This window comes from Paracoccus beibuensis, assembly GCF_026162625.1.
Taxonomy (GTDB): domain Bacteria; phylum Pseudomonadota; class Alphaproteobacteria; order Rhodobacterales; family Rhodobacteraceae; genus Paracoccus; species Paracoccus beibuensis.
The window spans coordinates 57061-112467 of sequence record NZ_JAOTBD010000002.1 but is presented as its reverse complement, the minus strand read 5'-3'; the positions used below and the strand labels follow the sequence as shown (position 1 = coordinate 112467).

57 protein-coding genes, 2 tRNA genes and 2 pseudogenes (2 of these 61 cut by a window edge) are annotated in these 55407 nt (G+C 65.0%); 34 read left to right on the top strand and 27 right to left on the bottom strand.

Annotation, left to right across the window (positions count from 1 at the left end; translation table 11 throughout):
• The 4 genes in view from OC159_RS02255 to OC159_RS02240 are tightly spaced (at most 33 nt apart) and all read left to right on the top strand, a layout consistent with a single transcriptional unit that may run on beyond the window.
• Positions 1 to 582, top strand: the final stretch of a protein-coding gene (locus tag OC159_RS02255) for a dipeptide ABC transporter ATP-binding protein (RefSeq protein ID WP_265499529.1). Its footprint begins 1092 nt before the window's first position; only the last 582 of its 1674 coding nucleotides appear in the window; the start codon falls outside the window, past its left edge; the stop codon is at positions 580 to 582.
• Positions 566 to 1741, top strand: coding sequence for a M20 aminoacylase family protein (locus OC159_RS02250; RefSeq protein ID WP_265499528.1), 1176 nt, complete (start codon positions 566 to 568; stop codon positions 1739 to 1741). The genes OC159_RS02255 and OC159_RS02250 overlap by 17 nt, the downstream gene beginning before the upstream one ends.
• Positions 1738 to 2868, top strand: coding sequence for a M20/M25/M40 family metallo-hydrolase (locus OC159_RS02245; RefSeq protein ID WP_265499527.1), 1131 nt, complete (start codon positions 1738 to 1740; stop codon positions 2866 to 2868). The genes OC159_RS02250 and OC159_RS02245 overlap by 4 nt, the downstream gene beginning before the upstream one ends.
• Before the next feature lie 33 nt (positions 2869 to 2901).
• A complete protein-coding gene (locus tag OC159_RS02240) occupies positions 2902 to 4308 on the top strand; it encodes an amidase (protein ID WP_265499526.1) in 1407 nt (468 codons plus the stop codon).
• A gap of 8 nt (positions 4309 to 4316) precedes the next feature.
• Here OC159_RS02240 and OC159_RS02235 read toward each other — a convergent pair whose 3' ends face one another.
• A complete protein-coding gene (locus tag OC159_RS02235) occupies positions 4317 to 5207 on the bottom strand; it encodes an NAD(P)-dependent oxidoreductase (protein ID WP_265499525.1) in 891 nt (296 codons plus the stop codon).
• Between the two features lie 94 nt (positions 5208 to 5301).
• On the opposite strand from OC159_RS02235, the gene OC159_RS02230 reads away from it, so the two are divergent.
• Positions 5302 to 6756, top strand: coding sequence for an aldehyde dehydrogenase family protein (locus OC159_RS02230; RefSeq protein WP_265499524.1), 1455 nt, complete (start codon positions 5302 to 5304; stop codon positions 6754 to 6756).
• On the opposite strand, the gene OC159_RS02225 is transcribed toward OC159_RS02230, so the two are convergent.
• Entirely contained in the window at positions 6737 to 6889 is a 153-nt protein-coding gene (locus OC159_RS02225; protein WP_265499523.1) for a hypothetical protein, read from the bottom strand. The genes OC159_RS02230 and OC159_RS02225 overlap by 20 nt on opposite strands.
• A 617-nt stretch (positions 6890 to 7506) precedes the next feature.
• On the opposite strand from OC159_RS02225, the gene OC159_RS02220 reads away from it, so the two are divergent.
• From OC159_RS02220 to OC159_RS02185, 8 genes are all read left to right on the top strand, one after another.
• The gene (locus OC159_RS02220; protein WP_265499522.1) at positions 7507 to 7944 is read left to right on the top strand and encodes a VOC family protein; all 438 of its coding nucleotides are present in this window, start codon (positions 7507 to 7509) and stop codon (positions 7942 to 7944) included.
• 36 nt (positions 7945 to 7980) lie between these two features.
• Positions 7981 to 8463 carry a VOC family protein gene (locus OC159_RS02215; RefSeq protein WP_265499521.1) on the top strand — a complete coding sequence of 161 codons (483 nt, stop codon included), beginning with the start codon at positions 7981 to 7983 and terminating at the stop codon, positions 8461 to 8463.
• Positions 8464 to 8586: 123 nt separating this feature from the next.
• Positions 8587 to 8907, top strand: coding sequence for an SRPBCC domain-containing protein (locus OC159_RS02210; RefSeq protein ID WP_407674040.1), 321 nt, complete (start codon positions 8587 to 8589; stop codon positions 8905 to 8907).
• Positions 8908 to 9224: 317 nt separating this feature from the next.
• Complete coding sequence (locus OC159_RS02205) at positions 9225 to 9902, top strand: Crp/Fnr family transcriptional regulator (protein ID WP_265499519.1); 678 nt, start codon at positions 9225 to 9227, stop codon at positions 9900 to 9902.
• A gap of 105 nt (positions 9903 to 10007) precedes the next feature.
• A complete protein-coding gene (locus OC159_RS02200; protein WP_265499518.1) occupies positions 10008 to 11297 on the top strand; it encodes a hypothetical protein in 1290 nt (429 codons plus the stop codon).
• Between the two features lie 2 nt (positions 11298 to 11299).
• Entirely contained in the window at positions 11300 to 12034 is a 735-nt protein-coding gene (locus tag OC159_RS02195; RefSeq protein ID WP_265499517.1) for a COG3904 family protein, read from the top strand.
• A 231-nt stretch (positions 12035 to 12265) separates the two neighbouring features.
• Entirely contained in the window at positions 12266 to 12970 is a 705-nt protein-coding gene (locus OC159_RS02190) for a histidine phosphatase family protein (RefSeq protein WP_265499516.1), read from the top strand.
• 175 nt (positions 12971 to 13145) lie between these two features.
• Positions 13146 to 13220, top strand: a tRNA-Val gene (locus OC159_RS02185).
• A 373-nt stretch (positions 13221 to 13593) separates the two neighbouring features.
• On the opposite strand, the gene OC159_RS02180 is transcribed toward OC159_RS02185, so the two are convergent.
• Positions 13594 to 14373 carry a hypothetical protein gene (locus tag OC159_RS02180; RefSeq protein ID WP_265499515.1) on the bottom strand — a complete coding sequence of 260 codons (780 nt, stop codon included), beginning with the start codon at positions 14371 to 14373 and terminating at the stop codon, positions 13594 to 13596.
• 270 nt (positions 14374 to 14643) lie between these two features.
• Between OC159_RS02180 and OC159_RS02175 the strand changes: the two genes are divergently transcribed.
• On the top strand, positions 14644 to 15825 hold the full coding sequence (locus OC159_RS02175) for an efflux RND transporter periplasmic adaptor subunit (RefSeq protein ID WP_265499514.1): 1182 nt from the start codon (positions 14644 to 14646) through the stop codon (positions 15823 to 15825).
• Positions 15826 to 15832: 7 nt separating this feature from the next.
• On the top strand, positions 15833 to 18946 hold the full coding sequence (locus tag OC159_RS02170) for an efflux RND transporter permease subunit (RefSeq protein ID WP_265499513.1): 3114 nt from the start codon (positions 15833 to 15835) through the stop codon (positions 18944 to 18946).
• 18 nt (positions 18947 to 18964) lie between these two features.
• Here OC159_RS02170 and OC159_RS02165 read toward each other — a convergent pair whose 3' ends face one another.
• From OC159_RS02165 to OC159_RS02135, 7 genes are all read right to left on the bottom strand, one after another.
• Positions 18965 to 19948, bottom strand: a complete 984-nt coding sequence (locus OC159_RS02165; protein ID WP_265499512.1) for an ABC transporter substrate-binding protein — start codon at positions 19946 to 19948, stop codon at positions 18965 to 18967.
• A 34-nt stretch (positions 19949 to 19982) separates the two neighbouring features.
• On the bottom strand, positions 19983 to 20900 hold the full coding sequence (locus OC159_RS02160) for an ABC transporter permease (protein WP_265499511.1): 918 nt from the start codon (positions 20898 to 20900) through the stop codon (positions 19983 to 19985).
• Positions 20901 to 20911: 11 nt separating this feature from the next.
• Positions 20912 to 21739 (bottom strand): ABC transporter permease, encoded by an 828-nt coding sequence (locus tag OC159_RS02155; RefSeq protein WP_265499647.1) that lies wholly within the window; start codon positions 21737 to 21739, stop codon positions 20912 to 20914.
• Between the two features lie 70 nt (positions 21740 to 21809).
• Positions 21810 to 22583: an ABC transporter ATP-binding protein gene (locus OC159_RS02150; protein WP_265499510.1), complete on the bottom strand. Its 774-nt coding sequence runs from the start codon at positions 22581 to 22583 to the stop codon at positions 21810 to 21812.
• Between the two features lies 1 nt (position 22584).
• A complete protein-coding gene (gene hydA, locus OC159_RS02145) occupies positions 22585 to 24036 on the bottom strand; it encodes a dihydropyrimidinase (protein ID WP_265499509.1) in 1452 nt (483 codons plus the stop codon).
• Positions 24037 to 24100: 64 nt separating this feature from the next.
• Positions 24101 to 25366 carry a Zn-dependent hydrolase gene (locus tag OC159_RS02140; protein WP_265499508.1) on the bottom strand — a complete coding sequence of 422 codons (1266 nt, stop codon included), beginning with the start codon at positions 25364 to 25366 and terminating at the stop codon, positions 24101 to 24103.
• Positions 25367 to 25432: 66 nt separating this feature from the next.
• Positions 25433 to 26758, bottom strand: coding sequence for an aspartate aminotransferase family protein (locus OC159_RS02135; RefSeq protein ID WP_265499507.1), 1326 nt, complete (start codon positions 26756 to 26758; stop codon positions 25433 to 25435).
• A gap of 140 nt (positions 26759 to 26898) precedes the next feature.
• Here OC159_RS02135 and OC159_RS02130 point away from each other — a divergent pair, with 140 nt between their 5' ends.
• Positions 26899 to 27516 (top strand): TetR family transcriptional regulator C-terminal domain-containing protein, encoded by a 618-nt coding sequence (locus OC159_RS02130; protein WP_265499506.1) that lies wholly within the window; start codon positions 26899 to 26901, stop codon positions 27514 to 27516.
• A gap of 13 nt (positions 27517 to 27529) precedes the next feature.
• Here the strand turns inward: OC159_RS02130 and OC159_RS02125 are convergent, their stop codons facing one another.
• Positions 27530 to 28120 carry a TetR/AcrR family transcriptional regulator gene (locus tag OC159_RS02125; RefSeq protein WP_265499505.1) on the bottom strand — a complete coding sequence of 197 codons (591 nt, stop codon included), beginning with the start codon at positions 28118 to 28120 and terminating at the stop codon, positions 27530 to 27532.
• 118 nt (positions 28121 to 28238) lie between these two features.
• Positions 28239 to 28799 (bottom strand): YcbK family protein, encoded by a 561-nt coding sequence (locus tag OC159_RS02120; RefSeq protein ID WP_265499504.1) that lies wholly within the window; start codon positions 28797 to 28799, stop codon positions 28239 to 28241.
• Between the two features lie 306 nt (positions 28800 to 29105).
• On the opposite strand from OC159_RS02120, the gene OC159_RS02115 reads away from it, so the two are divergent.
• The 4 genes from OC159_RS02115 to OC159_RS02100 all read left to right on the top strand — a co-directional run bounded on the left by OC159_RS02115 (position 29106) and on the right by OC159_RS02100 (position 33485).
• The gene (locus OC159_RS02115) at positions 29106 to 30728 is read left to right on the top strand and encodes a L,D-transpeptidase family protein (protein ID WP_265499503.1); all 1623 of its coding nucleotides are present in this window, start codon (positions 29106 to 29108) and stop codon (positions 30726 to 30728) included.
• 70 nt (positions 30729 to 30798) lie between these two features.
• Positions 30799 to 31899 (top strand): UDP-3-O-(3-hydroxymyristoyl)glucosamine N-acyltransferase, encoded by a 1101-nt coding sequence (locus OC159_RS02110; protein ID WP_265499502.1) that lies wholly within the window; start codon positions 30799 to 30801, stop codon positions 31897 to 31899.
• Between the two features lie 12 nt (positions 31900 to 31911).
• Positions 31912 to 32178: an acyl carrier protein gene (locus tag OC159_RS02105; RefSeq protein ID WP_265499501.1), complete on the top strand. Its 267-nt coding sequence runs from the start codon at positions 31912 to 31914 to the stop codon at positions 32176 to 32178.
• A 98-nt stretch (positions 32179 to 32276) separates the two neighbouring features.
• Positions 32277 to 33485: a beta-ketoacyl-[acyl-carrier-protein] synthase family protein gene (locus OC159_RS02100; RefSeq protein WP_265499645.1), complete on the top strand. Its 1209-nt coding sequence runs from the start codon at positions 32277 to 32279 to the stop codon at positions 33483 to 33485.
• Positions 33486 to 33527: 42 nt separating this feature from the next.
• On the opposite strand, the gene OC159_RS02095 is transcribed toward OC159_RS02100, so the two are convergent.
• Together OC159_RS02095 and OC159_RS02090 are read right to left on the bottom strand one after the other, a co-directional pair.
• Positions 33528 to 34322, bottom strand: a complete 795-nt coding sequence (locus OC159_RS02095; protein WP_265499500.1) for an invasion associated locus B family protein — start codon at positions 34320 to 34322, stop codon at positions 33528 to 33530.
• Positions 34323 to 34382: 60 nt separating this feature from the next.
• Entirely contained in the window at positions 34383 to 34505 is a 123-nt protein-coding gene (locus tag OC159_RS02090) for a hypothetical protein (protein WP_265499499.1), read from the bottom strand.
• Between the two features lie 283 nt (positions 34506 to 34788).
• Here OC159_RS02090 and OC159_RS02085 point away from each other — a divergent pair, with 283 nt between their 5' ends.
• Positions 34789 to 36324 (top strand): helicase HerA-like domain-containing protein, encoded by a 1536-nt coding sequence (locus OC159_RS02085; protein ID WP_265499498.1) that lies wholly within the window; start codon positions 34789 to 34791, stop codon positions 36322 to 36324.
• On the opposite strand, the gene OC159_RS02080 is transcribed toward OC159_RS02085, so the two are convergent.
• Entirely contained in the window at positions 36325 to 36657 is a 333-nt protein-coding gene (locus OC159_RS02080; protein ID WP_265499497.1) for a DUF6477 family protein, read from the bottom strand.
• A gap of 215 nt (positions 36658 to 36872) precedes the next feature.
• Here OC159_RS02080 and OC159_RS02075 point away from each other — a divergent pair, with 215 nt between their 5' ends.
• On the top strand, positions 36873 to 38021 hold the full coding sequence (locus tag OC159_RS02075) for a DUF6456 domain-containing protein (protein WP_407674036.1): 1149 nt from the start codon (positions 36873 to 36875) through the stop codon (positions 38019 to 38021).
• Between the two features lie 43 nt (positions 38022 to 38064).
• Here OC159_RS02075 and OC159_RS02070 read toward each other — a convergent pair whose 3' ends face one another.
• A complete protein-coding gene (locus OC159_RS02070; RefSeq protein ID WP_265499496.1) occupies positions 38065 to 39555 on the bottom strand; it encodes a catalase in 1491 nt (496 codons plus the stop codon).
• Between the two features lie 94 nt (positions 39556 to 39649).
• Here OC159_RS02070 and OC159_RS02065 point away from each other — a divergent pair, with 94 nt between their 5' ends.
• Complete coding sequence (locus OC159_RS02065; protein ID WP_265499495.1) at positions 39650 to 40564, top strand: hydrogen peroxide-inducible genes activator; 915 nt, start codon at positions 39650 to 39652, stop codon at positions 40562 to 40564.
• Between the two features lie 7 nt (positions 40565 to 40571).
• On the opposite strand, the gene OC159_RS02060 is transcribed toward OC159_RS02065, so the two are convergent.
• Positions 40572 to 41120, bottom strand: coding sequence for a peroxiredoxin (locus OC159_RS02060; protein WP_265499494.1), 549 nt, complete (start codon positions 41118 to 41120; stop codon positions 40572 to 40574).
• A gap of 179 nt (positions 41121 to 41299) precedes the next feature.
• Between OC159_RS02060 and lipA the strand changes: the two genes are divergently transcribed.
• Together lipA and OC159_RS02050 are read left to right on the top strand one after the other, a co-directional pair.
• Positions 41300 to 42250 (top strand): lipoyl synthase, encoded by a 951-nt coding sequence (lipA, locus tag OC159_RS02055; protein WP_265499493.1) that lies wholly within the window; start codon positions 41300 to 41302, stop codon positions 42248 to 42250.
• A gap of 100 nt (positions 42251 to 42350) precedes the next feature.
• Positions 42351 to 42434 (top strand) — tRNA-Leu (locus OC159_RS02050).
• Positions 42435 to 42776: 342 nt separating this feature from the next.
• Here the strand turns inward: OC159_RS02050 and OC159_RS02045 are convergent.
• Both OC159_RS02045 and OC159_RS02040 read right to left on the bottom strand, forming a co-directional pair.
• Positions 42777 to 42941: a hypothetical protein gene (locus tag OC159_RS02045; RefSeq protein WP_265499492.1), complete on the bottom strand. Its 165-nt coding sequence runs from the start codon at positions 42939 to 42941 to the stop codon at positions 42777 to 42779.
• Between the two features lie 314 nt (positions 42942 to 43255).
• Positions 43256 to 43387, bottom strand: coding sequence for a hypothetical protein (locus tag OC159_RS02040; protein WP_265499491.1), 132 nt, complete (start codon positions 43385 to 43387; stop codon positions 43256 to 43258).
• Between the two features lie 137 nt (positions 43388 to 43524).
• On the opposite strand from OC159_RS02040, the gene tnpB reads away from it, so the two are divergent.
• From tnpB to OC159_RS02015, 6 genes and pseudogenes are all read left to right on the top strand, one after another.
• Entirely contained in the window at positions 43525 to 44634 is a 1110-nt protein-coding gene (gene tnpB, locus OC159_RS02035; RefSeq protein ID WP_265499490.1) for an IS66 family insertion sequence element accessory protein TnpB, read from the top strand.
• Between the two features lie 102 nt (positions 44635 to 44736).
• A pseudogene (locus OC159_RS20060) lies at positions 44737 to 45466 on the top strand (IS66 family transposase); the annotation flags it as partial.
• Between the two features lie 181 nt (positions 45467 to 45647).
• A pseudogene (locus tag OC159_RS20055) lies at positions 45648 to 46195 on the top strand (IS66 family transposase).
• A 369-nt stretch (positions 46196 to 46564) separates the two neighbouring features.
• On the top strand, positions 46565 to 48163 hold the full coding sequence (locus OC159_RS02025; RefSeq protein ID WP_265499489.1) for a glycosyltransferase family 4 protein: 1599 nt from the start codon (positions 46565 to 46567) through the stop codon (positions 48161 to 48163).
• A 242-nt stretch (positions 48164 to 48405) separates the two neighbouring features.
• Positions 48406 to 48837, top strand: coding sequence for a DUF883 family protein (locus OC159_RS02020; protein ID WP_265499488.1), 432 nt, complete (start codon positions 48406 to 48408; stop codon positions 48835 to 48837).
• A gap of 10 nt (positions 48838 to 48847) precedes the next feature.
• Complete coding sequence (locus OC159_RS02015; RefSeq protein WP_265499487.1) at positions 48848 to 49486, top strand: phage holin family protein; 639 nt, start codon at positions 48848 to 48850, stop codon at positions 49484 to 49486.
• Here OC159_RS02015 and OC159_RS02010 read toward each other — a convergent pair.
• The 4 genes from OC159_RS02010 to OC159_RS01995 form a co-directional block, all read right to left on the bottom strand.
• Complete coding sequence (locus tag OC159_RS02010; protein WP_265499486.1) at positions 49422 to 49892, bottom strand: hypothetical protein; 471 nt, start codon at positions 49890 to 49892, stop codon at positions 49422 to 49424. The two genes, OC159_RS02015 and OC159_RS02010, sit on opposite strands and share 65 nt — an antisense overlap.
• A 59-nt stretch (positions 49893 to 49951) precedes the next feature.
• Complete coding sequence (gene grxD, locus OC159_RS02005; protein WP_265499485.1) at positions 49952 to 50314, bottom strand: Grx4 family monothiol glutaredoxin; 363 nt, start codon at positions 50312 to 50314, stop codon at positions 49952 to 49954.
• Between the two features lie 59 nt (positions 50315 to 50373).
• On the bottom strand, positions 50374 to 50616 hold the full coding sequence (locus tag OC159_RS02000) for a BolA family transcriptional regulator (RefSeq protein WP_265499484.1): 243 nt from the start codon (positions 50614 to 50616) through the stop codon (positions 50374 to 50376).
• Between the two features lie 99 nt (positions 50617 to 50715).
• On the bottom strand, positions 50716 to 50883 hold the full coding sequence (locus OC159_RS01995; RefSeq protein ID WP_265499483.1) for a hypothetical protein: 168 nt from the start codon (positions 50881 to 50883) through the stop codon (positions 50716 to 50718).
• Between the two features lie 425 nt (positions 50884 to 51308).
• On the opposite strand from OC159_RS01995, the gene OC159_RS01990 reads away from it, so the two are divergent.
• Genes OC159_RS01990 through OC159_RS01980 form a run of 3 tightly spaced genes read left to right on the top strand, consistent with a single transcriptional unit; the run spans position 51309 to position 53033 of the window.
• Positions 51309 to 51863: a thioredoxin family protein gene (locus OC159_RS01990; protein ID WP_265499482.1), complete on the top strand. Its 555-nt coding sequence runs from the start codon at positions 51309 to 51311 to the stop codon at positions 51861 to 51863.
• A complete protein-coding gene (gene gph, locus OC159_RS01985; protein WP_265499481.1) occupies positions 51860 to 52549 on the top strand; it encodes a phosphoglycolate phosphatase in 690 nt (229 codons plus the stop codon). Before OC159_RS01990 ends, gph begins: the two co-directional genes overlap by 4 nt.
• 55 nt (positions 52550 to 52604) lie before the next feature.
• Positions 52605 to 53033, top strand: a complete 429-nt coding sequence (locus tag OC159_RS01980) for a TIGR01244 family sulfur transferase (protein WP_265499480.1) — start codon at positions 52605 to 52607, stop codon at positions 53031 to 53033.
• A gap of 6 nt (positions 53034 to 53039) precedes the next feature.
• Here OC159_RS01980 and OC159_RS01975 read toward each other — a convergent pair whose 3' ends face one another.
• The 4 genes from OC159_RS01975 to OC159_RS01960 form a co-directional block, all read right to left on the bottom strand.
• Positions 53040 to 53384 carry an arsenate reductase family protein gene (locus OC159_RS01975; RefSeq protein ID WP_265499479.1) on the bottom strand — a complete coding sequence of 115 codons (345 nt, stop codon included), beginning with the start codon at positions 53382 to 53384 and terminating at the stop codon, positions 53040 to 53042.
• Positions 53385 to 53393: 9 nt separating this feature from the next.
• Positions 53394 to 53546 carry a hypothetical protein gene (locus OC159_RS01970; RefSeq protein ID WP_265499478.1) on the bottom strand — a complete coding sequence of 51 codons (153 nt, stop codon included), beginning with the start codon at positions 53544 to 53546 and terminating at the stop codon, positions 53394 to 53396.
• The gene (locus OC159_RS01965; RefSeq protein WP_265499477.1) at positions 53527 to 54825 is read right to left on the bottom strand and encodes a DUF3422 family protein; all 1299 of its coding nucleotides are present in this window, start codon (positions 54823 to 54825) and stop codon (positions 53527 to 53529) included. The genes OC159_RS01970 and OC159_RS01965 overlap by 20 nt, the downstream gene beginning before the upstream one ends.
• Before the next feature lie 178 nt (positions 54826 to 55003).
• Positions 55004 to 55407, bottom strand: the 3' end of a protein-coding gene (locus tag OC159_RS01960; RefSeq protein WP_265499476.1) for an NAD(P)(+) transhydrogenase (Re/Si-specific) subunit beta. It continues 1039 nt past the right edge of the window; the window shows 404 of its 1443 coding nt (coding positions 1040-1443); the start codon falls outside the window, past its right edge; the stop codon is at positions 55004 to 55006.

Genomic DNA, 55407 nt, shown 5'->3' with positions numbered 1-55407 from the left:
CTGCGCCCGCATCGCAAGAAGCTGCAGGTGGTCTTTCAGGACCCCATGCGGTCACTGAACCCGCGCTGGACGATCGCCGCAAGCCTGATCGAGGGGCCGCTGAACTATGGCACGTCCCGCGCCGATGCGCTGGCCGAGGCTGCGCGGCTGATGGACGTCGTGGGCCTGCCGCAGGATGCTCTCGGGCGCTATCCGCACCAGTTCTCGGGCGGGCAGCGTCAGCGCATCGCCATCGCGCGCGCCGTGATGATGCGGCCCGACGTCCTTGTTGCCGACGAGGCCGTGTCGGCCCTGGACGTGTCGGTGCAGGCTCAGGTCCTCGACCTTCTGCACCAGCTGCAGCGCGATCTGGAAATCGCCATCGTCTTCATCACCCATGACCTGCGCGTCGCGGCCCAGATCTGCGACGACGTGATCGTCATGCAGCGGGGCGCCGTGGTCGAACACGGACCCGCGTCCGAGGTCCTGGCCGCGCCCGCACATGCCTATACCCGCGCCCTGATCGACGCCGCGCCCGGCCGGTCATGGGACTTCCAGAATTTCCGCGAAATGCCGAAGGTGCCCCATGCCGAACCTGCCTGAGATCGACGCCGCCGCCTCTGACCTGGAAGCGATTTTCCGCGACCTTCACGCCAATCCCGAAATCGGGATGGAGGAGGTCCGCACCGCCGGCATCGTCGCCGACAAGCTGCGCGCCTTTGGCTTCGACGAGGTTCACGAAGGCGTCGGCAAGACGGGTGTCGTCGGCATCCTGAAGGGCCGGGGCCAAGGTAACCGCCGAATCGGCCTGCGCGCCGACATGGACGCCCTGCCGATCGAGGAGGCCAGCGGCCTCGACTATGCCTCGAAGGAGACCGGCAAGATGCATGCCTGCGGGCATGACGGCCACACGACGATGCTCCTGGGCGCGGCGCGGTATCTTGCCGGAACGCGCAACTTCGACGGCACCGCCGTCTTCATCTTTCAGCCGGCCGAGGAAGGCTTGGGCGGCGCCCGCGCGATGATCGCCGACGGCCTCTTCCAGCGGTTCCCGGTGGACGAGGTCTATGGCATGCACAACCAGCCCACCGGGCAGAGCGGCCGCGCGACGCTCTGCAAGGGGCCAGCCATGGCGGGGGCGTCGTTCTTCGACATCACCGTGACCGGCAAGGGCAGCCATGCGGCAATGCCCCAGCAGTCGCAGGATGCGCTGGTCGTGGCCTCGGGACTGGTCGGCCAGTTCCAGACGATCCTCGGCCGCAATGTCGCGCCTCTGGACCAGGCGGTGCTGTCGGTCACGCAGATCCACGCCGGCAGCGCCTATAACGTCATCCCTGCCTCGGCAAGGCTTGCGGGCACGATCCGCTTCTTCCGCCCAGAGGTGCGCGACCTGATGCAGTCGCGCATGCGCGCGATCTGCGACGGTCAGGCGCAGGGTTTCGGCGTCGAGATCACCCTCGAGTTCCGAGAGATCTTCGACGTGCTGGTGAACGACCCCGACCTGTCGGACGCCTGGACCGGGGCTGCGGCGGACATCCTGGGGGCGGATCATGTCAGCGACGATTCCGCGCCCTTCACCGGTTCCGAGGATTTCGCCGACATGCTGCAGGCCGTCCCGGGGGCATATGGAAACGTGCATCATGCGGGGACGGTGCCGCTGCACAATCCGGGCTTCGTGCTGGACCCGGCGATCCTGCCCGTCGGCGCGTCGATCTATGCCCGGCTGATCGAACGGCGTCTGCCGCTGGAGGTCGCCGCATGAGCGCGCTGGGCCTGTCTTTCGACAGCACCGCGATGCTGGCGGGCCTGCGCCCCTGGATCGAATGCGAAAGCCCGACCTGGGATGCCGCCGCGGTCAGCCGGATGATGGATCTTGCCGCCCGCGACCTGGTCGAGGCCGGTGCGACCGTCGAGACCATCCCCGCCACCGGGGGCTTCGGCACCTCGATCCGCGCGACGTTCCCGCATCCCGACCAGGGCAAGCCGGGTATCCTGGTGTCGGGCCACATGGATACGGTCCACCCGGTCGGCACGCTGGAAAAGCTGCCGTTCCGGGTTCAGGACGGACGCGCCTGGGGTCCTGGCATCATGGACATGAAGGGCGGCAACTATGTCTTCCTCGAAGCCATGCGCCAGATCCGGCGCGCTGGCCTGACAACGCCGCTGCCGGTGACGTTCCTGTTCACCCCCGACGAGGAAGTCGGCACACCCGCCACACGCAGCCTCATCGAAGATGCCGCGCGCGGCCAGCGTGCCGTGCTGGTGCCGGAACCGGCGTCGCAGGATGGCGGCGCGGTCACCGGGCGTTATGCCATCGCGCGCTTCGACCTGCTGACCGAGGGGCGGCCCAGCCATGCGGGATGGGCGCTGAAGGACGGCAGGTCGGCCATCGCCGCCATGGCTCGCCGCATCCTGCAGATCGAGGCGATGTCGACCGACGACTGCTCATTCTCGGTCGGGGTGGTGCATGCGGGGCAATGGGTGAACTGCGTGTCGTCGATCTGCCGGGCCGAGGTTCTCAGCGTGGCCAAGACGCAGAAAGACCTCGACGGCGGTGTCGCCGCCATGCTGGCCCTGCAGGGCGAGGAAGGGGGCGTGACCTTCACCGTCACTCGCGGCGTCACCCGTCCCGTATGGGAGCCGCAGCCGGGCACCATGGCGCTCTATGACCTGGCGCGTCAGTTGGCATCGCGGATCGGCTTCGAGATGTCGTCGAGCAGCGCCGGCGGTGGGTCGGATGGCAATTTCACCGGGGCCATGGGCGTGCCGACGCTCGATTCCATCGGCGTTCGGGGCAGGGGCCTGCACACGCTGGACGAACATATCCAGGTGGACAGCCTTGCCGAACGGGCCCGGCTGGCCGCGGGCCTTCTGACGCAGATCAGCTGAGGCGGCTTCGAAGGATCCAAGGGACAGAACGACATGAGCAGACTGCGCGAGCTGACCGCCCACGAGATGACACAAGGCTATGCGGGGGGTCAGTTCTCTCCGGTCGAGGTGACGCGCGAGGTGCTGGCGCAGATCGACCGGTGCGAGCCCGAGCTGAAAGGCATGTGGACAGTCGATCACGAAACGGCGCTGGAGGCGGCGCGGCAGTCCGAGGCACGCTGGCGGCAAGGCGAACAGGTGGTCGTGAACGGCGTATCGCTGGACGGCGTGCCGATCACCATCAAGGAGAACATCGCCACCAAGGGCGTGCCGATGCCGCTTGGCACCGCGGTCAGCGACATGACGCCCCAAGCCACCGACGCCCCGCCGGCCGCACGGATGCGCGAGGCCGGGGCGGTGTTCCTGGGGCGGACGACGATGCCCGATTTCGGGATGCTCTCGTCGGGCCTGTCCAGCTTCCACGCGCTGGCGCGCAACCCCTGGAACACCACGATGAATCCCGGCGGCTCCAGCGCCGGGGCGGGTGTCGCGGGGGCCGCAGGCTATGGACCGATCCACTTGGGCACCGACATCGGCGGGTCGGTGCGGCTGCCGGCGGCCTGGTGCGGGCTGGTCGGACTGAAGCCCAGCCTGGGGCGCGTCCCGATCGACCCGCCGTTCATGGGTCGTGCCGCCGGACCGATGACGCGGACGGCCTGCGACGCGGCCATGGCAATGGCGGTGCTGTCGCAGCCGGACAGCCGCGATCACATGTCCGTGCCGGCCCAGGCAATCGACTGGCTGGACCTCGACCTGGACCTGAAAGGCCTTCGCATCGGGCTGCAGCTGGATGCGGGGTGCGGCCTGCCGGTCGATCCGCAGATCCTCGACGCCGTCGGCGCGGCCGCCCGACGCTTCGCCGACGCCGGTGCGTCGGTCGAGCCGCTGGACTCGTGGATGACGCCCGAGCTTCTGCAGGGGCTTGACGACTTCTGGCGCACACGCGCCGGTCTGGATGTGCAGGCGCTGGACCCCGATCAACGGCAGAAGGTCCTGCCGATCGTTCGCGAATGGGCCGAAAGCGGCTTGGGCAAATCGGGCGAAGAAGTGTACCGCAGCTATGCCGCAACGGTTGAGATCCGCCGCAGGACGGTGGCGGCGACGGCGCATCTGGACCTGGTCCTGTCGCCGGTGTCGCCGAATGTCAGCTTCCCGGCCGAGTGGGCCTATCCCGCCGACAACGACGTTGCGCGCGCGATGTCCCATATCGGCTTCACCGCGCCCTTCAACATGAGCGAACAGCCCGCGATCTCGGTGTTCTGCGGCCATGACGATGCCGGTGTGCCCATCGGCCTGCAGATTGCGGGACGTCGCTTTGACGACCTGGGCGTCCTGCGGGCGGCAAGGCTTTGGGAAATCATCGGGCCGGAACGGCGTCCCTGGCCGTTCGCGGCGCAATGATCCGGCGGCTAGTCCTGGGCCAATGGGCGCGCGAAGAGCGCGGCTGCCTGGGACAGGTATGCCTCGGCGTGGCCCGCGTCCGTCAGCGACCGAAGCGTGGCGTCGATACCCGCAGCGGCATCACGGGGCGCGCCCACATCTTCGGACATGCGCAGGTAATACGCGATGTCCTTGGCGGCGTTCGAGATCGCAAACTTCATCCCCGACGGATCGTTCCTCAGCAGGAAGGGCGCGATCCGGTCCAGGGCCGCGCCGTGCCCGCCGCCCTTGGCCAGAACGTCCACGAAGACCTCGTCCGGAATACCGCTCTTGCGGGCGCAGGCGGCGGCTTCGCCAAGCAGCGTGGCGAACCCGACCGATACGTAGTTGTGCAGAAGCTTCAGCGTATGACCCGCGCCCACATCGCCCGCGTGGAAGATGTTCTCTGCAAAGCAATCCAGCAGGGGGCGCATGCGGGCGAAGAGGTCGTCGCCGGCACCCACCAGCAGGTTCAGGCGGCCCTGTTCGGCCTCGACCGGTGTGCGGGTCATGGCCGCATCCATGAACTGCCCGCCCGCCTCGCGCGTCGATGCCGCCAGTCGCAGGGTGGACGCCGGGATCGCCGTCGAGCAGTCGATGATCACCGTCTGCGGCCGTATCGCGGCCAGCATGCCGGCGCTGCCGGTCAGCACCTCCTCTACCTGAGGAGAGCCGGAGAGGCAGAGCAGGATGACGTCGCTTTCGGCGGCCAGCTGACGAAGGCCCTCGACCCGCGCCGCGCCAAGCGCCAGCAGGTCGTCGTCCGGCTGGTTGCCGCCATGGTGCAGGAACGACAGGTGATAGCCCCCGATCAGCACGTTCTTCGCGATGCCGTGTCCCATCAGGCCGACGCCCACCATTCCGATCTTCATCTGCTGCATCCGCTCCTCGATCCTTGCAATTACCGGGGTTCTGCGGACAGCTTCGCCTTCAGCCCCGGCAGGCGCAAGAACGTCTTCGAAAGGACCGCCCACCATGCTTGACGACCTGCTGCAGATCGACCAGACGCGGATCTTCGTCAACGGCGCCTGGATTGCGGCCTCTGGCGGCCTCATCTCCGTCCACGACCCGTCGAGCGGCAAGATCATCGGCCAGATCGGGCGCGGGACCACGGCAGACGTCGATGCCGCCGTTGATGCGGCCAACCGGGCGTTGGACAGCGACTGGGCTCGCATGACCGCCACGCAGCGGGGCCGCATCCTGATGCGCATGGCGGACCTGGTGCAGGCACGCGCCGAAGACCTTGCGATGATCGAGACGCTGGACGTCGGAAAGCCGCTGAACCAGTCCCGGCGCGATTCGGTCGCGCTTGCGCGCTATCTGGAATTTTACGCCGGGGCTGCCGACAAGCTGATGGGCAAGACGATTCCCTATCAGGACGGGTTCACGGCCTTCACGCTGCGCGAGCCGCACGGGGTGTGCGGGATCATCATCCCCTGGAATTATCCGATGCAGATCCTTGGCCGCGCCGCCGCTGCCGCACTGGCCACGGGCAACGCCGTCGTCCTGAAACCTGCCGAGGACGCGTCCCTGTCGTCGCTGGTCTTCGCCGCGATCGCGGCCGAGGCGGGTCTGCCCCCGGGCGTGCTGAACGTCGTCACCGGGTTAGGTTCCGAGGTGGGCGCGGCGCTGGCAGAGCATCCGCGTGTTCACCACCTGTCATTCACCGGTTCCGTGGCGACGGGGGCGCGCATTCAGGCGGCCGCGGCGCGGAACGTCATTCCCGTGACGCTGGAGCTGGGCGGAAAATCTCCGCACATCGTCTTCGACGACGCCGATCTCGACCAGGCGATGCCGGTCCTTGTCGCGACATGCATGCAGAACGCGGGGCAGACATGCTCGGCCGCATCGCGGGTGCTGGTCCAGAAGGACGTCTATGACACCGTCAAGCGCCGCATGGTCGAGATCTATCGGCAACTGGTCGTCGGTCGGGCCACCGACAGCCACGATCTTGGACCGCTCGTCTCGCCTCGGCAGCAGAGGATCGTCCTCGACTTCATCGAGAGGGGAATGCGCGATCTGACGCTTGCGGCACAGGGCCGGATGCATCCTGACGCGGCCCCTGGCGGCAACTATGTCTTGCCGACCCTGTTTTCCGAGGTGCCGCCGGATCACCCGCTGGCGCAGCAGGAAATATTCGGCCCCGTTCAGGTGCTGATCCCGTTCGAGGACGAGGCCGAGGCGCTGCGGATCGCCAACGGCACCGACTATGGCCTGGTCGCGGGCGTCTGGACGACGGACGGCGCCCGGCAGCTGCGTATGGCGCGAAAGCTGCGCTGCGGGCAGGTGTTCGTGAACAACTATGGCGCGGGGGGCGGCATAGAGCTTCCGTTCGGTGGCGTCGCGCGTTCGGGTCACGGACGCGAAAAAGGATTCGAAGCACTTTACGGCTTCACGCAGGTGAAGACGGTCACCCTGTTCCACGGCTGACTGCCGTGCGGCACGACGTGGCCTCCAGCGGGGGCGGCGTCAGGTCGCGCTTGGGCAGCGCGAACAGGCGCAGGACGCGGCCGACGATGTCCCGCGACCCTCCGACGGTCACCTCGCCAGCCTCGATGGGCATCCCCGATGGACCACGGCTGCAAGCGCGTCGGGCTGGCGTTGATCGTGGCATCCGGGGCCTGCGCCTTTTGGGGGTGAAGATCGAACGGTCGATGTTCAGCGCAATGCGCCCACGGAACCCGGCCGCAGCGGCGGGCGAGAACATCATCCGCAGGGAAATCGCAACCGATGCCACCGACATGGGGCCGGGCTGCAGGTAAGGGTTGCGAGCCGCGTTTTTCCTATGGGCGCGGAAGGCGGTTCCAGCTGCGCGCACGGAGCCAGTTCACAAACCTGGATCCGACCCGACGGCGACAGGATGCGTCGCCGGACGATCCCCGCAAGCTAGAGATCGTCGCGCCGCTGCGTCAGGACGGGCGCGGCGATACCCCGGAAAATCCACGCGAAGGTCACTGGACCGCTCCAGGCCGAACATCCGCTCGCGCAGGACAAGAACGGCCGGCCGTTCGCCGATCAGGTCCAGCCCCTGCGCCATCGCCATAGCAGCGTCTGCCAAAGGCCGTCAGTGTCTCCGGCAATAGGTATCATTTAGATAGTTTTTAGTTGCTTAAAGATACTGTGGAGGTCATCATCCATGACAGGCGACCGGAATCGCCCGTTGCACAGGAAGGGAAGACAATGACCGACCAGCCGCAGATGATCTTCGTGAACCTGCCCGTCTCGGATGTCGAGGCGTCGCAGGCGTTCTTCGAAGCCCTGGGGTTCCATGCGAACCCGCGGTTCTCGGACGATACCGCCAAATGCATCGTCGTGTCCGACACCATCTACATGATGATCCTGAACAAGGAAAAATTCGCAGGTTTCGCACCGCGCCCGGTCGCCGACACGCAGGCGGTCACGGCGGCGCTGATCTGCCTGTCGCGCAACAGCCGCGAGGCCGTGGACCAGATCACCGAGCGCGCCGTGCAGGCGGGCGGGACCGACAACGACAAGGTCCAGGACTATGGCTTCATGTACGGGCGAAGCTTCTGCGACCCGGACGGCAATGTCTTCGAGGTCATGTGGATGGACATGGCCGCAGCGCAGGGTGCCGCAGAGACAGCTGCAGCCACCTGACCCGCATCGCAACATCATCCCACAAAGGGGCTTCCGATGTCACCTGCGAAGAACACCATATGCGTCTGGTACGACAAGGACGCCGAAGAAGCCGCCAACTTCTACGCCAGCGTCTTTCCCGACAGCCGCGTCGATGCCGTCCACCGTGCGCCCACCGATTTTCCGTCGGGCAAGGCGGGCGACGTGCTGACGGTCCAGTTCACGGTCATGGGCATCCCGTGCATCGGCCTGAACGGCGGGCCGGTATTCACGCAGACCGAAGCGTTTTCGTTCCAGATCGCCACCGACGATCAGGAGGAGACCGACCGCTACTGGACCGCGATCGTCGGCAATGGCGGACAGGAAAGCGCCTGCGGTTGGTGCAAGGACAGGTGGGGCGTCTCATGGCAGATCACGCCGCGGGTGCTGACCGAGGCGCTTGCCGCCGGCGGCGACGAGGCCGCGCGGGCCTTTTCGGCCATGATGCAGATGTCGAAGATCGACGTGGCGGCCATCGAGGCTGCCCGGCGCGGCCGATGACATCCGAGGACAGACTGACCGGCCGCGTCGTCGTCGAAACCACCGCAGCAGGACCTGCGGGGAAGGTCTGGAAGGCCTACACCCCGCCGGATCATGTCAGCAGTGGAACATCGCTTCTGACGACTGGCACTGCCCGACAGCGACCGTCGGCCTAGGGAAGGCGGACGCTACTCCTCGCGGATGGAGGCGAGGGAGGGCGGCATGGGCTTCGACTTCGAAGGCACCTACACGAGGATCGTCGTGAACGAATACGATTTCGGCGACCGGCATGCGGTGGTCGACTTCATCCCGCAGGGGCAGGATGTCACCGTGCGGGTCAACTTCGATCCCGAAACGGAACACTCGCTGGACCAGCAGCGCGAGGGGTGGCTGGCGATCCTGCAGAACTTCACCAGCCATGCAGACCCAGTCCAGCCTGACCGCGTCTGCATGACAGTTTGCTGACTGTTAACTTCGGTTACCGGATCTGTCGGCTGCACGACGTTCAAGCCGCCGGAAATGGGTTATCCATGAACGTGCAGATCGGGGGCAATGTCCCGTATGTGTTTGCCGAGTAGAGCGGCCCTCGATCTGACAAACCTGTTGTGGTTGGCGCCGCAACCCTTGCGTTTTTTCGTGACTTGTTGTCACCATCCGGTTGTACGGAAAGGTGACGCGTGCCCGAACGACGTCAGACACGCAATTCTCGTCGCGGCGAAGCAGTGCCTTCGGGCAGCGGCTGCGATTGGGGGGCCACGCTCTGCCGCCTGCAGCCCCCGCTGATGCGCGGCGCGCCGGATCATGCCCTTGCCGCACTTCTGGCAGAGGCAAAGGTCGTCAACCTGCGCCGCCCCAAGGAGATCCTGCGCCAGGGCGAAGACGCCGACTGCATGTACCTGATCCTGAAGGGCCGGGTCGAAGTTACCTTCATCGACGTGAACGGCAACCGCGTCCTGGCGCATTCCGCCGTGCCCGGAGAAGTTCTGGGAGAGGTCGAGCAATTTTCGGGACGGACCTGCGCCGCGACCTGCACGGCGCAGCACGACAGCACGCTGATGATCTTCGACGCCGCGATGATCCTGCGCCACCTGTCGGCGGACATCCTGCTGCGCAACCTTGCCGCGATCTTCCACGAACGCCTGACGCGGGACAACCGCCAGCACACGGTCGCGATGTTCTATACTGCCGAGGACCGCGTCCGCATCCACCTGCTGTCGATGAGCACGCCGGACATGCCCGACGTGCAGATCAGCCAGACGGAACTTGCCGGATTCGCCGGATGCTCGCGCCAGACGGTCAATCGCGTCCTTTCACAGCTGCGCGCCGAAGGGATCGTCGACATGGGCCGGGGGGCGATCCGCGTCCTCGACCGCACCAGGCTGGAGCAGGCGAGCGTGACGGGCGAACAGATCTTCCTGGACGAGCCACCGGCCAGCCCACGCGCGGGCGATCATCCCTGACGGGACGATGCCGAAAGCGTGACCACGTTCCGGCGCCCACGGGGCTGAGAAACGCGGCCGTTCGGGCTTATCTGCTGCCAGATCATCATCACGACCGAGGACCGCATGGCTCATCCAGAACCGACCTCATCCGACCGTGCCGGCGACCGCTATGCGCGAGAGCTGGAGCGGCACCTGGATTGGCTTGACACCTTCACCTCGACCGCCCTGGGCGTGCTGTCGGCTGCGTCGGGGATCTATACCTACCTTGGGGTGCGGACGCTGCTGGACGATCCCGGCCTCTGGACGACCTTCGCGGCGCTGGCATATTCGATTGCCGTGTCGGTCGGCATCTTCGTCTTCTGGTCCTATCTGCTGCGGCTGCTGCCAGCGGTCCGCAGCGCCGCGTCGCGCGTGGGACTGATGCTGACGATGGTGCTGGGGTCGGTCGCGATCGTGGCGATGTCGTCTTGGCTGAACGCCGCTGCCCTGGCCGGCGGCGCGGCGGTCGAGACACATATGGCGACGACCGTCCAGAACTATCAGTCCGCACTGGAGCGTGCCCACGCAAATGCCGTGGCCGGCCAGTCGCTTTCGCGCGACGTGGCCCGAGTTCGGCAAAGCTTTCAGGACCTGTCCGAGCAAGAAGCCGGCGGCACCCTGTCAGGCTTTTCGGGTCGCGGCGCCGTCTTTCGGGTCCTGACCCAGAAAAGCGCCGAGCTTCAGGCCCTCGAGGCGCAGCTTCTTGGCCTGGGGGAGCCGATCGAGCAGACGTTCACCGAGGGCAACTCGATCCTGTCGCGGATGCGCGGCACCTCGGTCGAGCCCGGCCCGATCGAGGATCGCACGGTGCGCTTCTCCGAGGACGCGGTCGAGCTGGCGGGCCTGATCACGCAACTGCGCCAGCTGAACCCGGCCCCGCTGGTCGCCCGCGCCGCCCAGGACCTGTCCGATGCGGTCGTCCTGCCTGAACTGGACGGCACCACGGCGGAAATGCGGGCAGGGCAATCCAGCACGATCAACGCGGTCCTGACCCTTGTGGCGCAACGGGCCGATACGCTGTCGGCCGCCGCGTCCGAGGTCATGGCCCTGCCGCCGCCGGACGAGGCGCTCTATACGCCGATGTCGGCCGCCGATGCCGTCATCGCCTATGCCGAGAACTTCATTCCGGCATGGGCAGGGGCCATCTCGATCGACCTGCTGCCGGCGGTGCTGGTCTTCATCATCATGGTCGTGCAGGCCGCCATCCGCAGTGGTCGCGGCGAGGGGCACAGCGACGACCGCATGACCGTCGGAGAGCTGCGCGCGGCCCTTGCCGCGTCCGAGCTGCTGCGCCAGGCCGACGCCGCACAGGTCCGGCCGCATGTTCCGCCCCACACCCGGCCCTTCGAGGTGCCGCGCGACGGCGGGGCCTGAGGATGGGCCTCTTTTCGTCGCCGCAGCGGGCGATCAGGGCGGTGCTGGTATCGCAGGTGCTGATGGCGGGTGCCATCGTGGGGCTGGACGTGGTCCGCGCCCCCGGCGGCGAGGCGCCCGGTCTTTACGCGCCCCCCGCCCAGGGTCCCAGCGTCAGGCCCTATCGGCCCGATCTGCGACCGACCGATCCCACGCGCCCCGGTGCGCCCGCCATGCGCCCCATGCCCGAGGAGCTGGAGTTTTCGGAAGCCGATGATCGGATCCAGATCGTCGGCCAGATCGCCCCGGGTGATGCCGACCGCTTCGCGGCCTGGATGGACCGCGTTCGTCCCCAGGCCCGGCTGGTTGCGCTGGACAGTTCGGGCGGTTCGGTCGCGGATGCGGTCGCCATCGGCCGGACGATCCGGGCGGCTGGCTTTGCCACGCAGGTCGGTGACGGCGCGGTCTGCCTGTCTGCATGCCCGTACATCTTCGCCGGGGGTGTCGACCGGCAGGTCGAGCGCGGGGGAGTGGTGGGCGTGCACCAGCACTATTTCGGCCAGAACACCGTTCTGCCGGCATTCCTAGCCGTGGGCGATCTGCAGCGGGCGCAGGCCGGCGTGATGGACTATCTGGTCGAAATGGACGTCGACCTGCGCCTGATGACCCACGCGCTGCGCACCCCTCCCTCCGACATCAACATCCTGACGCCAGAGCTGATGACGGAGCTGAACCTGACGACGCCGCCGGAAGCATGACTGGTCGGGGCTTGCCTTCGGCGTCGAGCGCAAGCTTTTCCTGCGTCCCACAGTGGTTCAGCTGGCGTCGAAGCGGCTGTGACGCATTCGGTCGCGAACGGCACTTGATAAACGATCCGTTGCCGTCCGCTGGTCGCTGCATCCGCTACCATCTGGCGTCGGCCGATGCCGAACTTCCGGCAGATCAAGATGACCGGATCGTCGGATCGTGCGATGTGACGCGGGTCCTCGATGTCGCATCAGCAGAGCTCGCAAGGTAAGACGTGCGTTCCACTCGCTGACCGGCGGCAACATCTGCTAGAAGCCAAAGATGCTCTCGGAATCCTGCGCAAGAAGATGACTCGACCGATACGACGTTTTCGACAGGAGCGGCCAGACCTGTGGCTGATGCGGCACGGAGAAACCGTCTGGAATCGCGAAGGCAGGCTGCACGGCGGTCTAGATGCCCGCCTCACGTCGCGTGGGGAACGTCAGGCGGCGTGGCAGGCGGAGCTTACCGAAAACTGCGACGGCCAGCGGTTTTCCAGTCCGCAGGGCCGGGCGGTCGAGACCGCTCGCCGGGTCTTCCTGAAGCGAGTCTTCAAGATGGACCCTGCGCTTTCCGAAGTCTGCATCGGCGGCTTCGCCGGGCACCTTCTGGCGGATCTTCGCCGCAACAGCGCGGAAGCCTTCGATGGCCCCCCGCTGTCCTGGTACGACCGTTGCCCGGGCGGCGAAGGGCTGCAGGCCCTGGAACTGCGGTGCCGGTCGTTTCTCGCTGGGCTCGACGGGCCGGCGCTGATCGTGACGCATGGGATCACTTTGCGGATGCTGCGGCTGCTGGCGCTTGGCCGGACCATTGATCGTCTGGCCGAGGGCGAGATGCGGCAGGGCGTCGTCTACCGGATCAGCGCGGGCGCCTGCACCATTCTGCGCCACGAAGAGGATCGGAGCTGAGGTCGCGTCGGCCTCGTCGTTTCTCTGGCACATTGCTCTGTCCCGTCACGCGGGCAGGACGAGATGATGGCCCGGCCGGACCGCACGCCGGTCCTCGGAAGGCTATTGCGGCTTGCTGGCCCTCGCATTAAATAAACAAACTAATCGCGCGGGCGTTCATCGAACGAGAGTGCATGCGAGCGTAGCTCAGCGGTAGAGCAACTGGTTTACACCCAGTTGGTCGGGGGTTCGATCCCCTCCGCTCGCACCAATCCCACCATGTGACCTTGCGTACGGGGTAGAGCGACGGTCCCTGACAAAGCTGCGCAAGCTGAGGGGCAGCGAGACGACCGATAACTTGGCGCCTGCTGGCCAACTTGGTCGTGGCGCGATGTGTTCAGGGGCCGAGTCCGTCATCATCGTTGAATGAACGACACGCATGATCGATGCTTAGGCCGTGCTGCAATGCATCAGCGGATTTCCGGCAATCCTCCGTACCGAGCGGAATTCAACCCGACGCCGCTGGCATCCGGCTGTGTCGTTCTGCCGGGACGGATCAAGCTGACAGTCCAACAAGAGCGGTGGATGAGGTGCCGCCCCGTGCGGGAAGGGGACCATGCGCAGGAAGAAATTCCCAAACGGTTCTAGCAACAGGTGCTACGTCGTGTCCTGCCGCGCTTGCGCAGGGTGGTGATCCAGATGTCGTGATAAGGGTAGTGCGCCTCCAACGGCTTCTCGCGGCAGGGCGGCGTGCCAGGTATCCCGAAAAGCTTGTCCCGGATGATCTCGTGCATCTTGATGTAGTCGGGATGATGATCCTGCTCTTGCCGATGGAACTCGGGCCGCAGAAGAAAGCATCTCGAGGCGCCTTGAGAGAGCTCATCGAAGACATCGACGCAGGGTGCTTCCTTGGCAACCTGGCTGAAGATGCCGTGATACATCATTCCCATCAGCGGGTTGGGAAGTTGCCGACCCGGCCCGATGCCCTGCCAGTACTTCTGCCCGAGATTGGGAACCGGGCTGATGAAGATCGGCCGGACCGAGCGGAAGCCCGACGCGTGCAGGTTCCTGACGGTCAGAAGGATGCCCTCGGCAGCTTCACGGACCAGAAGATCAAAATCGTAGAAGCCTTCGGTCACGGCCTTGTATCGCGCATTGAAAAGGACGTCCGCCAGGCCGAAGTTCAGCAGGATATGGCTCTCGCGGGGCGCCCGCCTGAGGATATGGGCGATGTAGTCCTGCATCTCTGCATCGCGAAGCACGCGCGCGCTCCAGGCGCCGGCCCAGAACGGGTGATATGTCGAACGCCTGCCGATGGCATAGTCGAACGCTTCGCTGCTGCTGGAACCCAGAACATAAAGGTCAAGTTCACCCTCGGACACCCGCTTGCGCAGGAGTGACGAGAGCACGCCATTGTCCACCATCTGAAAATATGTCCTTGGAAAAACGTTGCAGATCATCAAACAGCAGGCCGCGTTCACTGGGGCGGTGATCCCGCGCTGCGCTTCGAAATCCGGCATAGTCGCACGCAGGCGCGTCGTCTACAGCCCCTTACTGCTTCCCTGGTCTCTCTTGTCGCAGAGCGGTTGACCAATGCGGCCGCACTTCCCAAATATCGGGCAACGGCGGACTGTCCCGCGGGGCGCGTCCCGTCCGGCGGCGATATCTGCCGTCCCATCGGATCTGGATTGGTGATGTCGCGTATCTTGTCCTCTTCTACCCTGGTCTTCCTTGCGATCCTCGGGTTTCTCGTCTTCTGGATCGGCGGCGGAATGCTGAACCGCCAGCCCCCCGAGAAGGCGCAGCCGATCGAGGTTCAGGTTCCCGAAGTCGCGGCCAGCCTGGCCGAGGCCGAAGTGATCCAGCCGCGAACCGTCCTCTTTGGCAACGTGGTGCCGAACCAGACCTCGATCCTGCGGGCCAGGACGGGCGGGATCGTCGAAGAGGTCGTCCGGCAGGGCATCGACGTCCGGGCGGGCGAGCAACTGGCACGCCTGTCGGCGGATGATCGCGAAGCCTCTCTGGCGCGGGCCGAAGCTGGACTTCGCTCGGCCGAGCGGGACTATGATGCGGCGCGCCAGCTTCAGGAACGCGGCGTGACCTCCGAGGCCGAGCTTCAGGAACGGTTTGCCGCACTGGAGGCCGCGCGGGCCGAGGTGCGGGCCGCCGAGCTGGAGCTGCAGAACACCACGCTCGAGGCGCCGATCACCGGCACGGTCAGCGACGTCATCGCCGAGATCGGCAGCTTCGTCCAGCCGGGCGGCGACGTGCTGGAGATCGTAAACATCGACCCGCTGATCGCCGAGGTCGAGGTGCGCCAGAACGAGATCTCGTCGGTCCACCTGGGCCAGACGGCGCATGTCACCTTCCAGGGCGGCCGGGAGACCGAGGCCGAAGTCAGCTTCATCGCCCCCGTGGCGACCGCCGAAACACGGACTTTCGAGGTCGAGCTGGAAATCTTGAACCCCGGCGAGGATATTCCCGCGGGTCTCAGCGCGGAAATTGCGCTTCCGATGGACGAGGTGACGGCGCACCGGATCTCTCCGGCGCTGATCCGGCTGGACGATGCGGGCCGGATCGGCGTATTCACCGTCGACGGTGACGGCGAGACGCTGCGCTTTCAGCCGGTCGACATCGTTCAGGCCAAGGCCGAGGCTTTGTGGGTGACGGGCTTGCCCGATCAGGCACGGATCGTCACGATCTCGCAAGGTGCGCTGCAGGACGGCCAGAAGGCCCGCGTCAGCGAAACGCCCGAGGCCTACCGCGGCGTGCTTGGCGACACGGCTGAATCCCCCGACATTCAGGACCCCGACAGCGCGGCGGCCCTTCTGGGCGCGGCCAATGCGGGCGAGATGCGCGATCCGCAGGTCGAATGAGGGGCCGATGAACGCGCTGATCACCGCCGCATTTTCCCGCGCCCGGACCGTCATTCTGACGATGGTGGCGCTGATCCTGTCTGGCGCCCTCGCCTATGTGACGATTCCCAAGGAATCGATGCCAGAGGTCGACATCCCGATCTTCATCGTCAACGTCACCTATAGCGGCGTCAGCGCCGAAGATTCGGCGACCCTGCTGGCCGAGCCGATCGAACGGCAGGTGAATTCGCTGGACGGGCTGCGGCGGATGGAGACCGTGGCCAGCGAGGGCTTCGCCTCGGTCACGCTGGAATTCGAGCCGGGCTTCGATCAGGACCAGGCGCTGCAATCGGTCAAGGACGCCGTGGACGACGCCGAGCCCGACATTCCGCCCGAGGCCGATGGCCCCTTCGTGCGCGAAATCGACATGTCGACCTTTCCGATCCTGACCGTCGCGCTGTCAGGCCACGTCCCCGAACGCGACCTGATCCGGCTTGGCCGCGACCTCAGCGACGAGATCGAGACGGTCAGCGGCGTCCTGCAGGCCGACCTGACCGGCGAGCGAGAGGACCAGCTGGAGATCCTGATCGACCCGCTGCTGATGGAGACCTATGGCATCTCTCCGACCCAGCTGACGCAGGCGGTGCAGGCAAACAACCAGCTGATCGCGGTAGGCTCGTTTGACAACGGGGCAGGGCGCATCGGCGTGTCGATCCCCGGCACAGTCGTTCAGCTGGACGAGGTCCTGTCGATCCCGGTGCTGGTCGACGGCCCGACAGTGCTGCGCGTCCGCGACCTGGCAGAGGTGCGCCAGACGTTCGAAGACCCGACCAGCTTTGCCCGCATCGACGGCCAGCCGGCGCTGGCGATCGACGTGCGCAAATCCGCGGGCGCCAACATCATCGACACCGTCGGGGCCGTCCGCGACGTCGTCGAGAGTGCGCGCGCAGACTGGCCGAACCAAGTCGACGTCGTCTTCATGAACGACCAGTCCAAGGAGATGCGCGACCTGCTGTCGGACCTGCAGAACAACGTGATCGCGGCCGTGGTGCTGGTCATGCTGGTGACGGTCCTGTTCCTGGGTGTGCGCGCCTCGCTGCTGGTGGCCGTCGCCATTCCGGGATCGTTTCTCGGCGGCATCCTGATCATCTGGTCGCTCGGCTTCACGCTGAACGTGATCGTTCTTTTCGCGCTGATCCTGGTGGTCGGCATGCTGGTCGACGGGGCCATCGTCGTGGTGGAACTGGGCGAACGGCTGATTGCGCAGGGCAAGTCCAAGCGCACCGCCTTCCGGCTGGCCGCGCAGCGCATGTCCTGGCCGATCATCGCCTCGACCGCGACGACGCTGGCGGTTTTCTTTCCGCTACTGTTCTGGCCGGGCCTGGCGGGCCAGTTCATGTTCTACCTTCCGGCGACCATGATCGCGACCTTGTCGATGTCGCTGCTGATGGCGCTGATCTTCGTGCCCGTGTCCGGAACTGTGCTGGGCGGCGGCCAGAACCTGCCGCCCGAGCCCGACGAAGACGAGGTGCCATCCTTCATGAACCGCTTTTCGGGCTGGACGATCAAGCGGCCGGGCGCGACGCTGGGGCTGGCTGTGCTGGGCATCCTTGTCGTGTTCTATGCCTATGGGCAACTGGGCCGGGGCGTGGAGTTCTTTCCCGAAACCGACGCCGAACGGGCTCAGGTCCAGATCACCGCGAACGGCAACCTGTCGGTGCAGGAAAGCGATCAGCTGGTCCGCCTTGTCGAACGGCGCCTGCTGGATTTCGAGGGGATCGAGCGGCTTTACGCCCGCACCATCGGCTCGGTCGAGGAGCGTGTGCGCTCCAGCCTGGCCAGCGACGTGATCGGACAGATCCAGGTCGAGTTCACCGACTGGCGCACCCGTGTCCGTTCGCCCGACCTGATCGAACAGATGCGGGCAGCGGCCACCGAGGTTCCGGGCGTCGGCATTCAGATCGAGGCCGCGTCGTCCGGTCCCGCAGCGGCGCGCCCGGTCCAGATCGAGGTGTCCGCCGACAGCCGCGAGGCACTGCAGCAGGCCGCCACGACGGTCGAGCGGTTGATGGAGGAACAGGGCAGCTTCGTCGACATCGTCAACGACACGCCCCGCCCCAACCCCGAGATCCGGCTGATGGTCGACCGCGAGGAGGCCGCGCGCTACGGCGTCGACATGAACACCATCGGCACCGCCGTGCAGCTTCTGACCAACGGCGTCATCCTGGGCACCTATTTGCCCGACTTCGCCGATGACGAGGTCGACATCGTCCTGCGCTATCCGGCCGACCAGCGGAACCTTGAGAACCTGGCGTCGCTTCGGGTGGCAGCGGCCTCGGGGCAGCAGGTGCCGATCTCGAACGTGGTGCAGATCGTGCCGGCGCCCGCGCCGGCCGCGATCACCCGCATCGCCGGACGCGAAACCCAGACGCTGACGGCCGACCTCGCCCCCGGCAGCACACTTCAAGCCGAACTTGACCGCATCGACGCCGCCATCGCGCAGGCCGACCTGCCGGAGGGCGTCGAGGTCGAGTTCGGCGGCGAGATCGAGGACCAGGAGGAGGCGATGACCTTCCTGATGGGCGCATTCGTCGCGGCCGTGTTCCTGATGTTCACGATCCTGCTGATCCAGATGAACAGCTTTTACCAGGCGTTCCTGGTGCTGACCGCGATCATCTTTTCGATCGCGGGTGTCTTCCTGGGCCTGATGATCCGGCAAGAGGCGTTTTCCATCGTGATGAGCGGGATCGGCATCATGGCGCTGGCGGGCGTGGTGGTGAACAACAACATTGTGCTGATCGACGCCTACAACGAACATCGCGATGCGGGGATGGACCCCGACCGCGCCGCCCGGCGCGCCGCGGCCGAGCGGTTCCGCCCGGTGATCCTGACCGCCTCGACTACGGTGATCGGGCTTTTGCCGATGGTCATGGGCATGACCATCGACTTCGTGGGCCGAGACCTCTTCTTCGGCGCGCCCTCCGGGCAGTTCTGGATCCAGCTGTCTACCGGCATCGCCGGGGGGCTGGTGGTCGCGACGGTTGTCACGCTGCTGCTGACGCCGACGCTGCTGGCCTGGGACGGGCGGCGGCGGCTGCGCCGGGCCGAAAAGGGGCAGGGGGTGGCGCAGCCCGCCGGATGACGGGCCGCGCCCGTCGCTTCAGTCGAAGGCGCGGTCGGTGATCGTCGACACCCAGGCCCCTTCGGGTGCGGCGCTGATCACCGGGTCCGATCCGCCCGACAGCAGGATGTCCACGGTCCGCTGATAGTCGGCCTCTTCCAGCGTGCCGTTCGACCCTTCCAGCAGCTTGGCGATCTCGGTCACCATGCGGGTCTGATGCTCGATGGTCTGCGCGCCGGTCTCGTCGTTCTCCAGCACGATCTCGGCCGCTTCCTCGGGGTGCTCGGCCGCGTATTGCCAGCCCTTCATGCTGGCGCGGACGAAGCGGACCAGGTCGGTCACCTTCTCGGGGTCCTCCAGCGTGCTTTCCAGCACGTAGAGCCCGTCTTCCAGGGTCGCCACGCCCTGATCCTCGTACTTGAAGGTCACCAGATCCTCGGGCGTCAGGCCCGCATCCAGCACCTGACCATATTCGTTATAGGTCATGGTGCTGATGCAGGCGGCCTGCTTCTGCAGCAGCGGATCGACGTTGAAGCCCTGCTTCAGCACGGTCACACCCTCGGGGCCGCCTTCGGTCGAGAGGCCGAGCGTGTTCATCCAGGACAGGAACGGGTATTCGTTGCCGGCGAACCAGACGCCAAGCGTCTTCCCGGCAAAGTCGGTCTCCGGATTCTCGATCCCGGTCTCCTTCAGGCAGGTCAGCATCATGCCCGACGACTTGAAGGGCTGCGCGATATTGACCAGCGGCAGGCCCTTTTCCCGGGCGGCCAGCGCGGCGGGCATCCATTCGACGATCAGATCGGCCCCGCCGCCCGCCAGCACCTGCGTCGGCGCAATGTCCGGTCCGCCCGGAAGGATGGTGACATCGACGCCCTCTTCCTCGTAAAAGCCCTTTTCCTGCGCGACGTAATATCCGGCGAACTGGGCTTGGGTTACCCATTTCAGCTGCAGCGTCAGCTCGCCGGCCTGCGCGGTTCCGGTCAACAGCGCAAGGGCCGCGGCGCCCGTCATCAATCTTGTCATTCCTCACTCTCCTGTTGGTGGGGCGGGGCCCCGGTCAGTTGCGCTGCGACGGGTGCCAGAACGTCACCTTCTTTTCGATCAGCGCCACAAGTCCATAGAACAGCGTTCCCGCAAGCGCCGCCACGACAATCTCTGCCCAAACCAGCGGCAGGTCCAGACGCCCCACGGCGGTCGAGATCCGGAACCCCATGCCGCGCGTGGGGCTGCCGAAGAACTCGGCCACGATGGCGCCGATCAGCGCCAGCGTCGTCGTGATCTTCAGTCCGTTGAAGAGGAACGGCGCCGCTGCCGGCAGGCGCAGCTTCCATAGGCTTGCCCCATAGGGCGCGGCCCAACTGGCCATCAGGTCGCGCTGCATCGCGTCCGTGGCCTTCAGGCCCGCGACCATGTTCACCAGGATCGGAAAGAACACCATCACGACCACCACGGCGGCCTTCGACTGCCAGTCGAAGCCGAACCACATGACCAGGATCGGCGCGATGCCGACGATGGGCAGGGCGGCTACGAAGTTGCCGATGGGCAGCAACCCGCGCTGCAGGAACGGGCTGCGGTCGATGGCGACTGCGGTCAGCACGGCGGCGGCGGCCCCGATCAGCCAGCCCGTCAGCGCGCCGCGCAGGATCGTCTGCAGGAAGTCGGTCCACAGGATGCTGCCGTTGGCAGCAAAGCTGGCGGCGATTTGGCTGGGCGCGGGCAGGATGACGGGCGGTACGTGGTAGTTCGTGACCATCATCTCCCACAGGGCGATGATGGTGGCGCCGAAGATCAGCGGGACCAGGGCGCGCGTCAGGCGGGTGTTAAAACCGGCCAGCCAGGTGTTCAGCAGCCAGGCGAGAAGCCACAGCGCAAGCAGCGGCGCGGCCTTGGGGGCCAGCCACCGGGCGGCCACTAGCGCGATGACGATCCCGGCCACGAACTGCAGGTTCTGGAGGAAGAAATACGTGCGCGCCATCTTCCGCCCGTTCATCTTGCCAATCCCATCCGAGCCAGCACCCGCCGCTCGATCAGGCTGACCAGCGCGACCAGCCCGGCCGCAAGAAAGGCCGCAGCGAACAGCGCCGCCCAGATCTGCACGGTCTGCCCGTAATAGCTGCCCGACAAGAGCCGCGCGCCCAGGCCCGCCGTCGCCCCCGCCGGCAATTCACCGACGATAGTCCCGACCAGCGCCGCCGCGATGGCGACCTTGAGGCTGGCGAACAGGTAGGGCAGGGACGACGGCAGGCGCAGGCGCCAGAAGACCTGAGCCCGGCTCGCGCTCCAGGATCGCATCTGGTCAAGTTGCATGGCGTCAGGCGTGCGCAGCCCCTTGACCATCCCGACAAGCACGGGAAAGAACGACAGCCAAGCGGCGATGATCGCCTTGGGCAGCAGCCCGGTGATCCCTGCACTTGCCAGCACCACGATCACCATCGGCGCGATGGCCAGGATCGGCACGGTCTGGCTGGCGACGGCCCAGGGCATCACCGACTGGTCCATGCTGCGGCTGTGAACGATCCCGACGGCCAGCAGGATGCCGGCGCCGGTGCCGATGGCGAACCCTGCCAGCGTCGCCGACAGCGTCACCCACGCATGCCAGACAAGGCTGCGGCGCGAGGTAACGGCCTGCCCGGCCAGCCCGTCCCACAGCCCTTGCGCGACCTGGTGCGGCGCGGGCAGGACCGGGCGGTCCTGCGTCAGGGTGAGGGTGACAAGGTCGGGCAGGGTCAGTTCGACGCCCGCGCGGGCGGCCTGGTCGTGCTCCCATCTGGCGTTCATGCGGATGGCGGCAAGGTACCAGACCGCCACGATCATCAGGATCACGGCCAGGATCGGCAGCGCATTTTCAGCACCAATCCAGCGGCGGCGAGATGGCAGGGCGGCGTCAGTCACTGCCGTGCCCCTCGCGTAGCCCCTCTCGGACCTCGTGGGCAAGGGCGATGAATTCGGGCGTGTCACGGATGTCCAGCGGGCGGTCGGGCGGAAGGGGGCTGTCGATCACCCGCGTGATCCGGCCGGGCCGCGGCGACATCACGACGATCTTGGTCGAAAGGTACACCGCCTCGGGGATGGAATGGGTGACGAAGCCGATGGTCTTGCCGGTCTTGCGCCACAGCGTCAGCAGCGCCTCGTTCAGGCGGTCCCGGACGATCTCGTCCAATGCGCCGAAGGGCTCGTCCATCAGCAGGATGTCGGCGTCGAAGGCCAGCGCCCGGGCGATGCTGGCCCGTTGCTGCATCCCGCCAGAGAGCTGCCACGGGAATCTGCCGCCAAAGCCCGACAGCTCGACCAGGTCCAGAACGCGGCTAATGCGTTCGGCGCGGTCCGACTTGGAAAACCCCATGATCTCCAGCGGCAGAGAGATGTTTCCCGAGATCGTCCGCCACGGATAAAGTCCCGGCGCCTGGAACACATAGCCATAGGCCCGCGCGCGCCGCGCCGCATCCGGATCGATCCCGTTGACCAGCAGTGTTCCGGCGGTCGGCGTTTCAAGTGCGGCAATGCTGCGCAGGAAGGTCGTCTTGCCGCAACCGGATGGCCCGATGAAGCTGACGAACTCTCCCGGCCCGACGGTCAGGTCCACGTCCTTCAATGCGTGAACAGGGCCGTCGGCGGTCTGGAACGTCAGGCTGACGCGCTGCGCTTCGATGACGCTCAACTCAGACCCCGCTTGCCGGAATGCCGGATCGCTGAACCGGCCGCGGTGCCGTCAGGTCCTTCCAGGCCGACAGGGCGCGGTTGACCGTTCCGCGCGGCTCGCGCGCGACGAATTCGCCATGACCTTCGCGGCTGTCGACCTTGCCCTCGGTCACGGCAACGACACCGCGGGTCAGCGTGAACCGCGGCAGTCCCTTGACCTTCTGTCCCTCGAAGACGTTGTAGTCGATGGCCGACTGCTGCGCGCCCGCCGTGATCGTCTTTTCGGCCTCGGGGTCCCACACCACAAGATCCGCATCGCTGCCCACCAGCACCGCGCCCTTCCGAGGGTACATGCCAAGGATCTTGGCGACATTGGTCGAGGTCGCGGCCACGAACTCGTTGGGCGTCAGCCGCCCGGTCCCGACGCCGTGCGTCCACAACATCGGCATCCGGTCCTCCAGCCCTCCGGTGCCGTTCGGGATCTTGGAAAAATCGCCGACGCCGTGGCGCTTCTGTTCCGTCGTGAAGGCGCAGTGATCGGTGGCGACGACCGACAGGCTGCCCGACTGGAGGCCGGCCCACAGGCTGTCCTGGTGCAGCTTGTTGCGAAAAGGCGGGGACATGACGCGCCGCGCGGCATGGTCCCAATCCGTGTTGAAGTATTCGCTTTCGTCCAGCGTCAGGTGCTGGATCAACGGCTCTCCCCAGACCCGCTTGCCCTGCGCGCGCGCCCGGCGGATCGCCTCGTGGCTGTCCTCGCAGCTGACATGCACGACATAAAGCGGCACGCCCGCCATGTCGGCCACCATGATCGCGCGGTTCGTGGCCTCGCCCTCGACCTGCGGCGGGCGGGAAAAGGCATGGGCCTCGGGACCCGTGTTCCCTTCGGCCAGCAGTCGTGCGGACAGTTCGGCCACAACATCGCCGTTTTCGGCATGGACCATGGCAATGCCGCCCAGGTCGCCGACGCGCCGGAAGCTGGCGAACAGCTCGTCATCGTTCACCATCAGTGCACCCTTGTAGGCCATGAAGTGCTTGAAGCTGGTGATGCCGCGATCCACGACCGCCTGCATCTCGTCGAAGATCTGCTGTCCCCACCAGGTGACGGCCATGTGATAGCTGAAGTCGCAATGCGCGCGGCCCGACTTGTTGTCCCACATCTGCAGCGCGTCCAGCAGCCCTTGACCGGGCGAGGGCAGGGCGAAGTCGACCACCATCGTGGTCCCGCCAGCCAGCGCCGCCCGCGTGCCGCTTTCGAAGTCGTCGGCGGAATAGGTGCCCATGAAGGGCATCTCCAGATGCGTGTGCGGGTCGATCCCGCCAGGCATGATCAGACAGCCGGTCGCGTCAAGGACCTCATCCCCGACCAGTCCCTTGCCGATTGCGGCGATGCGCCCGTTCTCGATCAGCACCTCGGCTTGATAGCTCAGATCCGCCGTGACGACCGTTCCGCCCCTGATCACCGTGCTCATGGCTGCCCTCATCTTTCTTGCTCAAGTACCGTGGGGCCCGCATTGCCCCAAATCGACGCCCGCGTCAGCGAACCACTTCGGCCGTGTCCAGCACGGCGTGCAGCAGCACGTCCGCCCCTGCCTTGGCCCAAGCCGGGCTGATCTCTTCGGCCTCGTTGTGCGACAATCCGTCGACGCAGGGGCACATGATCATCACGGTCGGCGCGACCTTGGCGATCCAGCAGGCGTCGTGCCCGGCGCCCGAGACGATGTCCATGTGACTGTACCCCAGGCGTTCCGCCGCTGCGCGGACCGTTTCGACCAGTCCCCCATCGAAGGTCACCGGATCGAAATGTCCGACCGGCTCGATGTGGATGCCGAGGCCGAGTTCCTCTGCAATCTCAGCCGCTTCCTGCTCCAACCTTGAACGCATCGAGGTTAGCTTCTCCAACTCCGGAGAGCGAAAATCGATCGTGAACACCGCCTTGCCGGGGATTACGTTTCGGCTGTTGGGATACACGTTGGCCTGCCCGACCGCCCCGACGGCATTCGGCTGGTGATCCATCGCGATCCGGTGAACCGCCTCGATGATCCGTGCCATCCCGAGGCCGGCGTTTACCCGCATCTGCATTGGAGTGCTGCCGGTATGCGCATCCTTGCCGGTCAGCGTGACCTGCAGCCACCAAAGGCCCTGCCCGTGGGTCACGACACCGATCTGCCTGCCCTCGGCCTCGAGGATTGGGCCCTGTTCGATATGATATTCGAACATCGCGTGGATCTTCCGCTCTCCCGGAGGCTCGTCGCCCCGCCAGCCGATCCGGTCAAGCTCGTCGCCGAAGCGCCTGCCGTCGGCATCCTCGCGGCTGTTGGCGTAATTCTCGGTCAGAACGCCCGCGAACACGCCAGAGGCGAGCATGGCCGGGGCGAACCGGGTGCCTTCCTCGTTCGTCCAGTTGGTCACGACGATCGGCCGGCGGGTCGTCACACCCATGTCCCTGACGGCCCGCACCACTTCCAGCCCCGCCAGGACGCCCAGCACGCCGTCATACTTTCCGCCGGTCGGCTGCGTATCCAGATGGCTACCGATGTAGACGGGGTCGAGGTCCGGTTCGGCGCCTTCGTGGCGCATGAACATGTTGCCCATCCGGTCGACGGCCATGCTCATGCCCGCATCCTGGCACCAGGACTGGAAGAGCCGCCGGCCGTCGGCATCGGCATCGGTCAGCGTCTGCCGGTTGTTGCCGCCCGCGATGCCCGGACCGATCTTGGCCATCTGCATCAGGCTATCCCACAGCCGATCGCCGTCGACCGTCATGTTCGCAGCCGAAATCGCGGCGCTCTCGTCGCTCATCTGTCTTCCTTCCTGTCGGGCCGCCCCTTTCTGTCGCGGGGTCGGCTTGATGGGTTGGCGCCGCCCTCAGGCAGCCGTCTTCAGGACGTCGCCCAAGGTGCCGATCAACTGGTCGATCTGTGCCTCGCTGATGATCAGCGGCGGCGACATGGCGATGATGTCGCCGGTGACGCGGATCAGGATGCCGGCTTCGAACGCCTTCACGAAGATGTCGAAGGCGCGCTTGCCGGGCTGCCCCTCGATCGAGGCCAACTCGACCGCGCCAATCAGGCCCATGTTGCGGATATCGACCACGTTCGGGTGGTCCCGCAGCCCGTGCAGCGCCTCTTGCCAATAGGTTTCCAGCTGGGCCGCGCGGGTCAGCAGGCCTTCCTCGGCATAGGTGTCCAGCGTCGCGATGGCCGCCGCGCAGCTGACCGGGTTGCCGGAATAGGTATAGCCGTGGAACAGCTCGATCAAATGGTCCGGGCCCTGCATGAAGGCGTCGTGGATCGCTGCAGAGGTCAGGACCGCGCCCATCGGGATCACGCCGTTGGTCAGGCCCTTGGCGCAGGTGATCATGTCGGGCACGACGCCGAAATGCTGCGCCGCGAACGGGCTGCCCAAGCGGCCGAAGCCGGTGATCACCTCGTCGAAGATCAGCAGGATGCCGTGCTTGCGGGTGATCTCGCGCAGGCGCTGCAGATAGCCCTTGGGCGGCATCAGGACGCCGGTCGAACCGGCCATTGGCTCGACGATGACGGCGGCGATGGTTTCGGCGCCGTGAAGCGCGACCACACGCTCGAGCTCGTCCGCCAGATGCGCGCCGTGTTCCGGCTGCCCCTTGGTCATGCGGTTTTCGGGAAGATGCGTGTGGGGCAGGTGGTCCACGCCTGCAAGAAGCGTGCCGAAATGCCGGCGGTTATTGACAATCCCACCGACCGAAATGCCGCCGAAACCGACGCCGTGATAGCCGCGCTCGCGCCCGATCAGTCGGGTGCGGGCACTGTCGCCGCGGGCGCGGTGATACGCCAGCGCTATCTTCAGCGCTGTGTCGACGGCTTCCGAGCCCGAGTTGCAGTAGAAGACGTGCTCCATCCCCTCGGGCGCGATGTCGACGATCCTGTTGGCCAGTTCGAAGGCCAGCGGGTGGCCCATCTGGAAGGCGGGGGCATAGTCCAGTTCGCCGACCTGCGCCTGCACGGCCTCGGTGATGCGCGGGCGGCAATGGCCCGCGTTGCAGCACCACAGGCCCGCGGTCCCGTCGAGGATCTGCCGGCCATCGGCGGCCGTGTAGTGCATGTCCTTCGACGACACCAGCATCCGGGGCGCCGATTTGAACTGGCGGTTGGCCGTGAACGGCATCCAGAAGGCGCGCAGATCGTTCGGAGCGGGCTTGCGGTCAAGCGGCATGGGGTGGAACCTCGCAGATTATTGACCGATTGGTCAGGATCACGCTAGCACGGGTCAGGGACCAGTCAAGCGTCCAGACGCAGGGCCGCGCGCCTCGGGCCGTTCTGCCCAATTTCGGGTCATGCGGGAAGGTACACCAGATGACGGACGCGGCGACGCCCCCGATGACGCGCATCCAGCAGAAGAACCGCGAGCTGATCCTGCAGGCGGCGCTGGATGCGTTCTCGGCGAACGGCTTCCGGGGCGCGACCATCGACCAGATCGCGCGGGCGGCGCGCATGTCGAAGCCTAACGTCCTTTATTACTTCGGCTCGAAGGACGAGATCCACAAGACGCTGCTGACGACGCTGCTGGACATGTGGCTGGCGCCCATGCAGCAGATCGACGCGGCCGGCGAGCCGCTGGCCGAGATCCTGCAGTACGTGCAGGCCAAGCTGCAGATGTCGCGCGACTTCCCGCGCGAAAGCCGGCTCTTTGCCTATGAGATCCTGCAGGGCGCGCCGCACCTGACCGAGATCCTGGGAGGCGGGCTGAGAGAGATCGTCGACCGCACCGTCGCGGTGCTGGAGACCTGGATGGAGGAGGGCCGCCTGGCGCGGGTCGAACCGCGCCACCTCATCTTCTCGATCTGGTCGATGACCCAGCACTACGCCGATTTCGAGATCCAGGTCCGGGCCGTTCTGGGGCCGGGTCACGATCCCTATCAGGAGGGCTCGGCGTTTCTTGACGACCTCTATCGCAAGCTGCTGGCGCCCTGAGGTGCTGCCGACGTCAAGCCGCTGGCGGCTTGTCCAGCATTTCGGCGGCGACCAGGATCAGCTTCAGGTTCTCGTGCGCGGCGGCGATGAAGTCGAGCCGTGTTCCCGCCACCCAGTCCTTCGTTGCCGCATTGGTCGCCGCGATGACGGCTGCGGCCAGGATCTCGATAACGCGTTCGTCCGAACCGGGCATGCGACGATGCAGAAGTGTCCGCATCTGCGCCCGCCGCGCCAGCATCGCGCTGTTGCGCAGCGCCTCGAGCTTTGCGTCGCTTTCCGACAAGGCCAGCATCTGGCCGATGATCTCGCGTTCGTCCAGGTACCGCGTCAGGTGGGCCTCGATCAGGGCGGCCAGGTCGTCGATCAGGCGACCCTTGCCAGCCACGAAGTTTTCGGACGCCTCGGCCGGGTAATCCGGCGGCGGACCCATCAGGGCCGCTTCCTTGTAGGGATAGTAGTTGAAGAAGGTGCGGGTGCTGATTCCGGCGTGGCGCGCGATCGCCTCGGTCGTCACGTTGGCCAAGCCATCGCGGACCGCAAGCGTGACGGCCGCTACCTGGATCTTCTTTGCGGTCCGGTGGCGGCGCGATTGGAGAAGGCTCATGAAATCTCGATCTCGGGAAGCATGACGACCCGTATAGCGTGATGACGCCGTTGTTCAAACGGGAAAAACGCCATCTGCGTCGCAGAAGGCGTTTTGCGGCGCGGCAATGGCACGCGGTTCAGCTGCCCCAGCTGCGGACCGGACCACAATCCATATGGACGAAGTTCGACCGGCTGTAGCGCCCGACGCCACCCGCGCGGCATGCGACTGCAGCCTGGTACATCTGCCCGACCGAGCGCGACTTCATCCGAAGGTCAGCGGCCTTGCCGGTCATGTGCAGCGAGTTCTTGGCGACACCGCTGGAGTTGCGGCGCAGCATCGCGTTGGTCCGCGGCGAGCGGTAGCCCGACAGCATCATGTAGGGTTCGTTCGTCTGCAGCAGCCTTGCGGATGCCGCCGCAACGTCGATCGTGCGGGGATCGATGCCGATGACTTCACCGGTCCGCCAGTCGCGCATGAAGATGTTGATCTCGTTCAAGGCTTCGCGAATGTACTTGCCGTCGACCCAATACACGGTGTCGAGGCTTTCACCTGTCCGCCCGGAATACATGCGAACGCGACGCATGTCGCCCGCGCCCCGAAGAAAACCGAAAGCATTTGCCATTACCGGAGCGGCTGCAACGCTGGTCGCCGCGAAAGCACCCAAGATGCCGCGACGAGAAATAAGATCCATTGTCATGTCAGATCGCCTGTCCTGCTTCGTTTTTTTTCAGCCAGCGCGGTCCGCATGGCCCGTCGTGGTTTATCCCCGACCAGTTAACAATATGTCAATTCTTGGTGCGCCGCGAAGGGGATTCTGCCGGCGAACTGCGAAAACGCCCGTGTTTAGGCAGGTTTTCGCCGATAGGTTGCACTGTGGCCGACGGGTCATGGGCTGTGCCGGAACTGCAACATCCGCCGTTCGTCACGCGGTTTCAGCATGTTGAGCGATGGCCGACATGGGGAAAATGTGGAACATCGGTGTTGAACGCAACGAGGGACCGTAATGGAACGGCTGGTCGGCACTGTACTCGCTCTGATGCTCGGGGTTGGGCTGCCCGGGGCGGTCCATGCGCAGGACGGTGCCGCATCCGTGAGCGTGGCCGCTTCTCCGAAACTGCGCTTCTCGCAGTCGCAGATGGCGCTGGCGCACATGGTTGCAGACGATCCCGACCTTGCCGCATTCTACGGCGGCAACGGCCTGATGCCGATCTTCCTCGGCGCTGGCGGGGCAGGGCGCCGCGAGGCGCTGCTTGCGGTCATCGCGGACATGCCACGCCACGGAATTCCGTCCGGGCGCTACATGCCGGACCGTCTGGCGGCCAACCCCGAATCGCTCGTCGACGAGGTCGCCTATGGTCGCCAGGCCGCCCGGCTGCTGCGGGACCTGAGCGGCGGTGTCCTGACGCCCGCGACCGCCGACCCAGAGATCAAGCGCGTGCCGCGCCGCCCGTCGGTGCCCGCGCTTCTCGACCGTTTCGAGATCGCGGCCGATCCTGCCGCCGTCCTGAGGCAGGCGGCGCCGCGTCATCCGGCCTACCTGGCCCTGCAGAACGCGCTGTCGGGTCCCGCCGAACTGACCGTGCCGTCGAACCTGCCCAAGGCACCCGAAGCCGTCTGGAGGCCGGGGATGCGGGGCGAGGGCGTCATCCCCCTTCGAAGCCGCCTCGCCGCCATCGGCTTTCGGACCGCGTTCGAGGATCCGACCCTGTTCGACGCGGCCCTGTCCAGTGCCGTGGCCGATTATCAGCGTGCTGCGGGTCTGCCGGATGACGGCATTGCCGGACCACGGACCATCGGGATGCTGAACGGCGACGGGGCCAGCGGCCAGGACGACCGCCAGCGCGCGATCCTCGTCGCGCTCGAGCGGATGCGCTGGATGGCGGGCGAGGGTCTGGCGGCGCGCCACGTCTGGGTCAATATTCCCGAATTCTCGACCGTCATCGTCGACGGGGGATCCGAGGTGTTCCGCACGCGGAGCGTCATGGGCCGGAACACCTCGGACATGCGCACGCCCGAGTTTTCCGAGATGATGTCCCACCTGGTCGTCAATCCCAGCTGGAACGTGCCACGGTCGATCACCGTCAGGGACTACCTTCCGAAGCTTCAGGCCAACAGGAATGCCGTGGGGCATCTGGACGTGCTGGACGGATCAGGCCGGGTGGTGTCGCGGAACGCGATCGACTTCTCGCGCTATACGGCCGCGAACTTCCCGTTCCGCCTTCGCCAGAAACCCAGCGGCGACAATGCGCTGGGGATCGTGAAGTTCATCTTCCCGAACCCTTGGAACATCTATCTTCACGATACGCCCAGCAAGCACCTGTTCGCCAACCGGGTTCGCGCCGAATCGAACGGCTGCATCCGCATCGGCGACCCCGTCGATCTGGCCCGGGCGCTGCTGTCGCGGCAGACGGACGACCCCGCCGCGATGTTCCAGCGGGCGATGGAAAGCGGGCGGGAAACCTGGCTGAAGCTTCAGCCGCCCGTGCCTGTCCACCTGGTCTATTTCACCGCCTGGCCCGATGCGTCCGGGCAGGTGAGGTTCTTCCCGGACATCTATGGTCGCGATGCGCGGATCTGGCAGGCGCTGGAAGTGGAAGGGGTCGGGCTGTCGCGCCAGGGCTTGTGACCACCACTGCGCGCCTTTCACTGGAACGACCGTGCCAAACACGCTAATGCCTTGCCCGAAAGGGGGCAGCATGGCCGTTACGATAGCAGAACTTGCCCAATCGCTCGGTGCGCAGGCTTGGGGCGATACCGGCATCCGCGTCACGGGCGCGGGCGAGCCGTCAGCGACGGCGCCTGTCCGGTCCGGCTCGGGACAGCTTGCCCTTGCGATGGCGCCGAAATATGCAGAGACGCTTCGTCCAGGCTGCATTGCGATCCTGGCGGAAGGCATGGAGCCCCAGGCCTATGGCCTGGCGGCGGCGATCTTCGCGCCCCGCCCAAGGCTGGTCATGGCGGGTTTGACGCGTGCGTTCGATGCCGGCCCCGATATCGCGCCGGGCGTCCACCCCACCGCCGTGATTGATCCCTCTGCCATCATCGGCGCCGACGCCGCGATCGGCCCCTTCGTCGTCATCGGCTCGGGCGTGACGCTGGGTCCCCGGGCGCGGATCGGCGCGCATGTCAGCATCGGGCGCGATGCCCGAATCGGCGAGGATGCGTTGCTGCATCCGGGCGTCCGGATCGGCCACAACGTCATCGCGGGCGACCGGCTGATCGTCCAGCCGGGCGCGGTCATCGGCGGCGACGGTTTTTCTTTCGTCACGCCAGAAGAATCCGGGATCGAGGAAATCCGGCGCACGCTCGGTCCACGCGCCGACATCCGCCAGCAGCACTGGACGCGCATCCATTCGCTTGGGGCGGTCGATCTGGGCGACGATGTCGAGATCGGCGCGAACGCCACCATCGACCGTGGCACCATCCGCTCCACCCGCGTCGGCTCGGGCACCAAGATCGACAACCTGGTGATGCTGGGTCACAACGTCACGGTCGGCAGGGACTGCCTGCTCTGCAGCCAGGTCGGCATCGCGGGATCGTCGACCGTGGGCGACCGGGTCGTCCTGGCGGGCAAGGTGGGCGTGTCGGACAATATCACGATCGGTGACGACGTGATCGCCGGCGGAGCTGCGAAGATCTTCACGCGCGTTCCCGCCGGCCGCGTCATCCTTGGCAACCCCGCCGTGAAGATGGAGACGCAGCTCGAGATCCAGAAGGCCATGCGCCGGCTGCCGCGTTTCGCGCAACAGCTGTCGAAGCTTCAGGAAACCGTTACACGCCTCTTGGAAAAGGGCTGAACAGGAGGCCACATGACAGAAGAGATCACACAGCGCATTCGGGCGATCATCGCCGAACAGGCCATGCTGGAACCGGCCGAGGTGACGGATGAGGCAACGCCCGCGGATCTTGGCATCGACAGCCTAGGCCTGGTCGAATCCATCTTTGCCATCGAAGAGGCCTTCGACATCACGATCCCCTTCAACGCGAACGAGCCCGAGAAGTCGGACTTCGACATCTCGAACATGGGCACCATCATTCAGGCGGTCGAACGGCTGGTGGCGGACAAGGCCGCATGACCGATAAGGCGACGGCAGGAAGCGTGGCCGCACGGAAAGACGCCGACAGGGTCGCCCCCGCAATCGCGCCCGGCAGCAACCGCGGGGCGCGCCACGGCCTGCGCCGGGTGGTGATCACCGGCGCCGGGACGATCAACGCCCTTGGCCACGACGTCGCCTCGACGCTCGAGGCGTTCCGGGAGGGGCGCAGCGGCATCACCCAGCTGGACTTCCGCGACGTGGAGCGGCTGTCGATCCAGATCGGCGCCCAGGTCCACGACTGGTCGCCCGAGACCTATTTCAACCGCCAGCAGATACTGCTCTACGACAAGTTCACGCAGTTCACGCTGCTTGCCGCCAAGCAGGCGGTGGCCCAGTCCGGCCTGAACTTCGAAGGGGCGCTCGGCCTGCGGTCGGGCGTGGTTCTGGGGACCGCGGGAGGCGGGCTGAACACCTGGGACGAGAATTACCGCGCCGTCTACGAAGAGGGGAAGAACCGCGTTCACCCCTTCGTCGTCCCCAAGCTGATGAACAACGCCGCCGCCAGCCATGTCAGCATGGAGTTCGGACTTCGGGGACCGGCCTTCACCGTCGCCACCGCCTGCGCCAGTTCGAACCACGCGATGGGGCTGGCCTTCCAGATGGTTCGTTCCGGCGGCGCCGACGTCATGCTGTCGGGCGGGTCCGAGGCGATGCTGTGCTTCGGTGGCGTCAAGGCGTGGGAAGGGCTGCGCGTCATGTCGAAGGACGCCTGCCGCCCCTTCAGCGCCAACCGCAACGGGATGGTTCAGGGCGAAGGCGCAGGCGTCTTTGTTTTCGAGGAATACGAGCGGGCGCGTGCACGCGGCGCAGACATCCTGGCCGAAGTCGTGGGCTTTGCCATGTCCTCGGACGCGCAAGATATCGTCATGCCGTCGGCCCAGGGGGCCGAGCGGGCGATCACCGGTGCGATGGTCGATGCGGGACTGAACGGTGACGAGATCGGCTATATCAACGCCCACGGCACCGGGACGGCCGCCAACGACAAGACGGAATGTGCCGCCGTGGCGCACGCCTTTGGTCATCACGCCGACCGCCTGATGATCAGCTCGACCAAGTCGATGCACGGCCACCTGATCGGCGGAACCGGCGCGGTCGAGCTTCTGGCCTGCATCATGGCGCTGCGCGATGGGATCATCGCGCCGACCATCGGCTATCAGGAGCCTGACCCGGAATGCGCGCTGGACGTCGTCCCGAATGAGGCGCGAGAGGTCCGGGTGGATGCCGTGCTGTCGAACGCCTTTGCGTTCGGCGGCTTGAACGCCGTCATCGCGCTGCGCCGCGCCTGAGAGGAACCGCGCCACGTGGCGCGGTCCGGTATCTTCCGCCGATCATTCTGCGGGCGCGGTGCCCTCATCTGCCGGTGCGGCACCATCTCCCGCACCGGTTTCCGCAGCCGGGGTCTCTGCTTCGGGCGCAGGGGCGGCTGCATAGGCGGCAAGCTCATCGAAGGCCGCGGTGAAGCCCGAGAGCGTGAATTCCAGGTTCACTGGGTTTTCCCGATCACCGCCGAAGGGCAGAAGCTCGATCGAGGCATTGCCGCCGCGCTTCATCGCCGTCAGTTCCTGTTCCGTGAAGCCGAGGCGCGCCACGCAGCCGACGGGTGCGCAGAAGCTGAACGGATAGCCGCGCGTCTCGCCATTGTCGACCTGGAAGCCCAGACCCGCGATCAAGTCGGTCTCCAGCGGTGCCACCAGGGTCGCACCTGCGGCGACGTCGCCATTCGCCAGCGGAATCAACGTCAGTTCGGCCACCGGGCTTTCTTCATCATCGACGAGCAGCTTGTAGAGTTCGCAGGGGTCCTTGCCCTGGCCTGCCCGGATGCAGCGGATCGTCCATTCGCCATGCTCCGACTTGGCGTAATAGCTGCCGGTCTGATCGGCAGCGTCCGCACCAGCGGTTGCCGGTGCAGCGTCGGCAGCGGGCGCGGCGTCGGCAGCGGGCGCTTCGGCCGCAGGCGCGGTTTCCGCGGGCGGGGTGGCCGTGGTGTCAGCGGGTGCGGCATCGGCCGGCTGTGCGGCGGTCGGGCTTTCGACCGGCGCCGGGGTCGCGGCATCTTGCGCGGAGGCCGGCCCGGCCATCAGCGCAAGCGCTGCCAGCAGTGCGTGCGAGGACTTGATCGACATGAAGTTTTCTTCCTTTTGCTCAACGCATTGGAATTGACCTAGCACGACATTCTGCCGATGTCAGGCCTTCCGCGGGGCCATGTCGGTCACCTTGGCTTGACCCGGCTGCATGATGCTGATCTGCGCGATGAAGCGCTGACGATGCGCGTCGGGAACCGGATGTGCCGCTCGTGCGTCTGTCACGTAGAAAGGGCCGCAGTTTTCACCGCGGCCCCTGTGCATGACGCTCCCTGCCGGACTGGCCGGTCATTATTGCGTCGCACGCTAATCCTGCCGCGGTGATCCGTCAACAGGACTCATTCCAAGGGGTTGATGGAAAAAGCCGCGCCTTTGACGGGCGCGGCATTCCAACAGGGAGGAAGGTCCGGGTCGTCCGATCGATCCTGACAAGCTGAACTTGCCACGCAGAGATTAAGATTGTCTTGTGAAAGAGCGCGTTGCGCAGGATCGGCAAGAAAGGATGGTCATGTACCCTGTTCTGGACCTTGCATCAGCAGCTGCTTTCGTTGGTGGCGCAGGTGCGGGCTATACCGCGGCCGAATCGCTGCTGCTGCGCCAGGCCAACCGACACGGGCTGATCGCGGGGGCCACGGGAACCGGCAAGACCGTCACGCTCCAGACGCTGGCCGAGAGCCTGTCGCTGGCCGGGGTGCCCGTGTTCATGGCGGACGTGAAGGGCGATCTGGGCGGCATGGCCGTCGCCGGTTCGGCAGACGGCAAGCTGCACGAGGCCTTCGCCTCGCGCGCGCAGAAGATCGGGTTGGACCTTGAGTACCAGGCGTTCCCGGTGACGTTCTGGGATGTCTGGGCCGAGAAGGGCCACCCGGTGCGCACCACCGTGTCCGAGTTGGGCCCGCTGCTTCTGTCGCGCCTGCTGGAACTGACGGAGGTGCAGGAGGGCGTGATGAACATCGCCTTCCGGGTCGCCGACGAGGAGGGGCTGCCGCTTCTGGACCTCAAGGACCTGCAGTCGATGCTGATCTGGGTTGGGCAGAACGCGTCGGACCTGTCACTGCGCTACGGCAATGTCAGCGCGGCCAGCGTCGGCGCGATCCAGAGGGCGCTTCTGGTGCTTGAAGGCGAAGGCGGTGATCGGCTGTTCGGAGAACCGGCATTGGAACTGGCGGACATCATCCGGCAGGCGCCAGACGGAAAGGGCGTCATCAACATCCTGTCGGCGGACCGGTTGATGAATGCGCCGCGACTTTATGCGACCCTCCTGCTGTGGCTTCTTTCCGAACTGTTCGAACAGCTGCCGGAGGTCGGGGATCCCGAAAAACCGCGCCTCGCGTTCTTCTTCGACGAAGCGCATCTTCTGTTCGACGGCGCCCCGAAAGCGCTAGTCGACAAGGTCGAGCAGGTTGCGCGGCTGATCCGGTCCAAGGGCGTCAGCATCTGGTTCGTGACGCAAAGCCCGACCGATATCCCGGATGCGGTGCTGGGGCAGCTGGGCAACAGGGTCCAGCATGCCCTTCGGGCCTTCACCGCCAAGGATCAGAAGGCCCTGCGCCAGGCGGCCGAAAATTATCGTGCGAATCCCGATTTCGACGTGGCGGAAGCCATCCAGCAGGTCGGCACCGGAGAGGCAGTGACCTCTTTCCTCGACAGCAAGGGAACGCCCGGTGTGGCGCAGCGGACGCTGATCCGGCCGCCCTTCAGCCAACTGGGGCCCATCGCGCCAGAGGCCCGACGCGACATCCTGAATACCTCGCCGCTCGGATTGAAGTACGACAAGACCGTGGACCGCGACTCGGCGCACGAGATACTGGCGAGGCGGGCCGCGACGGCGGAGAAGGTGACGGACGACGATCTGTTCCGGATGCCCCAGAACGGGCGCAAGCCGGCGGGGGATAAGGCGCCGGTGAAGCAGGCCCGCAGCCGCTCTCGCTCGGACGGGATCGTCGAGACCTTCGGCAAGAGCCTTGCACGGCAACTGGGGACCAGGACCGGCAAGGCGCTTGTCAGGGGTGTGCTGGGCTCGCTGCTCCGGTCGCGCCGATAGTCACATTGCATGCGCGGTCGGCAGCGGCTCGGCGTCCACGGCTGCCCGCATCTCGGCGAGGATCGCGATCATCAAGAGGACGTGGCGCTTTATGTCGTAGTCGGCTGCCTGAACAAGGCGCAGCTCGTTCTGGATCTCCTCCTCGGCGCGCAGGCGTGCCAGTGCGGCGGCGGGTGCGGGGACGTGATCGCTGCGCAGGACCCGTGCCAGGTCCCGGCCCCGCTTCCAGCCCTTCTGCCCTTCGCGGGCGGCGCGGATCAACGTGCCGGGCCGGCGTAGGCCGTGATTCGTCGGCCGCGGACGAAAAACGATGATGTTGGATGATGCAGTCATGGGCAATCCTCGGTGATGCGCTACGTGATCAGCTTCACACAACCCAAGGTTGTGTTGCCGAAACCCTTGTCGCATCGCGCGCCCTAGGAAGGATTCTTTAGGAATTGTTAGGGAATGTTGCGGCTATGTGCAGAAACTTCCTGTTAACCAACAGGGAAAAATTCAACCCAGGGTGGTTACCTGCCGGACTGCCCGAGGACGACAAGGGACCTGACATGACGATTTTGACCGGTGACTTCGCAATTCAGTCGGCCGTCGCGGAGCATCGTTCGCAGGAGCAACGAATCGCCGCTGGAAACGACGAGATGACGCAGGATGCTCGGCTGTACCTGCGCCATGTCGAACACGGCGTAACCATCCGGGCTTTGGCGCGCGAGGCGGGCTGTCATGCCTCGACCATCCTTCGCCGTATCCGCAGGTTCGAGGCGAAGCGGGACGACCCGCTGGTCGACAGCGCGATCGAGGCACGGCCAGCGCGGTCCGCAGTGGACGAGCGGCAGGCGCTTCGCGTGCTGCGCCGACTGGCAGAGCCGGGTGCGGTCATGGCCACGGCTCCGGGGATGGAGAAAGCCATCGTCACACGCGACGATATCCGCACCGCCGTCCTGGACCGCGCCCTAGCCGAGACGATGGCGCTGAGGGGGTGGATCGTGCAGACCGGCGACGGCGGTCGCATCCAGCGCTACCTGATCGCACCGGCCGGACGCGAGGCTCTGCGGGGGATGCTGCGGTCGCCGCGCCAGCGTGGCAAATTCATGGGACCCGAAGCCTTCGTGGATGCCCAGCCCGTCACGGTTCCGAAAGAGGGAATGGCCGAGGCACCCGCCGCCTTCCTGCATGCCGGCGCGGATCACGCCGACCATCATCGCATCTGGGAAGACCGCGTGATCGACGACCCCGAGGATGGGCGCAAGCGGCGCACCCGCATCAACATCGCGGAGAGCCCGTTGCTGGTGCTGGCGCGCCGTCGTGACCACATGGGCGAGGCCTTCCTGACACCCGGCCTGGTCTCGGCCGCCGAGCGTCTGCGAGAGGATTTCGAACTGGCGCAGATGGGCCCCCGCGTCACGCAGAACTGGGATGGCTTCATGACCGCCGGCATTGATGTCTCGCGTGGGGGCTCGGGCTATCGCGGCGGGTCCGAATCGGCACGCGACCGCGTGGCCGTGGCACTTCGCGAACTGGGACCCGGCATGGGCGACATCGTCCTGCGCGTCTGCTGCTTCCTCGAGGGGGTCGAACTGACCGAGCGTCGGTTGGGCTGGTCGGCCCGCTCGGGCAAGATCGTACTTCGTCTGGCCCTGATGCGGCTGGAGCGTCACTATGCCGAAACCTATGGCAAGGGCTCGCCGCTGATCGGCTGAAATACTGCGGGGCGCGCGCGTCGGCGCGCCCCGGTCGGGTGCATCATTCGGCGGCGTGGCGGTGCTTCTGGGCCAACTCGGCCCGCGCCGCACGGATGCCCGCACCATAGGCGGGGTTGATGCGGTCGAAATGCTCCAGCGCGCGAACCAGCACCGCTTCATCGGCCCCCTCCATGGCCGCGGCCAGATTCTTGTAGAGCCGGCCACGCTCTTCCGCCGTCAAAACGTTGTCGTGCAGCGCGCGGACTTGGGAATAGTCGTCGATCTCCTGTTGATGCGGGTGACGCCCGGCGTCGCCCGAGATCTTCAGCGGCGGTTCTAGGAACGCGGGATCTTCGACTGCACCGCCGAAGCTGTTCGGCTCATAATAGGCATCGCGACTGCCGGACTGGTGGCCGAAGAAGTTCATCTGCCCGTCCTTGTGGTAGTGGTGGACCGGGCACTTGGGCGCGTTCACCGGCAGATGTTCGAAATGCGTCCCAAGCCGATAGCGATGCGCGTCGGCATAGCTGAAGACCCGCGCCTGCAGCATCTTGTCGGGTGAATAGCCGATGCCGCGAACCTTGTTCGACGGGCTGAACGCGGCCTGCTCGATCTGCGCAAAGTAGTTGTCGGCATTGCGGTTCAGCACGAACTCTCCGACCTCGATCAGGGGATAATCCGCGTGCGGCCAAACCTTCGTCAGGTCGAACGGATCGTAGTGCGTCCTTTCGGCATCCAGTTCCGGCATGACCTGGACCATCATCTTCCAGCGCGGATGATCTCCGGCCTCGATCTTGCCGAACAGCGCCTCCTGATAGCCTTCGCGCGAATGGCCGATGATCTCGGCGGCTTCGCCGTTGGTGTAGAAGCGGTGACCCTGCTGGGTCTTGAAGTGGAACTTGACCCAGAACCGCTCGCCGTCCTTGTTCCAGAAGGAATAGGTGTGGCTGCCATAGCCGTTCATGAAGGTCGGGTCCTGGGGCAGGCCACGGTCCGACATCAGGATGGTCACCTGGTGCAGCGATTCGGGCTGCTGACCCCAGAAGTCCCACATGGCAGTCGGGCTGCGCAGGTTGGTGCGCGGGTGGCGCTTCTGGGTGTGGATGAAATCCGGGAACTTCAGCGGGTCACGCACGAAGAACACCGGCGTGTTGTTGCCCACGACGTCCCAGTTGCCCTCGTCGGTATAGAACTTCAACGCGAAGCCGCGAACATCGCGTTCGTGGTCGGCCGCGCCCTGTTCGCCCGCCACGGTCGAAAACCGCGCCAGCATCTCGGTCGTGTTGCCGACCTGCGAGAAGATCGAGGCGCAGCTGTATTGTGTGATGTCGTTCGTGACCGTGAACGTGCCGAAGGCGCCCCAGCCCTTGGCATGAACGACGCGTTCGGGGATCCGCTCGCGGTTCTGATGGGCCAGCTTTTCCAGAAGCTGATAATCCTGCATCAGAAGCGGACCACGAGGCCCCGCGGTCTCGCTGTTCTGGTTCGAAGCCACGGGTGCGCCCGCCGTGGTGGTCATGCGCGGACGGCTGGATTGATCATGTTGGCTCATCTTTTGTTCCCTCTTGCTGTGCCCAGCTTGAAGATGCGCTGCACAGTAGATAAATTGAAATTGAGATTTCTGTTGATTTGGATCAGTAAGCCTTATGAACATCACGTTGCGCCAGCTTCGCTACTTCTTGGCACTTACACAGGAAGCGCATTTCACCCGCGCCGCCGAGGTGATGAATGTCACCCAGCCGGCGCTCTCCATGCAGATCCGCGCGCTTGAGGAAGCAGTCCGTGCGCGGCTGGTCGAGCGAACGCCGGCGGGTGTCGTCCTGACGCCGAAAGGGCGGGCGCTGGAGGACCACGCAAGGCGCGTGCTGGCCCAGATGAGCGTGCTGGAGCAAGGGATGCGCCAGCCCGGGCAGGGCGGTCGCCTGATGCTGGGGATGATCCCGACGGTCGCGCCCTACCTGCTGCCCGAGGCGCTGCCGATGCTGCGGGCGCGCGACATCGGACAGGACCTGCACCTGAGAGAGGCGCTGACCGACCGCCTGTTGGACGAGCTGTCCAACGGGCGGCTTGATGCCATCGTCGTGGCCTCTCCGCCCGAGGATGACGGCTTTGCCGCCGTGCCGCTGTTCACGGACCGCTTCCTGCTGGCGGGCAGTGAGGCACGGTTGGCGGGTCTGGGGCCGCGGGCAGTCTCGCCGACGGCGCTCGATCCGGGACAGTTGCTGCTTCTGGACGAAGGGCATTGCCTTGGCGACCAGGCACTGGAAGTCTGCGGCCTTGGCAGGCGGTCCAGCCGGCTGGACATGGGGGCCGCTTCGCTCTCGACGCTGTGCCGCCTGGCGGCGCAGGGGATGGGGCTGACATTCCTGCCCCAAATTGCGCGGCGGCAAGAGCTTGCGGCAGCACCGGGGCTGAAGGCGGTGGCCTTTCCCGAACCGCAGCCCGCACGACAGGTGATGCTGGTGCACCGAGCTTCGACGCCCACGGCGGGTTGGTTCGACGACCTCGCTTCCGTCATGAGAGCCGCCGCGCAGCCGCTGCTGCGCGACGACATCGCGTAGGGCCGGGTCAGGCCGGCTCGGCGACCTTGACGGTCTGCAGCCAGGCCAGGACAGCCTCGGGCGAGGTCTCGCCGTAGGGATCGTCGGCGCAGTCGTCGCAGCGGCCGGGCTCCTCGAACCAGGCCTCGACCGTGCCGTCGTTGATGACGGCGGCATAACGCCAGCTGCGGGCGCCGAAGCCCAGGTTGTCCTTGCGGACCAGCATGCCGACCTTGTCGGTGAATTCGCCCGATCCGTCAGGAATAACCGTGACGTTCTTCAGGTCCTGTGCCTTGGCCCACTGGTTCATCACGAAGCTGTCGTTGACCGACATGCAATAGATCGCGTCGATCCCCAGCTTCTCCATCCCGCCGAACGCCTTCTCGAAACCGGGCAGTTGGTAGGTGGAGCAGGTCGGCGTGAACGCGCCGGGCAGCGAGAACAGGACAACCCGCTTGCCTGCGAAGTAGTCGTCGGTCGTCATTTCCTGCCAGCGGTAAGGATTGCTCCCGCCGACGGATTCGTCGCGGACGCGGGTGCGGAAGGTGACGTTAGGCAGTTTCGATCCGGGCTTCATCGGGACTCCTGTGATAGTTCAGGGCACCGCCTCTGCGATGCCGGCGGCTCCTCCCGTCCGGTTCCTAGCGCCGCACCGCAGCAAGGGCAATGCCGCAGGCGCAGCAATCCGGTCATGCGTTGCCAACGGCTTACAGAGGGACTATTTCTGCCCGAACCGCGACCGAAAGGACCAAGACCTTGCGCGACCTCAGGATCCCGGATCAGCGTCACCCGGAAAAGGCGCACCGTCCCGACCAGGCCCAGCCCAAGAAGCCGGAGTGGATCAGGGTCAAGGCCCCGACCTCGGCCGGCTACAAGCAGACCCGTGACCTGCTGCGCGAAAATCGCCTGTCCACGGTGTGTGAGGAAGCCGGCTGCCCCAATGTGGGCGAATGCTGGAGTCAGGGCCACGCCACCATGATGATCATGGGCGAGATCTGCACCCGCGGCTGCACCTTCTGCAACGTCGCGACCGGCAAGCCGCAGTCGCTGGACGCGTTCGAGCCCGGCCGCGTTGCGCATGCGGTGCAGAAACTTGGCTTGAACCATGTCGTGATCACCAGCGTCGACCGCGACGATCTGGACGACGGCGGGGCCGAGCATTTTGCGCAGACCATTCGCGCGATTCGCCACCGCTCGCCCTCGTCGACCATCGAGGTGCTGACGCCCGATTTCCTCAAGTCCACGCCCGGTGCGCTGGAGACCGTGGTCGAGGCCCGCCCCGACGTTTTCAACCACAACCTGGAGACGGTGCCGGGGCTCTACCCCTCTGTCCGCCCGGGTGCGCGATACTTCCATTCGCTGCGGCTGCTGCAACGGGTCAAGGAACTGGACCCGACGATGTTTACCAAGTCCGGCATCATGGTGGGTCTTGGCGAAGATCGGCAGGGCGTGTTGCAGGTCATGGACGACATGCGCGCGGCCGACATCGACTTCATCACCATCGGCCAGTACCTGCAGCCAAGCGCCAAGCATCACCGGATCGACCGCTTCGTGACCCCGGAGGAATTCTCGGGATACGAGAAGGCTGCCTATGGCAAGGGCTTCCTCATGGTGTCGGCCACGCCGCTGACTCGGTCGTCCTATCACGCCGGTGACGATTTCGCGCGCCTGCGCGACGCGCGGCTTGCCAAGCTGGGTCGCGCCTGAGCGAATCCACGGGAGGGCAGGGCGCCCGCGTCTTGGGCCTTGCAAAAGTGCGCGGCCCAAACTACGCATTCGCTCGTGCCGGAAGAGCGTCGACGATGTTGGGGGCGTGGCGGAATGGTAGACGCGACGGATTCAAAATCCGTTTCAGCAATGAGTGTCGGTTCGAGTCCGACCGCCCCTACCACGCTCTTTCGATTGGATTACCTCACCATTCTGCACGACGACTGATTCGCTGTCATTCGATTTCTCAACAGCGTTCTCAACAAACTTGCTTCGATCTACGTCTGTTCCGCACATCCTTTAAGCCTCCTTCGCGCGAGCCTTCTGGCGCGCAGGTCCGGAATACTTCACGATCATCAGCGTCGTCTTGTGCCCTGTGATCGAGGCAATCAATTCGTCGCTGCACCCAGCCGCCGCCAGTTCGGCAGTGGCCGAGTATCGCAGGCCGTGGATGTCGTAGGCTCGCGCGCCGATCTTGTCCCGTACATCACGGACAGCCTGCGAGGCGGCTCGTGCGGCTCTTGCCCTATGGAGCGACCGTGGTCCCGTTCAGCAGGGCGGCATATTCCAGCGCGAATGCTGCCGTCCCGGCATCGGCGTTGATCCTGGTTGTCTTGTAGCCGCGCCGCTGGAAATGCAGCACGCCCTTCTTGTCGTAGACGTGAGGCGGCAGGAAGCGCTTCGTCATCATGATAGGTCCAGCAGGTCGCAGGGGTGAACATCGGTTCCGGGCGCTCGCCCTTGTCCACCAACGAAAATCTTGCCGTCCTTCATGTCGACTGTAACCTCGAAGCCTTTCTCCGCCCATTCGGAGACAGCACGGCGAACATCGGCGGGCATCTTCTGATGTCCCGTTCAGCGGCCCCTCTCATCTAACGGCACCGCATCAAACAGCGGCAGATCTTCCGCCACGGCCTTCTCCCGCTCAGCCTGCGACTTTGTTCGCGGCTTGTATCCATACTGCACAAGATGATCGCGTCGTGCAGCTTGCCATGCCTTCTGCGGTCAACTCATCATTCGCCAGCTTGACGGGCAAGCGTCGTTGATGACCTTCTTGCGCTCAGGCAGGGGCGTATCATCCGGCAGACGACGGGTTGCGTTGGCGACGATCTCGGTGGCTTCCTGTCTCCACATCATGGCTGAGTCTCCTTCGGCACTGCGCACCCTGCGCAGCACGGCGCCCCTCGCGGCGGGCGACAAGCGGGTGGGGCTGACAGCAGCAGGGGCACGTCATGGTCTCTCGGCGCTCTGATGACACCGGGAACATCGAGGCCATGGACGCGGACGATCCGATGCCGCCGTCCTACTACAACCACAACCTCTACATCCAATGGGACTTCTCGGAGGTCGACCTGATCGAGGTCTTCACCTCCTTCGCGGCCTCGCAGGGCATGCAGAACCGGGCGGGCGGCCATGTCGCCCGGAACGTCTGTGTCTCGAACGGGCTGGCCTTCAACAACATGGCGGGCTGGCGGGAAGGCGAGGAACGGCCCGGCCTGTTCGGCAACTTCCTTCTGAACGTCGTGACGCAGGCCGGCTATCCCCTGTCGAAGAGCTTCCAGGGCGCGATCAGCCGCGGCGTCGATTCAGCCGGCTACAACGACAGCTGGCTGGGCAACCTGTTCGTCAACCACATCGACCCGAACAACCCCGCCGAGCTGGAGCGGTACGGAGAAGGCGCCGATCACGCCCTGAAGGTCAACCAGGAGCATCCGCCGGTCTACAACGACAGCAAGATCATCTGGGGCAAGGAGCGTGTGAACGTGACGCCCGAGGACCTGGAGATTGCCAGGCGCACGACGATCCAGATCTTCGCCGAGAAGACCATGGGCCGGAAGGTGACCGTCCGCGAGTTCTGCGATTGGCTGTCGACCCGGCCGGCCAAGCAGCGGGTGAAGATCGTCACGCAGTGCTGGGGCTTCTTCCAGGAAGCCTTCGGCAACGTCGGCCCGGAGCGGACGGCGAACACGAGCCTGACCTTCGCGCCGGACGTGCGCAGCGACGGCTTCCGGTGGGACAACGAGGCCAACTGGTCGACGGGCGACCTGCCGATGGACGGCGACAGTGTCCATGCCGCCGGCCTCTACACGACCTTCCAGATGCGGATCATGGTTGCGACCAAACCCATCGACTTGCGCAAGGGTCATGATGGTCTGGCTGCCCTGGTGTCATCGGTGCTGCGCAAGGATCCGTTCACGGGCTCCGTGTTTGTGTTCCGCTCGCGCCGGGCGGACAGGCTGAAGCTGCTCTATTGGGACGGCACTGGCTTGGTGACGGCCTGCAAGCGGCTGGAGGATGCGCGCTTTGCCTGGCCCGCAATCAAGGACGGGGTGATGGCGCTGAACCATGCCCAGTTCAAGGCGCTGCTTGCCGGGCTGGACTAGCGCCGCGTGAAGGCGCTGGAGGCCCGCCCACCGGCTGCGGCAGAATGAATCAACCAATTGGTTTTTATTGTTTTTGCTGGAGTTTTGTGATAGATTCGGCCTATGCGGAGTGCCCCCGCCAACGACCTTTCCACCATCCCTGCCGCGCAGCGTGCAGCGGTGCAGGCGTTGATGGAAGCGGTGGCGGCACTGACCGACGTCACCCGTCGGCAAGAGCATCTGATCGTCGAGCTGAACCAAGCCCTGCATGGCAAACGGTCGGAAAAGCTGACCGAGGATGAGTGGCAACTTGCCTTCGAGGACCTGTCCATCGTCTTGGTCGAGGTCGAGGTCGAGGTCGAGGCGGAAAAGGAAAAGCGCGCGGCCAAAGCAGGTGACGGGGCAACCAAACCCGTCCCCAAGCGCACCATCGGCAACCTTCCCGCCACGCTTCCTCGAATTGAGGAGGTGATCAAGCTCGATAGCCTGAGCTGCCCTTGCGGCTGCGGTGTCGCCATTGTCGCTGGGAAAAATGGCGCAACAATCGCGACTGCACAAGATCGGCGCAGACCGCGCGGAGCGGCTGGACATCGTCGCGGCACAGCTGCGTGTCATTGTCACCGTGCGCCCCAAATATGCCCGCCGGTCCTGCACCGACGGCGTGACCCAGGCCCCGTCGCCTTCCCACCTGATCATGGGTGGCTTGCCGACGGAGGCAACCCTCGCCCATGTGCTGGTGAGCAAATATGCGGACCATCTGCCATCATATCGCCAAAGCCAGATCCTGGCGCGGGCCGTCCTTGAGCTGCATCGTGCCATGCTTGCCGATTGGGTCGGCAAGACCGCTTTCCATTTGAAGCCCGTGGTGGACAGGCTGGCCGAACATCTGAAGCGGCCCGACAAGTTGTTCATGGAGTTCGCAGAGGAGCGTGGCCCCAGTGGGGCCGCGTAAGCCCTGGAGAACGCCACTGCCCCGGTGCTGGATCCGGGGCGCGGCACGACCAAGACCGGATATCTCTGAGCGCTGGCCCGCGATGACCGGCCCTGGGGCGGCAAAGATCCACCCGATGTGGTCTACTTCTACGTCCCCGGACGGGCGGGGGGAGAATGCCGAGACCTTCCTCACCGGCTTCGATGGCATCCTGCAGATCGACGGCTGCACCGGATACAATCGGCTGACCAAACCCTCGCGCAAGGGCGGCGCGCCCATCCGGGTGGCGCATTGCTGGGCGCATGCGCGCGCAAGCTCAAGGAAGTCTTCGACCGCGACGGATCGCCCGGCCAGCGCCTCTCGGCCCGTCAGGCGCGCACCGCGCCACTGGTGGCCGCCTTCGGCGGCTGGCTGCAGGCGCAACGTCGCAAGATCTTGGCCAAATCCCGGCTGGGCGGAAAGCTCACCTATATCCATAACCACTGGGACGGGCTGCAAACCTTCCTGCTCGACGGCCGCGTGGAGATCGACTCAAACAGGGTCGAAAACCTGATCCGCCCCATCGCCCTCAATCGCAAGAATACACTCTTCGCCGGTCACGACGAAGGCGGCATCGCTTGGGGCCGCATCGTATCGCTAATCGAGACCTGAAAAATCAACGATACAGAGTCCTTCGCCTACCCCAAAGCGACGCTCGCCGCCACTACGAATGGCTACCCGCAGGGCCACCTCGACGACCTGCTGCCCTCGAACTTCAAGCCGTCAAGCTGAGCTGAGCGTGCTGTCCTGCGACCGCTCACGACAGGCTTTGCGGACCATCGGCTACCAAACGGAAATTGATCTCGGCTCGATACCTGTTCTGGCAGCCGATCGGATAGGCGCAAGGGTCAGGCCATTCGCGCCGAGTGCCGTCACACTGGTACATTTGGTGACTAGACCACGGGGACGTCCTTTTCTAGAACGGCATCTGCTGCAACCTCCGCTTGTGATTTTAAACGCTGGAAAGAAATCGAGCTACCCGTGAACATCCGAAATATCGAGGACATGACTTCCGCCGAGGCCTGCGACGCATTGGTGACCGCTGCTATCACGCTTGGCCAAGTGGGTCGTGAAGCGTCCAAGCTCGAGATGCTCAAGCAGTCGTTCAAGTACGGATCGTCCACAGCAGTCGTGAAGCTTGCAGTTCGCTCGGCTATCCGCCTGAAGCGACACGACGATGCGAGGTCCTTCATCCGACGAATCGAGCCGATGATTTCTGATGGTCCGAAAGATCAAGCGTGGCTCGAAGAGGCTAAGCGGCTCTTCAAGGGGATGGGGATCGATAATGGATCCATCAAGAAGCAAATAACCCGCCGCAATCCGCCTCGATATGAGCCTGTGGAAAATCGGATCTGTTACCTCCTGCACAATTCTTTGCCATACTCATCTGGCGGCTATGCCACGAGGGCACATGGCCTAGCGCAGGGGCTGCAGCGTGAGGGTTATGACGTCATCTGCATGACGCGCCCCGGCTTTCCATGCGATCTGATCGAAATCGATCCCGCCGATGTCGAAGAGTCAGATTACATCGACGGTGTATGGTATCGTAGGACTTTGACACCTGCTCGCAACACGCACAAAGGCCATGACTACCTAATCAAGTCGGCCGATGCCCTCGAGCAGCAGTTCCTGAAGCTGAAGCCCGCCCTGGTGATAGCAGCGTCGAACCACCTCACTTCACTTCCTGCCCAGATTGCCGCTAGAAGAGTAGGGGTTCCTTTCATCTATGAGGTGCGTGGCTTCTGGGAAGTAACCAGATGGTCGCGTGAGCCCGAATTCGTTGATACTCCGGCCTATGCAGATCTCGCGGGCCTCGAGGCCATGTCTGCGATGTACGCAGATCACGTCTTCACCCTGACTGGCGCAATGGCTGAGGAATTGCAGAAGAGGGGCGTTCCCGCCAAACAAATATCGCTCCTTCCGAACTCCTGCGACCCTAGTCGGTTCACCCCGAGAGGACGCGATGTAGAGCTGGCTGCCAAGCTTGGCATTCCGCCCGGCACGCCGGTCATCGGCTACATCGGCTCCTTCGTTCAGTATGAGGGCCTCGATGACCTTGCGGAAGCATGCGCGATCCTGGTGAACCGCGGCATTGATTTCAGACTGATGTTGATCGGGAATGAAAATGTCTCCGGGAACGACAAAGGACCCATCACGACGGCGATCGAGAACTTTGCCGCCGAAGGCGGATTGGCCGAAAAGCTGATCATGCCCGGGCGCATTCCTCACGAAGAGGTGGAGGCGCATTATTCGCTTATCGACATCGCGCCGTTCCCCCGAAAGCCGCAGCCGGTGACCGAGATGGTTTCACCAATGAAGCCGCTCGAGGCCTTCGCCATGGAAAAGGCAGTTATTTCGTCGTCTGTTCAGGCGCTTGCTGAAATGGTTCAGCACGAGGAAACCGGTTTGGTTTTCAAGAAAGGCTGCGTGAAGTCGTTGGCCGATTCCCTCGAACGGCTGATTAATGACGCTGTGCTGCGCGCTGCGTTCGGGAAAGCCGGCCGTGAATGGGTTGAGAATGAGCGGACTTGGAGGCAGACGGCATTGCGAGCAAAGGCGAAGATCGCCGAGCTTGTTTAAGCACCGTCTCCGTTCGTGATCCGACACACGAAACTCTGCACGCTGTCCGCCTTTGTCAGAGGGCTGACCGAGGTTGATCTACTAGCATTCCAGCAATGAGTGCCGGTTGGAAGTCCCCGCTTGTTACCACGCTCTCTTCAACAAATCCGTCGGTTGTGCCGGCATTGTGCATCCTGTCGCGGAACGAAATTGTAAGCTTCTTGTTGTTCTTTCGACATAAGACACCACGGGAAGGAACCGAAATGGCACATAATCCGACCACTGACGAACTGAAGCGCAACGCGAACGCTGCGGCGAATGACGCGATGCGCGACCTCAGGAACGGCGCAAGCAGGATCGAAGACGAGGCGCGCTACGCGACCGGTAAGCTTTCGCAGGATACGGGCTCAGACGGCCTTTCCGGTCGCGGCGCCGCTTTGGCTAGCGAGGCATTGGAGGCGGGTCGTGATTATGCCAACCGTGCACGCGAAGTAGGCCAGGACTACGCAGAACGTGCCCGCCATCAAGCGGCTCACCTCTATGATAGCGGACAGCAGACGGCGCAAGACGTCGCCCATTTTGCCGAGGACCGCTATGACGAGCTGTCAGGCATGGTTCGCCGCCACCCGGCCCAAGCACTCGGCATCGCGGCCGGCGTCGGCTTCCTGATCGGCCTGATGCTGTCGCGCCGCTGAGGAGCCGGCGATGTTCGATTTCGCCAGACGATTGCAACTGGCGGCGGGCGACACAGTCCGCCGCGCCGCGCTGAAGGCGGCGGCTGGCATTGTCGGAATGATTGGAGCAGGCTTCCTGCTGGCGGCGCTGTGGTCGTTTCTGGCAGAAACGCTTGGCTGGGGGGCAGGGCTTGCGTCGCTCGCGATGGGTGCGGGCTTTGCGCTGATTGCCGCGATCCTGTTCACGATGTCGTCGCGTCGGAATCACGAAATGCCGACGACCGAAGACCTGAAAAGAGAGGTCCAAGCGCGCGCGACGCTGGCGACGGATGCGACGGTCGAGCGGGCGCGAGCCGAGGCGTCTCGGCTTGTCGACATGGCCGAGAACCGTGCACATGCACTGATGGATGAAGCAAGTTATCGTGCCGCAAAGCTGGCGGATGATGCAGAGCGAAGGGTATTCGGATCTCTGCCTTCGGTCGGCATCCGCGCCGGAGGGCCTGCGTTACCGACGCCAACCAGAGATCGTGCTGACTTGGGACCCGGGACTGCCCCTCGTGCAACGAGGACGACGACGAGGCTGATCTGGGCGTTTGCGGTCGGCGTCACGCTTGCTGCAAAGCTGCAGGAAAGGCGCGGGCGCACGAACCACCCGCCGGGTCGCGAATGATACCGGCGGGAGGATGAAGACCGTCCTCTGTCACGGCCTGATGCGATCTGATGAACGTCAGGCGTTGAACCAGGTCCCGGAGGTCATCCCAATTGAACGGCGCCGTCAGAACATGCCATCCTTTGGCGCAGATCGTGTCGACCGAATCGAAACCCATCCGCAGCACGACGGGCCAGCCTTGTGTCAACCAAGGATGCGCAACAGGGAGGTCACCAACCTCGGCAACCGAAGCATCTGTGATGAGGACGTTGATGCTGCTGAAAGCAAGGACTTCGGCAGGGCAGGGCGACGCTGTCGGGGAATGGAAGACAGAGCTTCCCGGCGCGGCATTGATCAGACCCTGACCCATGTCCCGCGCCACGAAGTGATCCCGCTCATGGATCACAAATGTGAAACTGTGTCCCATCCTCAAACTCTTCCACCATAAGGTGTAGAGATCAAGAGAATTGTCGTCTAAGACGACTATCAGGCGTTTGCTTCGCGGATCTTGTCGGCGGCCACTTTGTCAAAGGATACGCCCTTGTTATCCAGCAACTGGTCCAGTTCGCCCGACAGCGTCATCTCGGTGATGATGTCGCAACCGCCCACAAATTCGCCCTTCACATAAAGCTGCGGGATCGTCGGCCAATCCGAAAAGTCCTTGATTCCCTGCCGAACATCGCTGTCTGCCAAAACGTTCACGTCGAGGAACGGAACGCCCATGTAGTTCAAGACCCCGGCGACGCGGCTCGAGAAGCCGCACTGCGGCATTTCCTTCGTCCCCTTCATGAACAGAACGACGTCGTTGCTGTCGATCAAATCCTGAATCCGGGTTTTCACTTCGCTCATCTGGGCGGTCCTTTTGGTCGAAAGCCCCCCTATGGCGGGCCGGGATTAGCATCAAAGGATCAGTCGGGCGCCTTGGTTGTCAGCGCAAGTGCATGCAGGTCACCCGACGGGCCATCCATCCGCCCCCTGAGCGCGGCATAAACTGCACGCTGCTGCTGCACACGGTTCAGTCCGCGAAAGCTCTCGTCCACGACCTCGGCGGCATAGTGGTTTCCGTCGCCCGCAAGATCCGTGATCGTGATCTTTGCTTGCGGAAACGAAGCCCGGATCAGGGCTTCGATGTCATGAGCTTCCATCGCCATTCAGTGATCCCTCTGTCTTTCGGATCAGATGTAGGGGATGGCTGGCACGGCCGCAAGGCTCACGGAAAGCCAAGGTCGCCGTCCGCCTGGTCAGCGACGTCAGGGCGCAGAGGTCGTCGCTCCGATCGTGCCACCGACGGCGGCGCCGACAGGTCCGCCGACGACCGCGCCAGCGACACCGCCGGTCGCCGCACGTTCGGCGGTTGTGTCGCCACAGGCCGACAGCAGCAGGATGACGCTACAAAGTCCGATTGCAGGGATACGCATGTCCAACTCCTTTGCCAAGTCCGTCGGTCAACACGACGGATCATCTACAGACGCTCGGCGCATGACCGAAGTTCCTGACAAACCTCAAGGTAATGGTAGCAATGCTTGCTGATGCGGATGAGAGACTGCAAGATCAGAGGCAGCTTTTCCGCCCGAGTTCCGCGAGGTCAAGCTGAAGTGCGACAAAAGCGCCGTTGCGGCGCTCGTGAACGGTGAGATGTGCCAAGGCGGCTCCTCGATCTGCAAAAGCCAGCAAATCATGGTTTGTCGCTTCTCAGAATAGAACCAACCTTCCGCAAAGCGTTGGCGTGATAATCTACATTATGTAACAGACTGACACGTTCAGCCTCTATCAGCTCTGACATTGGGGTTGTCCTTCTCCGTGTCAATGTCCATTCTCGAAGCCTCTGACCGAAGAGGACGATATGGCTGTTTCGCCACCCGTTTGCGATTTCAACGCGCATTGGCATGACTTCGAGCTTCCTGGTGCGGACCGTAAGACATACAGGCTCTCGGACGTCTCGGGCCCTCGCGGAACGGTGGTGATGTTCATCTGCAACCACTGTCCGTATGTCCGGTCCGTTCTGGGCCGGATCGTCCGGGATGCGCACGATCTTCAGGCGCATGGCGTCGGCGTGGTCGCCATCTCGGCCAATGATGTTGTCGAGTATCCCGAGGACGACCCGGAGCACATGGCGAAGCTGGCGGCCGATCATGGCTTCGACTTTCCGTACCTTTACGATGAGAGCCAGGCCGTCGCGAAAGCTTATGGCGCCGAGTGCACGCCGGACTTCTTCGGCTACAATGCCCAAGGCAAGCTGCAGTACCGTGGCCGGCTGGATGCGTCGGGCCGCACCGCGGGACCAAGCGACGCCCGACGAGAGCTGTACGAGGCGATGCTTCAGGTTGCCGAAACCGGCCAGGGTCCGCGTGACCAGGTGCCGTCGATGGGATGCTCGATCAAGTGGAAGACGGCATGAGCGGCAAGCGTCCCTGCGCGATCATCTTCGACCTCGACGGTACCCTGATCGACAGTGCCCCGGACATCCATGCCTGCGTAAACACGGTGCTTCGCAGCCATGGGATCGCGCCGCTCAGCCTTCAGCGGGTGCGCAGCTTCATCGGTGGCGGGGTCGAGCTTCTCTGGACCCGGATCATCGCGGCGACGGGGATCGACCCGGTGCACCGTCCAACCCTGATCGCAGCCTTCATGGCCCGGTACCATGATGCCACGGCGCTGACGCGGGTGTTCCCGGGAGTCATCGAGGTTCTGGGACAGCTTGCGGATAGCGGTCATCCGCTTGGCATCTGCACCAACAAGCCGATGGGTCCGACACGCGTGATCCTCGATCATTTCGGGATCGGCCACATGATGTCCGTGGTCATCGGTGGCGACACGCTGCCCGAGAAGAAGCCGCACCCTGCCCCTCTGATCGCCGCCTTCGACCAGCTCGGCGGACGCGGCATCTTCGTCGGGGACAGCGAGTTCGATGCCCATTGCGCGGCGGCCGTTCCGGTCCCCTTCCTGATCTATTCCGGCGGCTACCGTATGACGCCGATCCCGGAATTGCCGCACCATGCCGCATTTGCCGACTTTACGCAGCTGTTCGGCCTGATCGCGGACCATTCGGCCGTTGCGCCCTGCCCCTCTTCGTCTGGCGCTTGACAAGGGCCGGCGAAAACCTGCAGTTCAGGCCGTCACCTGATGAAAGGGCCCTGCCATGGATCTGCGTCAACTCAGCCCATACCTCGCCGTCTCTCCGCAGATCCTGCCAGAGGACGTGCCGGCGCTGGCCGATGCGGGCTTCAAGGTCCTCGTCAACAACCGCCCTGACGACGAGGTGACGCCCGAGATCGACCACGACGCCATGGCGCGGGCCGCCTCGGACGCGGGAATGAGCTACCATTACCTGCCGTTCCATCCCGGCCAGATCACGTCCCAGCTGATCGCCGATTTCGCAACGGCGACAGCGGGACAAGGTCCGGTCATCGCCTATTGCCGATCGGGGAACCGCAGCACCGTGCTGTGGGCGCTGAACCAGGCCGGCAAGATGCCCGAGGACGAGATCCTGCAGAACGCCGAAAAGGCCGGCTACGATCTCAGCGGCGTTCGCCCCTTGATCTCCTCCCTTGCCGGCCGCAAGGGCTGATCCGCTTCAGGCGGGCACGCCAAGCGCCCGCTTCACGTTCGCCGTCCACCCAAGCAGCGCCTGACCGTCCGCGCGGATCGTGGGACGCTTCATGACGCTCGGCTTAGCGCCCAGCATCGACACCGGATCGGCGGCACGCTCGTCTTCGGACATCCCCCGCCAGGTCAGACTGGCCCGATTGACGATCTTGTCGCCGAAGTCGGTGACAAGTGCAGCGCGCTCTTCCTCGGTCAGGGGGTTCTTCTGGACGTCGCGGAAGTCGACCTTCCACCCCTGCTCCTGAAGGGCCTCCTGCGCCTTCTGGCAGGTCGAGCAATGGCCGAGACCCAGCATCGTCAGTGTTTTCGTCATCCTGTCCCCTCAGATCAGCGGAACAAACGGGACGCCGCAGGCGGACAGGGTCAGCAGCGTCAGAAGGGCGAATGTCAGGCGCATGAACGGCTCCTTGAAATCAGATGCACGATCTATCGCCGCAGCGACGCGCCCCGACAAGTCACAAATGATCGCCGCCATGCAGCCTTTGGCGCACCTTGCGCATGCTCCACCAGACCGAGAGGATGACGACCGGCGTCAGGACCGCCACCAGAATGGTCTTGTCGATCCCGGCAAGGCCTGCAATCGGCGCAGCCGCATAGGTCAGCAGGCCCACGGCGTAATAGCTGATGGCGACAACCGACAGGCCCTCGACCGTGTGCTGCAGGCGCAACTGCAGGTCTGCGCGGTGGTCCATCCGCTCCATGATTTCGTGGTTCTGAGCACTTCGTTCGACGTCGACGCGGGTGCGCAGCAGTTCGGCCGCGCGTGCCGCACGTTCCAGCATCGTCGCCAGCCGCTGTTCGGCCGACTTGACCGTCCGCATGGCGGGCTTGTAGCGGCGGCGCATGAATTCGGTCAGCATCTGCCGGTCCAGAAACCGCGTCTCGCGCAGCGCGGCGATCCGGTCATGGACGATTGCCTCATAAGCCGAGGTTGCCCCGAAGCGGAAGGAATGCTGCGTAGCCTGCGCCTCGAGTTCGGTCGAGACGGACAGAAGGTCCTGCAGCATCTGTTCTGCCGGGCGCGCGTCGTCGGTCATCGACGCCAGGATCGCGCTCAGCCTCGGCTCCAGCTCGTTCAGGCGACGGCTGAGGCTGCGTGCGCGGCCAAGGCCAAGCATTGACATGGCCCGATAGGTCTCCAGCTCCACCAAGCGATGGATCAGCCGCCCGATCCGGCCCTCCGACGTGCCGGGCCGCACGAAAACGGCAAAGCGCATCCAACCGTCGGCGTCGATCCGGAAGTCGCCCGCGACCATCGCGGCCTCGTCCAGGACCCAGATCGCCGCCAGGCTGTCGCGCGCGAACCAGCCCGCCGTCTGCTTCAGCGCCTCGGCCGGATCGTCGGGCAGGATGTCCACCTGCACCATGACTGCGGCCACCCGCCGACCCGGCGCCCCTTCTTGCCACGCGGCCGGAAAGATGGCTGCGGCCGAGGGGTCGAACGGACGGATCGGCAGGCCCGGCGTCGTCGCCATGTAGCTTACGAACTCGGTATGGCTTTCCCATTTCAGGTCGTGGCGACCTAGCTTGCCCTGGTAGTGGCTGTCCTCGGGATCAGGGCGCGGACCGCCGTGGCGGTTCACCAACTCGGCCAAGTGCGCCGCATCGACGCTGCGGTCGCGGTTGGCAGCGTCCAGCGGTTCCTTGAAGGCGACGAAGACGGCCGTCGTCGGGGCCGGCAGACGGGGCGACGGACGCGCGTGGAGCTCGTTCGCCAGCGAATATCGCAAGGGATGTTCAGACGCGGGATCCATTGGATTTCCTCGGTGGGCGGCGCTTGGGCAAGTGTGCTGGACCGTGCCACCGGCACAAGACCAGAATGAGGTTCAGGACCCTGACAGTGGCCGGCGTGTCGCCCGCGCACCAGGACACCTTCAAATGAAGACGCCCGCCGATCATGGGATCGGCGGGCGTCATGATCGTCGCCGGATGTCAGTCGACCATGGGCAGCAGCTTGTTGATGCTGTCCTTGGCGTCGCCATAGAACATGCGGGTGTTCTCCTTGAAGAACAGCGGGTTCTCGATGCCGGAATAGCCGGTGCCCTGCCCGCGCTTCGACACAAAGACCTGCTTGGCCTTCCAGACCTCCAGCACCGGCATGCCGGCGATGGGGCTGTTCGGATCGTCCTGGGCTGCGGGGTTCACGATGTCATTGCTGCCGATGATGATGACGACATCGGTCGACGGGAAGTCGTCGTTGATCTCGTCCATCTCCAGCACGATGTCATAGGGCACCTTCGCCTCGGCCAAGAGCACGTTCATGTGGCCCGGCAGACGACCCGCGACCGGATGGATCGCAAAGCGCACCGTCTTGCCCGCCGCACGCAGCTTGCGCG

Excerpts from the sequence above, each read along its gene's own strand:
- OC159_RS02250 (WP_265499528.1), top strand. The coding sequence starts at position 566 with ATGCCGAACCTGCCTGAGATCGACGCCGCCGCCTCTGACCTGGAAGCG.
- OC159_RS02245 (WP_265499527.1), top strand. The coding sequence starts at position 1,738 with ATGAGCGCGCTGGGCCTGTCTTTCGACAGCACCGCGATGCTGGCGGGC.
- OC159_RS02240 (WP_265499526.1), top strand. The coding sequence starts at position 2,902 with ATGAGCAGACTGCGCGAGCTGACCGCCCACGAGATGACACAAGGCTAT.
- OC159_RS02235 (WP_265499525.1), bottom strand. The coding sequence starts at position 5,207 with ATGCAGCAGATGAAGATCGGAATGGTGGGCGTCGGCCTGATGGGACAC.
- OC159_RS02230 (WP_265499524.1), top strand. The coding sequence starts at position 5,302 with ATGCTTGACGACCTGCTGCAGATCGACCAGACGCGGATCTTCGTCAAC.
- OC159_RS02225 (WP_265499523.1), bottom strand. The coding sequence starts at position 6,889 with ATGCCCATCGAGGCTGGCGAGGTGACCGTCGGAGGGTCGCGGGACATC.
- OC159_RS02220 (WP_265499522.1), top strand. The coding sequence starts at position 7,507 with ATGACCGACCAGCCGCAGATGATCTTCGTGAACCTGCCCGTCTCGGAT.
- OC159_RS02215 (WP_265499521.1), top strand. The coding sequence starts at position 7,981 with ATGTCACCTGCGAAGAACACCATATGCGTCTGGTACGACAAGGACGCC.
- OC159_RS02205 (WP_265499519.1), top strand. The coding sequence starts at position 9,225 with ATGCGCGGCGCGCCGGATCATGCCCTTGCCGCACTTCTGGCAGAGGCA.
- OC159_RS02200 (WP_265499518.1), top strand. The coding sequence starts at position 10,008 with ATGGCTCATCCAGAACCGACCTCATCCGACCGTGCCGGCGACCGCTAT.
- OC159_RS02195 (WP_265499517.1), top strand. The coding sequence starts at position 11,300 with ATGGGCCTCTTTTCGTCGCCGCAGCGGGCGATCAGGGCGGTGCTGGTA.
- OC159_RS02190 (WP_265499516.1), top strand. The coding sequence starts at position 12,266 with ATGTCGCATCAGCAGAGCTCGCAAGGTAAGACGTGCGTTCCACTCGCT.
- OC159_RS02180 (WP_265499515.1), bottom strand. The coding sequence starts at position 14,373 with ATGGTGGACAATGGCGTGCTCTCGTCACTCCTGCGCAAGCGGGTGTCC.
- OC159_RS02175 (WP_265499514.1), top strand. The coding sequence starts at position 14,644 with ATGTCGCGTATCTTGTCCTCTTCTACCCTGGTCTTCCTTGCGATCCTC.
- OC159_RS02170 (WP_265499513.1), top strand. The coding sequence starts at position 15,833 with ATGAACGCGCTGATCACCGCCGCATTTTCCCGCGCCCGGACCGTCATT.
- OC159_RS02165 (WP_265499512.1), bottom strand. The coding sequence starts at position 19,948 with ATGACAAGATTGATGACGGGCGCCGCGGCCCTTGCGCTGTTGACCGGA.
- OC159_RS02160 (WP_265499511.1), bottom strand. The coding sequence starts at position 20,900 with ATGGCGCGCACGTATTTCTTCCTCCAGAACCTGCAGTTCGTGGCCGGG.
- OC159_RS02155 (WP_265499647.1), bottom strand. The coding sequence starts at position 21,739 with ATGATCGTGGCGGTCTGGTACCTTGCCGCCATCCGCATGAACGCCAGA.
- hydA (WP_265499509.1), bottom strand. The coding sequence starts at position 24,036 with ATGAGCACGGTGATCAGGGGCGGAACGGTCGTCACGGCGGATCTGAGC.
- OC159_RS02140 (WP_265499508.1), bottom strand. The coding sequence starts at position 25,366 with ATGAGCGACGAGAGCGCCGCGATTTCGGCTGCGAACATGACGGTCGAC.
- OC159_RS02135 (WP_265499507.1), bottom strand. The coding sequence starts at position 26,758 with ATGCCGCTTGACCGCAAGCCCGCTCCGAACGATCTGCGCGCCTTCTGG.
- OC159_RS02130 (WP_265499506.1), top strand. The coding sequence starts at position 26,899 with ATGACGGACGCGGCGACGCCCCCGATGACGCGCATCCAGCAGAAGAAC.
- OC159_RS02125 (WP_265499505.1), bottom strand. The coding sequence starts at position 28,120 with ATGAGCCTTCTCCAATCGCGCCGCCACCGGACCGCAAAGAAGATCCAG.
- OC159_RS02120 (WP_265499504.1), bottom strand. The coding sequence starts at position 28,799 with ATGACAATGGATCTTATTTCTCGTCGCGGCATCTTGGGTGCTTTCGCG.
- OC159_RS02115 (WP_265499503.1), top strand. The coding sequence starts at position 29,106 with ATGGAACGGCTGGTCGGCACTGTACTCGCTCTGATGCTCGGGGTTGGG.
- OC159_RS02110 (WP_265499502.1), top strand. The coding sequence starts at position 30,799 with ATGGCCGTTACGATAGCAGAACTTGCCCAATCGCTCGGTGCGCAGGCT.
- OC159_RS02105 (WP_265499501.1), top strand. The coding sequence starts at position 31,912 with ATGACAGAAGAGATCACACAGCGCATTCGGGCGATCATCGCCGAACAG.
- OC159_RS02095 (WP_265499500.1), bottom strand. The coding sequence starts at position 34,322 with ATGTCGATCAAGTCCTCGCACGCACTGCTGGCAGCGCTTGCGCTGATG.
- OC159_RS02085 (WP_265499498.1), top strand. The coding sequence starts at position 34,789 with ATGTACCCTGTTCTGGACCTTGCATCAGCAGCTGCTTTCGTTGGTGGC.
- OC159_RS02080 (WP_265499497.1), bottom strand. The coding sequence starts at position 36,657 with ATGACTGCATCATCCAACATCATCGTTTTTCGTCCGCGGCCGACGAAT.
- OC159_RS02075 (WP_407674036.1), top strand. The coding sequence starts at position 36,873 with ATGACGATTTTGACCGGTGACTTCGCAATTCAGTCGGCCGTCGCGGAG.
- OC159_RS02070 (WP_265499496.1), bottom strand. The coding sequence starts at position 39,555 with ATGAGCCAACATGATCAATCCAGCCGTCCGCGCATGACCACCACGGCG.
- OC159_RS02065 (WP_265499495.1), top strand. The coding sequence starts at position 39,650 with ATGAACATCACGTTGCGCCAGCTTCGCTACTTCTTGGCACTTACACAG.
- OC159_RS02060 (WP_265499494.1), bottom strand. The coding sequence starts at position 41,120 with ATGAAGCCCGGATCGAAACTGCCTAACGTCACCTTCCGCACCCGCGTC.
- OC159_RS02045 (WP_265499492.1), bottom strand. The coding sequence starts at position 42,941 with ATGATGACGAAGCGCTTCCTGCCGCCTCACGTCTACGACAAGAAGGGC.
- OC159_RS02040 (WP_265499491.1), bottom strand. The coding sequence starts at position 43,387 with ATGATGTGGAGACAGGAAGCCACCGAGATCGTCGCCAACGCAACCCGT.
- tnpB (WP_265499490.1), top strand. The coding sequence starts at position 43,525 with ATGGACGCGGACGATCCGATGCCGCCGTCCTACTACAACCACAACCTC.
- OC159_RS02020 (WP_265499488.1), top strand. The coding sequence starts at position 48,406 with ATGGCACATAATCCGACCACTGACGAACTGAAGCGCAACGCGAACGCT.
- OC159_RS02015 (WP_265499487.1), top strand. The coding sequence starts at position 48,848 with ATGTTCGATTTCGCCAGACGATTGCAACTGGCGGCGGGCGACACAGTC.
- OC159_RS02010 (WP_265499486.1), bottom strand. The coding sequence starts at position 49,892 with ATGGGACACAGTTTCACATTTGTGATCCATGAGCGGGATCACTTCGTG.
- grxD (WP_265499485.1), bottom strand. The coding sequence starts at position 50,314 with ATGAGCGAAGTGAAAACCCGGATTCAGGATTTGATCGACAGCAACGAC.
- OC159_RS02000 (WP_265499484.1), bottom strand. The coding sequence starts at position 50,616 with ATGGCGATGGAAGCTCATGACATCGAAGCCCTGATCCGGGCTTCGTTT.
- OC159_RS01995 (WP_265499483.1), bottom strand. The coding sequence starts at position 50,883 with ATGCGTATCCCTGCAATCGGACTTTGTAGCGTCATCCTGCTGCTGTCG.
- OC159_RS01990 (WP_265499482.1), top strand. The coding sequence starts at position 51,309 with ATGGCTGTTTCGCCACCCGTTTGCGATTTCAACGCGCATTGGCATGAC.
- gph (WP_265499481.1), top strand. The coding sequence starts at position 51,860 with ATGAGCGGCAAGCGTCCCTGCGCGATCATCTTCGACCTCGACGGTACC.
- OC159_RS01980 (WP_265499480.1), top strand. The coding sequence starts at position 52,605 with ATGGATCTGCGTCAACTCAGCCCATACCTCGCCGTCTCTCCGCAGATC.
- OC159_RS01975 (WP_265499479.1), bottom strand. The coding sequence starts at position 53,384 with ATGACGAAAACACTGACGATGCTGGGTCTCGGCCATTGCTCGACCTGC.
- OC159_RS01970 (WP_265499478.1), bottom strand. The coding sequence starts at position 53,546 with ATGGCGGCGATCATTTGTGACTTGTCGGGGCGCGTCGCTGCGGCGATA.
- OC159_RS01965 (WP_265499477.1), bottom strand. The coding sequence starts at position 54,825 with ATGGATCCCGCGTCTGAACATCCCTTGCGATATTCGCTGGCGAACGAG.